Below are 43,693 nucleotides of genomic sequence, written 5' to 3'. Positions count from 1 at the left end.
CAAGATCCTCAGCGTCCTACTGACAGACGGGCTCACAGCGCCAAGACGAGACGACGACATCCGGACGGCCCAGCCCGATTTTCACCCCGCTCGGGGTCGCGCCGCCAGGCACGCGGACTACTGACAGGGGTGCCGCGCTGCGCCGGCCGGCACCCCTGGCACACCCGCGCCAGCCCGGATGGAGCGGCCGGCACCGCACGACCCTCGATCGGGTACCCGCCCGTCATCGGTACCCGTCGGCTTGGGCGCGGTACATCCGGGCATACACCCCCGCCCGGCTCATCAGCTCGTCGTGACTGCCGGACTCGACCAGCCTGCCGCTGTCCAGGACAAGGATCAGGTCCGCGACCCGCACCGTGGAGAACCTGTGCGTGACCAGCATGGTGATCCGGCCGTCCGCGGCTCCGGTCGCGGCTAGTTTGGCGTATGTCCGGAAGATGTCGTCCTCGGCCTGCGCGTCGAGGCTCGCAGTCGGCTCGTCCAGCAACAGCAGGAGCGGATCCCGACGCATCGCGGACCGGCCGAGTGCCACGCGCTGCCACTGCCCGCCGGACAGACCCACCCCATCCGGGAACACCGCGCCCAGCGGTGTGTCCAGACCGGCGGGAAGCTCTCGCTCAAGCCCGCCGTACCCGCACCGGTCGAGGGCCGCGCGCACCCGCGCAAGGTCGTCGAGGACGGCGAGGTCACCGACTCCGACCGACTCCCGGGCCCGCAGCTCGAACCGGGCGAAGTCCTGGAATCCGCCGGTGAGCCGGTCGCGCCAGGCGTCGGTCGGGATCTCGCGCAGGTCGGTCCCGTCCACCGCGATGCCGCCGCTACTCGGCTCGTACAGCTTGCAGAGCAGCTTGACCAACGTGGACTTGCCCGCTCCGTTGTGCCCGACCAGCGCGACGACCGAGCCCGCCGGGATACGCGCGGTGACGCCGCTCAGGGCGGGCCGCTCGGCGCCGGGATAGCGGAAGGTCACGCTCTGCAGCTCGATGCCGTCCAACACCGCGGCCGGCGCGGACCGGTGCGATACCTCAGGCGATGCCTCCACGGCGGCCCGCTCCGGGTACTCCGCCAGCCAGTGGTGCCGACCGGCGGCGACGGCCAGCCGGTACAGCCGGGTGGTGGCCAGCACACTGCTGCCGGTCAGCATGTACGCCTGCTGGCCGGCGGCGTACACCAGCAGCAGATCGCCAAGGGTGGCCCGTCCCCTGGGCACCAGCAGCGCGACGAAGGCCAGCGCGGCCAGGAATCCCAGGCTCACCGCGAGCAGCCCGAGGCTGCGTCCCAACGCCGCTCCGGTCTCGGCCGCCACCCGACGGCCCACCACCGACCGCCACAGGGCCGCATGTCGGCGCAGCAGCTCGCCCGGAAGCTGGAAGACGCGCAGTTCGGCGCCGGCCGCAGGGTCCAGCGCGAGGGTGAACTGCGCCGCCGCGAGCCGCTCGTCGCCGGACGTGGCCACTTCGACCCGCTCCGCGCCTCGCTGGTACCAGGCCCCGACGAGGAACGCGACGACGGCCAGCACCGGCAGCCCGAGCAGTACCGGATGTACGGTTGCCAGCAGCCCGGCCGCGACCGTGGTCTGCAGCAGTAGGCAGGCCGACCAGGCCGCCGCGTCGACGCACCGGGAGAGGCAGTCCGGCTCGGCGCGGACCAGGGCCAGCGTGTCCTGATATGCGGGTGACTCGACGCCGTCCAGCCGTTGCACCCGGGCTGTCGCCCGGATCAGCGCACGCTGTGCGGTGATGTCCATCGCGTCGCGGACGTCGTAGAGCGCGAGGGCGCCCACGTTGGACATCCCCATTGCCAGCACCCAGGACGCGGCCAGCGCCACCGCGGCGAGGGCCGCGGGCCCGGCCCCACCGTCGAGCACCGCCTCGATGACGTACTTCGACCACAACGGGAACGAGCCGCCCACGACGCCGGAGCCGACGATCAGCCCGGCGCCCAGGAGCAACCTGCGACGATCCGTCCGAGCGGCCGTGGCGAGCGCCAGGCGCAACCCGGCACCGGCCCGGCTCATCGTGCGCCTCCGTCGGTCGCGCCGGCCGGGGTATGGAAGTAGGACGCCTGCAACCGGAACATCCGCCGGTACCGGGTGTCGTCGGTCATCAGTTCCTCGTGCGAGCCCGCCTCGACGATCCGCCCCTCGTCCAGCACGACGATGCGTTCGGCGTGCCGCACCGTGGACAGCCGGTGCGAGATGAGCACCGGCGTGGTATGCCCGGCCAGCATGAGGAACAGCTCGAAGAACTCGGTCTCGCCCGGGACGTCGAGGCTGGCGGTGGGCTCGTCGAGGATCAGCATCCGGGCTCCGTGATCCACGGCGAAGAGCGCGCGGGCCAACGCGACGCGCTGCCACTGCCCGCCGGACAGGTCCGCACCACCCGGGTGGTCGGCGGAGAGCACGGTGTCCAGCCCGTGCGGCAGCGCCCGGAGCGCGTCGAGTACGCCGGCGCGCTGGGCCGCGCTGGTGACCCCGGCACGGTCGGCGAGATGCTCGACCGCGCCGAAGGCGATGTTCTCGGCTGCGGTGGCCCGGTACCGCAGGAAGCTCTGGAAGATCGCCGAGGTGTGTCGCCGCAGATCCTCCGCGGCGTCGGGGCGTGCGGCACCGTCGAGCAGAATCTGCCCGCGGACCGGCCGGTACAACCCGCACAGCAGCTTGGCCAGCGTCGTCTTCCCGGCGCCGTTGGAACCGACGATCGCCAACGAGTGACCGTACGGGATGTCGAGGTTGACGCCGTCGAGCACCGCGCCGGCGGAACCTGGGTAACCGAACCCGACGTCCACCAGCCGGACGCCATGCGGCCGGTTCTCCGGGGTCCCGTCGCTCTCGACCGGAGAAGCACCGGTCGTGACCAGGGCGCCGCCCACCCCTGGGGTGCCTGGGAGGTCCGGGGGGCCGGCCCCGACCGCCACGCCGGGGCCGGCGCCACCGCTGTCAGCCCGGTCGGCGGTGGCCGTCCGGCGCTCCAGCGCTTCCAGCACCGGCACCAACCGGGTACCGAACTCGATGTCGAAGTCCCACGCCTCGAAGAACCGGCCGATGCCGAGAGCCAGGAAGCAGGCCGTGATGAGCATGGCCAGCCGGCCGATGCTGAGCTGCCCCTGCGCGCCGGCCCGGGCGAGCAGGGCCAATGCGACGGCGGCGGCCACGAAGCCCAGTCCGTAGACGGCGGCGACCCGAGGCACGGCCAGCCGTCGACGCTCCAGCCGCAGCGGTGCGACCCCGGCTTGCGCGCTGTCGTCGAACCGGTCGGCGAGCCAGGTGCCGAGGCCGAACAACCGGACCTCCTTGGCGTACCCGAGGTCCTGCGCGACGGCGGCGTAGTACCGGGCGACCGTGCGTTCGCCGGCGCCCTCCATCGACGCGGCGGCCAACGCCATGCAACGGGACCGGAAGGTGAACCGGACGCACAGGCCAGCGGCGAGCAGCAGGCCCGCCAGCGACCAGGAGAAGGTCGCCAGCAGGGCGACCGCGAGGAACGCGGTCAGATACTCGGCCAGCACGAAGACCACGCCGGCGGCGGCCGCGCCCGGCGTACCGGACTGCTGCGTGAGCGCGCCCAACTCGCCCAGCCAGGCCCGGGTCTCCGCCTCGACCAGAAACTCGGTACGACCGCCACGCAGCGCCGCCGCCATGGCGCGCTGTCGCATCACCGCGTTCACCTCGCCGACGATGAGCTGCCGCAGTGGCGCGTGCATCGCGGTGCTCAACTCCTGGATGGTGAAGAGTCCGGCGAGCACCGCCAGCACCACCATCAAGTCACCGGCGTCGAGCCGGTCACCGGGCGTACGGACGATCCGGTCGACGAAGACGCCGGCGGTGACAGCGAACGCCGCGGGTGCGGTCGCGCGCAGCAGCAGGTAGCCCACCGCGGCCGACGTGGGTCGCCATCCCGTGCTGGTCAGGTACCCCAACGCCCGGTGCCGGTCCCGCACCGCGGCCAGGCCGGCCGCCGCCCGGTGCGCCACTCTGTTCACGGCCGGCCCGGCCCGTCGCCCGCCGCGTCCGGGTCGTCGATGACGTACGTGGCGATTTTCGGCCGTTCCTTGTTGAGCAGCAGCATGCGCATCAGCGAGGTGCCGACCTGCTCGATTCCCATCGCCTCGTGCAGGGCGTCGAGCGACTCCCAGCGAGTGTGGATCACCGCTTCGACCACATCGGACGCGTCGTCGGCCAGTTCGATGAGCGCATGCGCCTGGTAGGGCCGCGGGCCGGTAGCCAGTGCGGGCAGGAACTCGTCGTAGTAGATCTTCTTCACCGCGTCGAGGTTGTCCCGCTCGATGAGGCTGGTGAACGAGCGCACGTAGCGGTATCGGGGAGCTGTGGTCCCGCTCATGGATGTTCCCTTCCGTCCGTCCAGGTCCTTACCCCTCGGCCGGGTCGCACCCGACCCGGTGGAGCGCGCCGGGTCACCGGCATCTGACGATCGGTCGCCACTCGGGGCGTCGCGGGCGGCACGGTACGCGTCCCTGTCCGCGCTGCCGGTCGTCATCGTTGTCGCGGCCCTGGCCAGGCTCTGGTCCAGCCGCCGAAGCCACCACCCGTCCCCCAACTCGGCGAACCGGGCGCGGGCATCCGCCAGGTAGGCGTCGGCCCGCTCCGTCCCGCCGCCGGGGACCTGCGCCAGGCAGAACAGGTTCACCGCGACCCAGTGCTCCTCGCCGAGGCGGGTGAACCCGACCAGACTCTCCAGGAGCAGCCGGCGTGCCTGGCCGGTGCGGCCCGCAGCCAGCTCGGTGAGGCCCAGGTGAAGCCCGGCCACCACCGGCTGGTGCGGTCGCCCGACCGCCCGCAGTTGCTCGGCGCTGGCGCGCAGCAGCGCCGCCGCGAGGTGCAGGTCCCCGCGCAGCCGCTCGGTGATGGCCAGGTGCAGCGTCGCGACAGCGGCGCCCGGCGGGTCACCGGCCACGGTGGCCAACCGCCGGCTCGCCCGGAGCAGCCGACTCGCCTGGTGGAGGTGTCCGAGATGGCGTCGCGCCACACCGAGGTTGCGTAGGGCGTACGACAGGCCCCGACGGTCGCCCAGGCGCTGGTAGGCCAGGGCCGCCGCACGCAGCGGTACCACCGCCTCGGAGAAGCGGCGCCGGTCCCGCGCCGCCGCACCGTACCCCGCCTGCGCCGCGGCCCGCAGCGCCGACTGGCCACGCCGGGCCGCGAGCCTGCCGGCCCGCCGGTAGTACCGGACAGCGCGTTCGGGTCGGCCCGAGGACCGCAGGTCGCCGGCCCGGGCGAGGAGCCACGCCACCCGGGCCGGCGACGAGGGCACCAGACCAATTGACGCCTTTGATATATTTCGTGGTCCCGTGCGTCGCTCGCCCCGATACGAAGGGTACTGATCCCCAGCATGAGCATCGACGATCTGCGACAGTCGCTCATCGACACCCTGGACCGGCTCGGCGTCGTGGACGACCCTGACATTCGCCAGGCCTTCGCGCGCGTCCCTCGCGAGTTGTTTCTGCCCGGCGTACCGGCCGAGGTGGTGTTCCTCAACGAGGCGGTGCCGGTGAAGTTCGGCGGTGCCCGGATCATGAGTTCGTCCTCGCAGCCGTCGATGATGGCCATCATGCTGGGCCAACTCGACGTACGGCCCGGTCATCGCGTCCTGGAGATCGGCACCGGCAGCGGCTACAACGCGGCGCTGCTGGACACGCTGGTCGGGGCCGAGGGACGGGTGGTGACCATCGACATCGAGCCCGACCTGGTCGCCGCTGCCCGGGAGCACCTGGCCCGGGCGGGCCACCGGGCGGTCACCGTCCGGTGCGGTGACGGTGCCCTGGGGTACGCCGAGGCAGCGCCCTACGACCGGATCATCGCCACCGCCGGTGTCTGGGACGTGTATCCCGCGCTGCTCGACCAGCTCGCGGACGGCGGGCGCGTACTGCTGCCGATCTCGGTGCGCGGCAGCCAGCTCTCGGTCGCGTTCGAACGCCACGGCGACCACCTCCGGTCGGTCTCGGTCGAGCAGTGCGGCTTCATGCGGCTGCGAGGTGCGAACGCCGGGCCCGAACACAAGATCGACATCGACCCGGATCGGCGGGTACGACTGCTGGTCCCGGACGAGCGGCCGGTGGATGTCGGCACGGTACGCCGGCTGCTGGACGCGCCGCCGTACGACCAGCCGACGGGCGTGTCGGCCACGCTGCTCGACGTGCACAACGGCCTCGACCTGTGGCTGTCGGTCCACCTCGCGAACCCGGTACGGCTGATCAGCGCCGGATCGCCGGAGGCGGTCGCCGCCGGGCCGGTGCCGTGCATGTACGAGTGGAAGAACCCGCCGTGGCACGAGCGGGTCACCTTCGCCGTCACCGGGGGAACCGACCTCGCGGCGCTCGCCCGGCGACCCGGCGAACCGCTCGACCTGGCCGATCCCACCGTGTTCGAGCTTCTGGTCCGGGCGTTCGGCACGCCCGGCGCCGCGCACCGGCACCTGCTCGGGGCGGTCCACGACTGGCAGGCAGCCGGGCGGCCGGACGTCTCCGGCGTCTCGCTGCGCGCTTACCCGGCCGGCGAGCGACGGCGGCTCGCCGAGGGCGAATTCGAGGTGCCCAAGCATCACAGCGTGCTCGCCCTGACCTGGGTCCCGTCGGCCGCGAGGTCCGTGGCACCGGCCGCGCCGTCGGGTGCCGGCCCGGGGTAGCCGTCCGGTCGATCCCCGGCCAACACCTCGGCCAGCCGGTCGAGCAGCGACGGCCAGGCGGCACTCGTCACATTGGACAGTCCGAGGCGGACGAACGAATCGGCCGACCCGCCCTGCTGGTAAAAGGTCTCCGCTCCCAGCCCGCCGAGGCCCGCCGACACCAGCGAGCGGCGCAGGAGTTCGGCCCGGGGAACCAATACGGCGACGTGCGCACCGCCGGTGGGCGGAACGAACCCGATCGACGCTGCGCGCAGCAGTGCGGTGACCGCGGCCCGACGCGGGTCCAGCCGTTCCCGGCGGTGCCGCTGGATGGCGCCGAACAGGCCTGCGGCGAGCACCGCCGAAACGTCCATCGGCAGTTCGGGGGGTGGAACAGGTGCGCCCGGCCGCAGCAGCCGCGCACGTGACGCGGCCCGGGGCCAGCCCACGATGCCCGCCTTGACCGGCCAGCCGAGGGCTTTCGTCCAGCTCCCCAGGTACACGGTCCGGTCCGGGCACCGGCCGAGCATCTCCGGCGGACCGGAATCGTCCGGGCCGGTGCCGCGAAACGCGTCGTCCTCGACGACCAACACGTCCTCTGATCGGGCATAGCCGGCCAGGTCGTCGAGAAACTCACGGGAGAGCGAGGCGGCGACCGGGTTCGCGTGCACCGGGTTCACCACGAACAGGGCCGGCGGCCTGCAGGGCGGGGTGAAGCCGGCCTCCGCCCACCTGGCCGGCGGCAGCACCACCGAGGTCTCCGCCGCGCCCGCCGGCAGGCTGGCCGCCACCCGCTGGTAGGTCGGAAGGACCGCGCCCCGGCCGTCCGGTGGCACCGCACCCAGCAGGTGGTCCAGCATCCGCCCGGTGCCCGGGGTGTACGCCCAGTCGTGACTGTCGAGGTATCGATCGCCGAACTGCTCGGCGACAAAGTGCCGCAGGTGGCGATGGGCGTCCCGCTCTCCGAGCGGACCGCGGCGACCGACCGCCGTGCCGACGTGTCCGGCGAGCCAGTCGTGCCAGTCGGCCGCGTCGTCGCAGAGATCCATGGGCAGCGGCGACGACGCGGCCCGGCTAGAGGGCGAGTCGCCGGTACGACTCGGCGTAGCTGAAGCCACCGCTCGCTCCAATCTTGCCGAACATCGCGCGCATCCGCTCCACGAACGCCGCCCGGCCGGCCTCGTCCCCCTCGGAGAACCCCATCTCCGTCTCGTACTGGCTGCGGTGGCAGAGAATCGCGTCGAGCTTGGTGTCGAACGACCCGGAGATGTCCTCGATGTGGTCGGGCTCCGGTGCGCCGAACAACCAGAGCTGCGATACGCGCCACGGCGGAAGCCCTTCGTCGGCCAGGTCCCGGCAGAATCGCGGTTCCCTCGCCCGGATCACCGCGCGGAACGCGGCGTCACCGGCCGTCGTGTGGTCCGGGTGCAGGATGTACGGTGCCCACGGGTCGTAGGTCAGAACCACGTCGGGCCGGGCGTCGCGGATCACCCGCACCAGCCACTCGATCACCCGTTCGTCGGCCCGGAGCAGGCCGTCGATCTCCCCCAGTTCTCGCACATCGCGGTAGCCGACCCGGGCCGCGGCCGCACGCTGCTCGGTACGCCGCAGCGCAGCCACCTCGTCGTCCGACAGGGACAGGTCATGGCTGCCCTTGGCGCTGTCGGTCAGCAGGGCCAGGGTTACCGCAGTGCCCTGCCCGCACCATGCGGCCAGGGTTCCGGCGCAGCGGAAGTCGACGTCGTCCGCGTGCGCGGCGACGACCAGGGCCCGCTCGGGGACGTCCGATGCGGTCACCGCGGTCATTCCTCCTCCCCGATCGCTTCGTCGAGGATCGCCATCGCGCGCTCCAGTTGGTCGGCTGTGGTGGTCATCGGGGGCAGCAGGCGCAGAATCTCCGGACGGCCCAGGCACGGGGACAGCAGCAGTCCTCGTTGCACGGCGGTGGTCAGCACGGCCCCGGCCAGCTCGGGCGTGCGCAGCTTCAGTCCCCAGAGCAGGCCCATGCCCCGAACCTCGACCAGCGACGTCGGGTGGTTGTCCCGCAGCTTGCACAGCTCCGCCTCCACCTGGCGGGCCAGCCTGTCTCCGGCCACGGCCAGCTCGGCCACGACGTCGAGCATTGCCGTTCCCGCGGCGCAGCCCAGTGGGTGGCCGCCGAAGGTGGCCACGTGCAGAAACGGATCACGCATGAGCGGTTCGTACACCCGATCGGTGCCGATGAGCGCGGAGAGCGGCAACACGCCGCCCCCCAGGCTCTTGCCGAGCAGCAGCGCGTCGATCGGCAGTCCCAGCCCGATGGCGACGGAGAGCGGTCCGCACCGACCCATGCCGGTCTGTATCTCATCGGCCACCACGAGCGCGCCCGCCTGATGTGCATCGTGCGTCCACCTCCGCAGCGTCTCCGGAGGAAGCACCACGACCCCGTTCTCACCCTGCACGGGCTCGAAGATCAGGGCCGCGACGTCGCCCGCCGCGGCCTCTCGCGCCACCGCCGACCGGTCGTCGACGTCGATGTGCGTCACCCCGGTCAGCAGCGCGCGCACGGGTGCCCGGTAATGGTCGTTCCAGGTCGCCGCGAGCGATCCCATCGTCTTGCCGTGGAAGGCACCGCACACGGCCAGTACGCGGGGCCGGCCGGTGGCCGCACGGACCAGTTTCAGTGCGGCCTCGACCGCATCGGTGCCGTTGAGGCCCAGCCACACCCGGCGCAGGTCCGCCACGCCGACGGCGGCCACCAGCCGTTCGACGTAGCCGGTGGTCACCGGGTTGGCCAGGGTACGGGTGGTGATCGCCTGCGTCTCCAGCTGCGACCGGACCGCGGCGGTCACCCGGGGGTGGCCGTGCCCGACCAGTGGTACCGCATAGCTGCCGAAATCGACGGCGCTGCGTCCATCGGAGAGGGTCACCTCGGCCCCGGAGGCGGCGATCTCGACCGCACCGAGGCCGACCAGCCGCTGCGCCAGCGCCAGCGGTGGAGAGAGGTGCCGTCGGATCACCCCGAACGCCGGGTGGGCCTTGCCCCCGGGCTCCCGCCCGCCATCGGCATCGTCGACGACACGGGCATCCCCGACGACAGCGGCGTCTTGGACAGCACCAGGTCCCGGAGCGGCACCGCGATCCTCGCCCTTCCCGGTGGTCCCCGCGTCGACGCGGCCCGCCCCGGCGTTCACCGCGAGTTCGTGGACGGTGCGGATCAGGGCCGGATCCAACGCGTAGGACACGGTCGGCAGGAAGACCCCGCCGTTGAGGAGCACCGCGTCCCCGGCCGGGGTGGCGACCACCCCGAGCGCCGCGCACCCTGGCACCAGCGGGGTGACCTGCCCGGATACGCCGACCACCCGGTCTTCGTCGTGCTCGGGCGCCAGCAGCCGGACCGCCGAGGGCAGCGGCACCAGCCGCACGCAGGTCCACGGGTTGAGGTCGTCCGGAACCCGGATCGGGCGGTCGTCGGAGGCACCACCCAGCCGCAACGTCAACCGATGCCGGTAGTACCCGGCCGCGGTGCGGGTCATTCGCACGGTGTCTGCCGGCGAGACCCGCAGCCCGGTAGCGGCGGCGTGCGCGACCGTCACCAGCCAGCGCCGGTTCCAGACCCATCCGGTACGGGAGGGCGCCGGCTCCCACGCCGCTCGGAACCGCAGCCCGCGTACGGTCTCCGCCTGGGCGTCGGTCAGCGAGAACCACTCCCTGAGCTGCCTCAGCATGTTGTTGAAGAAGCCGGCCAGCCCGATCTCGCGTACCCGGGCGCGAACGGTGTCCCAGTCGAAGCCACTGTCGGCGACGGCGAGGTAGAGGTCGTTGAGATCCTTCAGCGTCATGAAGTAGTCGCCGGCGGCGTTGGCCACCAACATCGGCATGTTCTGCAGGGTGTCGAGGCGGTGCAGTCCCGGACCGACCGTTCCCGGGTTCAGTCGCAACAGGCCGCAGTGGCGCACCGAGTATCCGCCGTAGTGGACATCCACCGCCACCCGGCCGTCGGCGACCTCGCGTTCCAGCAGGAACTGCCCGTACAGGTGGCCCGACCGGGTCGACTTGATCCACGGCAACTCGTGCTCGGCCATCCGGTACCCGGCGTCGGTCAGTTCGCCGGCCAGCGCGACGGCTTCCGCGGTGTCGGGTACCCACAGGTCGAAGTCGCCGATGTCCCGGTCGTACGGCTCGGGATAGCAGGCCCGGGAAGCCATGCCTTTGATCAGGAAGGCCCGGGCCCCACTGCGCGCCACCAGGTCGGTGAGGTGGGGCAGTTCCACGTCGAGGTTACGGTTCACCAGCCGTCGATGCTCCGCCGATCGGGCCAGCCCGTCGGCGAGCGCCGGCGGGAGGTGGATGCCGGGTTGGGCCAACCGTCGGACGGCGATGGACACCACCTTGTGCCGGCTCAGCCAGTCGAGGACCGTCTCCGCGGGGATGTCGGCCAGCCGACGTGTCGCCTCCGCGATATCGCACCGAGGCGCGAGTGAACCCAGCGACAGGACGGTGGCGAGGTCGTCGGTCGCCGGTCCGCGGACGGTCACGGCGCCCCCGCCGGCTGTCGGGTACGCCGCTCGATGCCGAGCAGCATGTCCTGGCTGTTGTCGTGGATCGCCTTGCGAGCCAGCGGGTCGAGCATGTCGGCGAGCAACGGTATGCCGATCCGGAAGGAGATGAACAGCCGGGCCGAGACGCGACCGTCCTCCAGCGGGCGGACGTGCCAGAACCCTTCGAGGTGCTCCATGTCGCCGTCGATCTGCCGGAAATCCATCCGCCGCCGGTCGTGATCGATGGACTCCTCCTCGGTCCATTCGAGGACGGCGCCCTTGAGCAGGATCGACCAGGAACTTGCCCTCGTGCCCTGCCCGTCGTCGCGGAGGATGCGGGTCTCCAGCACGTTCTCCATGTAGGCGGGGTACGAAGCGACGTCGAGCACCGTCTTCCAGACGGTGTCGACAGAGGCCTGGATCGCCAGGTCGAAATCAACTTCGGGCATCGTCTCTCCAGTCGGCTGCTGTGGCTTCCAGGTGCGCGGCCGGCGATCGGTGCGGGGCCTGGTCGTCGCGCGTTTCCTTCACCAGTAGGCGGGCGGTGTCCAGCGCCCACTCCCCCAGCCGGGTCAGAACGTCGCGCCGCTGCGCTCCGAGGTGCGGGGTGGCGAGCAGGTTGAGGTCCCTGTCGGCCACTGCGGTCGCCGCCCGCAGCTCAGGCAGGTGGTGCGCGTCGACCGGATCGATGAACAGCCCCCGGAGCTGGTCGTCGGCCAGCCGCCGAACCGCGGCCGCGACGTCGACCACATCGAACCGGCCGAGGTTGAGCAGGTACGGCCGGGCGTCCCGTACCCGGTCCAGCCGCCGCGGGCCGAACCAGCCACGGGTCGACGGTCGCGACGGCAGACAGAGTATGTGCGCGTCGCTTGCGGCCAGCGCCGGTTCGACGGCTATCGCGGGCGCGTCGGACGGCAGCGAGGGCCACTGGGCGAAGTGCACCGAACGACACTCGGGGGTGAGCCGACGGGCCACCGCCCGGCCGACCGGACCAGCACCCCAGATCGTGACCGCCAGGTCGGGCAGTGGCTCCCCGACGAAGTCGGACTTGCGCCACTCGCCCCGTTGCAGCAGCGCGGCGGCGATCGGCACCCGTCGTGCGAGGCTGACCAGCCCGGCCAACGCGAGTTCCGCCACGGATTCGGCGGACACGACGGGATTGCGTACCAGGCGCACGCCCCGTCGACGCAGTTCGACCAGGTCGAGGTTTTCGGTGCCGCTGCCGGCACGGATCACGAACGACAGCCTCGGAAACCGGGCGATGAACGGCCGGTCCACCCGGGACTCCGACCGGACCACCAGCCCGACGACATCCGCCGTATCCACCGTGCCGCCGTCGACGTCGGCACCGTCGACGAACCCGTCGTCGGCCCGTACGGCCTTCCGGGCCACCGGCCCGAGGTCGGCGTAGACCGCGACGAGTGGCTCCCCTCCGCTACCTGTCACCGAGCCCGTCCTTCCTGGTCCATGCGGTCCACACCCGGGGCCGTGTCGCGGTGCGCGGGTCGCCAGGGTATGGCGACCCGCGACCCGCCCACGGCGGCCACGTGTCACGGTCAGCCGATCCTGCTGCGATCCCTCAGGTACCTCGACCTCGCGGCAGGGCCAACGGGCGTGACTCAGTTCGGCCGATCCGGCTCAGGACTGCGTCGGCTCGTCCGACGGGCGATCCTCGGTTGGCCAGCCGTCCACGGACACCGCAGCGGTGTGCGCGGTGGTCAGGACGGTCTCCTCGTCGCGCAGCGATGCCACGGCGCGGAGGAACTGCATAGTTTGCTGGGCGTCGTCCATCTGCTGCCTCTCCTTTCAGGTCATCTGTGGTCAGGACTCCGTCGAGTCGTCGGACGGACGGCCCTCGGCCGTCCAGCCGTCGGCCGAGACGGCGGAGGTGTGCGCGGTGCTGAGCACCGCCTCGTCCTCACGCAAGGACTCCACGTCCTCGAGGAAGCGAGTGATCCTACGGTCTTCGGTCATCTGCCTCTCCTTCCGGAAGAGCTTCCCAACACCCGACCCGAGCTGCGGCGTTGCAGCCTGGGTCGGACATCTCTGCGCGCCCCGACGCGCCTGCCGCGCAAGGCCGCGTCCGGTGGCGGTACGAGCCTCACCCGGCGACCCCGGTGGCGGTCCGTGGGCTGCCGACGGTCACCGCGTCCCGGTCCGGGCATCCGCACTGCCCCAGCGACCCCGGCCGCACCTTCCGCGTCCACCCGACCAGGAGGTCGACCGTGGCCGGGAGGGCGTCGAAATAGTCGTCCCAGCCCGCCCGCTCCGCTCGCGCGATGCCGAGGTCCAGGACCGGGTAACTGCGGCCGGACGTGGCGCACCGCAGGTCGGCACGGCCCGCGGTTACCACACACGCCGAGGGCACCCGTCCCTCCGCCTCCGCGGTCACCCGGCACAGGGCCGAGGCGATCCTCGCGTACTCACGACGATCCCGGGGCAGGATTCCAACGGTCGCGCCCACCGGTTGGAGGTCGAGCCCGTCGTACCGGTGGCCCTGGCAGCTGTCGTACGTGACGCAGCCCCAACCGGTGGTAACGACGTCGAGCAGCGGCCAGATGCCTGGCTCGATGCCGGCCCGCCACTGTGGGTGCCGAGGGTCGAGGTCCGGCGCCTCGTGCACGCCGGGCTCGCCCACGCAGTTGACGTTGCCATGCGCGCTGTGCCGCAGTTCGACCGGCTCACGGACGACCCGCGCGTCGTCCCAGCGTGCCAGGAAGGGTGCCACGTCCCGCATCACGTTCGGGAAACGGGGCCGCCACCGTAACCGGCGGCACCAGGCACCCCACGGATCCGCCGGCTGGGCGACCAGTGCGGCCACCCCGTCCACCAGTCGCATCCGGTGATCGCAGTACGCGTCGTCGCTGGCGAACGCCTCCCGATGGCGCAGCCGGGAGGCCACGCACCCGCCTCCGCAGGTGTGGCGGTAGCGGCAGGACACGCACTTGGCCATCAGCCCCTGGCCGTCGGTCAGCAGCGGCAGGCTCCGCTGGCGGTCCACCACCTCGCCCTCGTCGCCCAGCCGTCGCAGGTGCCCGAGCTGTGCGCCCGGCCAGGGCAGTTCGTCGCAGCTGCCGAACCGGCCGTCCGGGTACAGGGTGAACACGTGGTCGCACTTGAGGTTGGAGAAGTGGCAGAAGGTTGTGCCCAGGCCGCGCAGCCGGCGGATCGTCGAGACGGCAGGCTCCAGTTTCATCCGCGCGGACAGACCGCTGCCGATCCAGTGCGCGGTGGCCCGCAGCACGAACTCGCCGTATTCCTCGGGGGTCACCGCCCAGGACGGTGGGGCGGCACCGGACACCGCTGCGAGTTGCAGCTCGCGGCTCCTGGTCGGTCGCTGCCCTACCGGCCTGGTCGCCCGCCGGACGACGGTGTCGAAACACGGGACGAAGCTCAACGAGTTGACCGAAGAGAACCCGGCCAGGTGGTTCATGATGTCCTCGGCACGACCCAGGGACCGCCGCGTCACGGTGGCGATCACGCCGACCGGTCGGGCCCGGTCCGCGAGCATCCGCAGAGCCCTGGCGACCTTCGGGTAGGTCGGCTGCCCGTCGTATCCGACCCGCCACGCGTTGGCGTCGGCGTCGCCGTCCAATGAGACACCCATCGACAGCCCGGGGTAGCGCTCGTCGAACAGGTCGAGCCAATCCTCGTCGAGCAGTACGCCGTTGGTCTGCATTGACACCTTGACTACCGTCGGCTGGCGGCTCAACGCGTCGAGTACGGCGGCCATCATGGGTTTGCCGATCGTCAACGGCTCGCCGCCATGCAGTTCGACGACCAGCGGACGATTCCGGAACAGCCGGGAGAGCTGGTCGATCTGCTCGACGGAGATCCGGGCACCGCCCGGTGCCTCCTTGCGTTTCTCGTAGCAGTACAAACAGTCGATGTCGCACAGTTCCCCGCGGAGTTTGACGATGACCGAGACCGCCGTGTCGGGCGCCGACTCCTCCAGCGACTTATAGAGCGCCTCAATATCCGGGTGCGCAATGCGCCCCATAACGGCCTCCCCCGCCGTATGCCGAGCCGACCCGCGTGGCCGCATTCTCATCGCCGAGCAGGCTGGGCCTCATGATTAGGTCAGAGAATTGAGTGTCGTGCTCGACCGGCTCGCCCCCGTGCCGGGCCGGACTGTTGGTCGCCGGGAATACGTCAGGGATTTCAAGCCACCAGGCCCGGGCGACATCCGATTCAGGCAGGCCGGAGGTGTCCGTCCGTCCTCGGCGCTTCGGATCAGATTATCGTCAAACATCCTGCAGGCTGACGCGACGAGGGCAGAACGGCGGTGATCCCCCGGTCCAAAGCTTCCTCGTCCGTCACGTCCGCGTAACGGCAGCAGACATGACCTGACCTAAGCACATCCATATCGATCCCCCGCTGATCAACGATCGCAATCGTCAAGACTCAATGTCTGCTCAGCAGCAAACCACGGAAATTCTGGTTAGGCAAGCCCTGCCGAGCATGCGACCTTCGCGGTACACTCCTGCAGCAGACCGGTCGAGCAGCCAACAGAACGGGGAGGCGGCGAGAACGGAGGCACGGTTGCAACGATCATCAATCGCCGATACCGCAGGTCGCGGGGCCAACGAGACCTGATCGATCATTGAACGCCCGGTCCACTGTCGACTGGCGATTCGCCTCAGCAGCAGGTGTCGATGGCGACCACCGGCACGGGCACGCGGACCTCCGGATTCGCCGACGCTCCGCCGCGCTCGTCCATACCAGCTGACAGGTGACGGGACTTCGCGTGAGCTGATTCGCCGTCGACTGTCTCCCTCCGGTGACCCATTGGCAGAAGCGCCTCGTGCGGGGTCAGCCACGCTCGGCGAAGACACGACGCGGACGGGTAGGGCCCCCCGTAACGGTCGGTGCGGGAGACGCCCACGGAAGTCACGTCCGTGGCCGACCAGCAGCCAGACGAACGCGCATCATTGCCACTTCGAGAACAGCGCAAACGGGGAAGGAACCGCCGATGAACCTCGATGCCGTATTCGACCTTCCAAGTGTCGAGCACTTTCAGCGCGGACGGGCGGAACGGATCCATGCCCTGCTGGCTGACCACGCCGCTGCCGCGCCTGGCCCTGGCACGCCCCCCGCACCCTCCCCGGAGGGGAGGCTCCCCGGCGGCGGTCCGGAGCTGCCGGGCGACCCGGTCGCGGACGCCCTTGCGCATCACTTCCTGGAAGGTGCCGAACGGGCCGCGCGCCGCAACGACCCAGCGGCATTCGGGTGGTACCGCTCGGCGCCGAAGCGCAGTCACCGGGAGTACCTCGTGGCAACACCGGTGGGCACCCATCTCCTCATCGACCCGTCCGCTGACGAGATGCTGGAAACGGAGATCTCCGACACCCCGATCTGTCTCCTCGGGCCGGACACCCAGCCGCCGTCCGGTCCTGCGCGCGACCTGGTCGTCGAGGCCGTACGGGTGGGCGCCGAGGCGGGGTTCGGAACCCTGCTACACGGATCCGCCCCGGTGATCGTGCTACTCGCCCGACGGTCCCTCGGTGAGGTGCTGACAAGTTGGAGCATCACGCGGCTGCCGGGCACGATCTTCGTCGACCATGTCGACGACCCGACCGTACTCGCCCGCGACATCATCCACGAGGCCGGGCACAACTGGCTCAACGGTGCACTCGCCACCTACGAGATCAAGATCCCGGAGAGCGTCACCTTCCACAGTCCCTGGAAACGCAAGCACCGCCCAGCCTTCGGTTTCATCCACGCCTGCTGGGCGTTCCCGCTCACGGTCATCTTCGCCGATCGGGTGCTGTGCCAGGTCCAGGGCGCCGTCGCCGCCTACCTCGCCGCGTATCTCGACAAACAACGGCCCCTGCTGGCCGCGGCCGAGGACGATCATTCCCGGGCGCTGGACCTCATCGACGAGCCGGACCTGCGGTCGCGTCTCGCCGACGTGTTCGCCGCGGCGCGCGCGCTCTGATGAAGGTCGGCTGCGGGTCCGGGCCGGGCCGCCACCGGCGCGGTCCGTCGGAGATCGTTCGCCACGTACGGGAGCTGCCGCGTGACCAGTGTGATGAACCCCTGCCAACCCGAGCCGCACGGCACCCACGCCTCGGATCCAGCTGACGGCGCGGGCGGACCGCACGGGGAGGCGGACAGGACGTCGCCGTGCCCCGCACGGCCACTCCTGCCCGGTGCGCGGCACGAGCCCGTCGCGTTCACCTCGGCCGAGCGGCCGACCGGCCCGGTGACCTGGGCCCAACAGCATCTCCTCGCCATCATGGCGGGGCTGCACCCGCACACCGCCAGCCTCAACCTCCGGTTCGCCTGGCCGTTGCGCTCCGGGGTGCCCCTGCCCGAAGTGCTTGAGGTGCTGCGCGACCTGATCACGCTGCACGAAGCGCTGCGAACGGTCTTTTTCCAGTCCGCGGACGGCCTTCGCCAGCGGGTGTTGTCGTCCGGTCGCCTCTTCGTGGAGGTGTCGGAGGTAGGCGCCGAGCCGGCAGCCGTCGACCATGCCGTGGACACACTGGCCGGCGAGCCGTTCGATTTCACCAACGAACTCCCGGTACGGGTCGCGCTGCTGACCTCCGGCGGTCAGCCCTGGTACCTGGTGTTCGCCGCCTGCCACCTGGTCATCGATTTCACCGGAGCCTGGCACGTCGGACACGGGCTGCGCCCGCTGCTGACGGAGCCGGACAAGACGCACCTGCCCGGCGCGGCGCGCCCGGCGCCCGGCGCCTGGCAGCCCCTGGACCAGGCCGGTTGGGAGTCCTCGTCCGCCGGGCTGCGCCTCAGTGAACGTGCTCTGGCGCAACACGAGCGGACCTTCCGGGCAATGCCGCAGACCATGCTGCCCCGCCCCGCGCGGGAGCCGGAGGAGCCGCGGTTCCGGTACGTGCGGTTGGACTCCCCAGCCCTGGCCCTCGCCGTGCCGGTGCTGGCGGCGCGGCACCAGGTCAGCCGCACGGCCGTGCTGGCCGCCGGCATCTGCGCGGTCGCCGGCTACGTCAGCGGCCTGGAACGGGCGTTCCTTCAGCTCACCGTCGGCAACCGGATGTCGGCGCGGACGCGCTCGGCCGTCGGAATGTTCACCCAGGACGTGCCGATCCACGTGGAGATGGCCGACGCGTCGATCACCGACCTCCTCACCCGGACCGAAGCCGCGGTAGTGACCGCGGCACGGTTCGGCCAGTATCCCCCCGGACCGCTCGCGGTCCGGCGCCGGCAGATCGAAATCGACCGCGGGCTGGCCTTCGACCTGTCGTGCTGGCTGAACAACCGGCTGCGCCACGCCCCGGGCACGGCGCCGGTCCGGCCGGACCGGCGCCTGCTCGAAGCGGCCGCGAAGCGGTCCCGTTGCCGCTGGGTGGGCGCCGACAAGAGCAGCACCAGCACGTACTTCGTCTACGCCGACGATGCCGGTGACGCGCTGCGCCTGACGATGCTGCTCGACACCGCCATGTTGCCCGGCGAGGAGGGTCCGGCGTGGCTGCGTGCCGTGGAGCGACTGCTCTGCGCGGCGGTGGTGGCCGACATCGGCATTCCTGACGTCGGTGACCTGGTCGACCTCTCGCCGACAGAGCGCAACGACGACTGGTGCCTGACCGGGGCGGGCTGGGTGCACCTGCCGTCCGCCACCGGGCTGCTGCGGCGCGCGGCCGGCACCGACCGGTGCGCGGTGACGGCCGCGTCCGCCGACGGCGGCGCCCTGCTCACCGCCTACCTGGACGCCGGAGGCAGACAGTTGGACATCGAACGGCTGCACGCCGACATCGTCGGGATGTTGCCCGGGATGCGCACGGCCGCGGCACCGCACCGGTACGTCGCCTGCGACGGCGTGCCGACCGGGCCGGGGCCCGGATCCGAGGTCGGCGGCTGGGCGGGGCTCCCGGTTCTGGCCGCGAGCACCGGGAGGCCCACCCGCCCGTTGGTGCCCGATCACGCGACACAGGAGGATCTCCTTGCCTGACCACCACCGGCTACGCATGGTCTTCGCCCAGACGCTGGACATCGACCCCGACTTCGACGTCGGTGAGGTCGGTCTGTACCAGATACCGGGGTGGGATTCCATGGGGCACATGAGCCTGATGGTCGCGATCGAGGAAGAGTTCGGCGTGGAGTTCAGCGCGGATCACACGATCGAGCTGAACAACTTCGAGACGGCGGTGCGGATCCTGCGTGAGCTGGGCTGTCCGGAATGACCGGGAGCCGGGACGACTCGGTCAGCCCGCGACTTGTCCACGAGATTCTCGACCTCGCGGCAGCCCGGTTCCCGCATCGCGCCGCCGTCAGGGACATCACGGGTGGGTGGACCTACGCCGACCTGCACCGGCATGCCGGCGAGGCGGCCGCCGACCTGCGCTCCCAGGGCGTCCGTGCCGGTGACCGGGTGCTGAGCCTTCTCCCGCCGTCCCGGCAGTCGGTGGCGCTGCTCTTCGCGGCGGTCAGGATTGGCGCGGTCCTCGTTCCGGTGGCCCCGGCGACCGCACCCTACCGGCTGCGCTGGCTGCTGGCCGACGCCGACCCGTCGCTGGTGGTGGCGGAAGGCGAGCAGGCGGCCCGGGCCCGGAGCCTCAGCGCCGTACCGGTGGTCGAGCCGGGCCGGCTGAAGGCGGCAAGGCCGGTCGCGGCGGCAGCCTCGGGCGGCGCACCGCCCGCCGTGCTCAGCACCGCGCTCACCGCGGCTGGTGACGCGCTGGCGACGGTCGGCGAAGAAGATCCCGCCCTGATGCTCTACACCTCCGGCAGCACCGCCCAGCCCCGGGCGGTGGTGTGCCCGCACGCTCGGGTGGTCTTCGCCGCCCGTGCCATCGCCGACCGACTGCGGTACACCCCGGAGGATGTCGTCTACTGCTGCCTGCCCTTCTCGTTCGACTACGGGCTGTATCAGGTCTTCCTCTGCGCGCTGGCCGGCGCGGAACTGGTGTTCGGCGGTACCGCCGTCGACGGTGGGTTACTTCGGGGCATCCGCGGCGCCGGGGCCACCGTCCTGCCGGTGGTGCCGACCCTCGCCGAGTTGCTCGCCTGGCTCGCCCGCCGGGACCGGGAACGCAGCGCGCTCCGGCTGATCACGAACACCGGTGCCGCGCTGACTCAGGCGCACGCAGCCGGCCTGCGTTTCGCCGCGCCCTCGGCCAGGGTCGTGGCCATGTACGGCACCACCGAGTGCAAGCGGATCACCATCGCGGAACCCGACGAGCACCTGTCCCGGCCCGGCACGGTGGGCGGGCCGTTGCACGGGACCCGGATCCTGGTCGTCGACGACGACGACCGGACCCTCCCACCGGGCGCGACCGGACAGATCGTGGCGGTGGGACCGCACGTCATGGCCGGCTACTGGGCGGCGTCCGGGCATACCGCCGGTGGATTCCGGCCTGCCCCCGACAGCGGCGAGCCGAGTTTCTACACCGGTGACTACGGCCACCTGGACCACACCGGACGCCTGTATGTGGCCGGTCGGCGCGACGACCTTTTCAAGCGGCGCGGCGTACGCATCAGCGTGCAGGAGATCGAGGCAGCCATGCTCGACATCCCCGAGGTACGCGGCGCGGCCGTACTGCCGCCCGGGCCGGACGGCCGACTCTTGGCGTGGGCGGTGACCTCGCTGACGCCTCGGCAGGTGCGGGCCGGTGTCGGCGAGCGGCTCGGCGGCGCCGGCACCCCGGACGTGTGCGTGGTCACCGAGGAACTGCCACGTACGACGAACGGCAAGGTGGACAAGCTCGCGCTCCGGTTGTCCGGGTCGTAGCCGGGATCACGCGCTGAGGCCGACGCCACCACCCGACCCGATCGTCCAACCGACCCCGCCCGGCGCCCCGTGCGTCGGATCAGACCAGGGCCTCCGGCGGCGTCGGATGGCCCAGAAAGGCGGTCGGGCTCGCCGTCAGCCCGTACGCACCGGCCTGGAACAGCACCACCAGGTCGCCGACATCTGCCCGGGGCAGCGCGACCTCGTTGCCCAGCAGGTCCAGCGGAGTGCACAGACATCCCACCACGGTGACCCGTCCGTCGATCTCGTCGTCCATCCGGTTGCCTATGACCAATGGATAGTTGCGCCGGATGGCCTGCCCGAGGTTGCCGGTGGCGGCCAGCTGGTGGTGCAGGCCGCCGTCCACCACGAGAAAGGTGCGACCCCGGGACTCCTTGCGGTCCACGATCCGGGTGACGTACACCCCGCACTCACCGACGATGTACCGGCCGAGTTCGACGACGACCTCCGCGTCGGGCAGATCGGGTCGGATCGCCGAGGTGAGCAGTTCGGTGAGGTTGGCACCGATCCGCTCCAGGTCCACCGGGACGTCCCGTTCGAAGTACGGGATGCCGAGGCCGCCACCGAGGTTGAGGTACCGCACCGGCGCCGGGGCGGCCTCGGTCAGCCGCAGAGCCAGCTCGACCGTCTGCCGTTGGGCCTGGCACAGCACGTCGGTGTGCAGATTCTGCGACCCCGCGAAGATGTGGAACCCGATGACGTCCAGCTCCATCCGGGTGAGGTCCTTGAGCAGTGCGGGCACCCGCTCGGCGTCCACCCCGAACTGCTGCGGCCCGCCGCCCATGCGCATTCCGGAACTCCGGACGACGAAGTCAGGATTGACCCGTACCGCGACTCTCGGCCGGATCCCGAGCCGCTCCCCGGCGGCCGTCACCCGGGTGGCCTCGGTGTGCGATTCCACCACCACCGTCACGTTCGCCGCGACCGCCTGGGTCAGCTCGGCGACGCTCTTCCCCGGGCCGGCGAAGCTCACCTTGGCCCCGTCGAGCGGGGTGTCCAGCGCGGTACGCAGTTCCCTCGCCGAGGCCACGTCGAATGCGTCGACGAGCCGGCTCAGATGCTGGACGACGGCGGGCATCGGATTCGCTTTCACCGCGTAGCTCAGCTCGATGCCCACCGGAAACGCGGCCCGGATGCGCCGTATCCGGTTGGTGAGCAGCGCCCTGTCGTACGCGAAGAACGGCGTGCCGCCGACCTGCTCGGCCAACCGGTCCACCGGAACACCGCCGACCAGCAGCTTCCCGCCCTCCAGACCGAACGCGGCGATCGACGGGTGCCTGCTCATCTCCCAGCTCCATTCGCGGTCACGCTTGAGCCGGCCCGGCGCCAGGACCTCGGCGTCGACGGCCACCATCGGCAACGGATTCTGACCGATCACCTTCGATGCGTCGAGGATAGTGCGCTCCGGCCCGATGCTGTTGATGCGGCCAACCGCCGGACCGGGAGTGGCGGTGTCACGACCCCCTTCGAAGGGCGACCGCCAGCAGTCATCTGTTGATCCTCACGGGTTCCGGCGAGACCCTCGAAGCAGGGTCTCGCCGGAGGCGATGGTCCGTGGTCGGCCAGCCCGTCACCGTGGCTGGAACTGCCACCAGTCGACGTTGAGCAGGTAGCCGCTGCCACCGGCGAAACGCAGGTAGAGGTCGTGCGTACCGGTCGCGCCGTTGATCGGGCAACTGACGGTCGTCCAGGTCTGCCAGCCCCCGGTACCCGGCACGGTGCAGGTTCCGACGAGGGTGCCGTTGCTGCCGCCGAGGCGAACCTCGATGCGGCCGCCGCTGGTCGCCGAGGCCACCCTGGCGCTCAGGGAGCCGGCGCCGGCGCCGAAGGCCACGCCCTTGACCTTGATCCAGTCCCCGTTCTCGATCCAGCCGACGTTCATTCCCCCGCCGCTGGCCGGCTCGGTCTCCACACCGGTCTCCCAGGCGATCGTCTCGGCCTCCTGCCGGGAGTAGGGATTGAGAGTGCCGATCTGCGGAGCTCCCGCCGTGGTCATGTTGATCGTCGGGATCGTGCCGTCGGAGTTGTAGTTGAACTTCTCCACCGCCACCGAACGGGTGAAGCCCCCGCCGCCCGGCAGGGCGCCGTTGTGGTAGAAGAAGTACGAGCCGCCGTTGAAGTCGATGACGCCGGCGTGGTTGGTGAAGCTGCCACCCTGTCGCGGCATGACCGTCCCGCGGTAGGTCCAGGGCCCGGTCGGGCCGGGAGCGGTCGAGTAGCCGATGAACTCCGAGCAGCACTCCGCCGCGAAGACGTTGTAGTACATCCCGTTCCGTTTGTAGACCCAGGGAGCCTCTTCATAGAGGGTCGGCCGGCTCGCGTTCCCGTTGCGGGCGCCGAACCCCGCCGCGGTCAGCGGGATCTGCGTCGCACTGCCCGAGTACGAGATCATGTCGGCGTTCAACCGCACGTACCACAGATTGGGGTTGCCCCAGTACAGGTACGCCTGACCGTTGTCGTCGATGAAGACGGCCGGGTCGATCTCGCCGTTCTCCACGAGTGGGCGACCGAGCGCGTCTCGGAACGGCCCGGTGGGGCTCTCCGACACGCCGACTCCGATGGCCATCCGGCCGGTCGCCCGATTCTTGACCGGCACGTACCAGTAGAACCTGCCGTTGCGGTAGATGGCGTGGCCGGCCCACGCGTCGGCGCTGGCCCAACTGAAGGTGGCCAGGCTCATCGGAGAGCCGTGGTCGGTCCAGTTCACCATGTCCGCCGATGACCAGACCCGCCACTCACGCATCGTGAAGTATGTCGAGCCGTCCTCGTCGTGACCGGTGTAGAGGTAGATCCGACCGTTGTGCACCAACGGCGCCGGATCAGCCGTGTAGATGGTCTGCACGATGGGGTTGTCCGCCCGGGCCACCCCCGGCACCGACACCGCGAGACACAGCAGCACGGACATCAGGGCCACCCGGCGTCTGCCTGCGGTACGGCCGAAGATTCCTGACTTCATCGTTACCTCCTGCTCGAAATCACGCTGGATCTCCCACCCGGTCGCCTCGTCGCGAGAGGGGTCGCCCTGACCTGCTGGTGGTGCTGGTCGCCGACCGGGCCGGCGCGGAGCTTGCCCTCACCGCGCCGGCCCTCCCAGGCCACGGGCGGCAGCGACATGTCGGCGTTCACGACGCTGCCGCCGCGGCTGGAAACCGCGGCCGGGCCCGCCCGGTGCAGACCGGCCGGTAGCCGGAACTGCCGTACGGAGCCACGAGGCGTACCCGGCTGTGGAGGTAGCCGCCCGTCGATTCGACGAGCCGGAAAATGCCGGTGGACTTCGCGTTGAGCCCGTCGGTGTTGTGGTCGTCGTAGCAGAGTTTGGCGCCCGGATCGGCGGCGTCCGCGGCACGGAAGACGGCCTCGATCCAGTGGTTCATTGATTTATCAACCTTTCGATACCGCTACGGACAGGGGACGCTGCGCTCTGTGAGCGCTAACACCTCCGCTACGCCTTGCCCGAGGCAGTAGGGATCGGCCATGCGAGAGCGCTCACATTGATACCTGGAGATTGCCAGATGGTCACGCGGCCTTCAAGAGGCAAGCGGGAACAGCTACCCGAAATTTGGTCGGTACGCGGTTCACCTCAGGTAGGGACCTTCGACGGACGCGGTCAGTAGCACTTTCTCGACGGCGGCACCGAATCGGTGGAAAAACAGAACCACCGCAGTTTTGTGTTATCGAAACCCGTGACATGTGGTCGCGGCCGTCGCACCCCCGGGGACGTCGGTGGGTGGGACCGCGCCGAGGGCCCGGCCCCACCCACCCGCGCGGTCAGTTGCGCAGGTTCCACTGCTGGTTGGTGCCGCCGTGGCAGGCCCAGAGGTGCACCTTCGTACCGTTCGCCGTGCCCCGGCCGTTCGCGTCGAGGCAGAGCCCGGACTGCACGCCGGTGATCGTGCCGTTCGAACCGACGTTCCACTGCTGGTTGGTCTGGCCGTTGCAGTCCCAGATGATCGCCAGGGTGCCGTTGGTGGTGCCCTGCCCGGAAGCGTCCAGGCACTTGTTGCCGTACACGATCAGTTGCCTGCCCGCGGTGTAGGTCCACCGCTGGTTCGTCCCGCCGGTGCAGTCCCAGAGCTGCGCCTGGGTGCCGTTGGTGGTACTCGACCCGCCGATCTCCAGGCAGCGGCCGGACTGAACCCCGACGACCTGCACGTTCTGCTGGCCACCGCCGCTCTGCGGCCCGGCGGCCGCCATCACGGCCTGGGCGCCCGACGGCCAGTTGCCGCCGCTCACCGTGACGTTGCCGTAGACGACGTTGCCCCGGTCGCCGTTGGTGACGTTGGTGCTGCCGTTGGTCGACCAGTTGTCGGTGACGGTGAAGTTGCCCATGTTCTCGGCGAACCAGTAGTTGGCGGTGGCCCAGGTACCGGTGTTCGAGAAGACGTTGTTCCTGGCGGTCCAGTACCGCGAGCCCTCGTCGAAGTAGATCCCGAAGTAGCCGTTGGTCCGCAGGCAGTAGTTGTCGCTGATCAATCCACCCTGGTTCGCCGACAGCGTGTAGATACATCCGCCGTCGTTCATCTGCTGCATCACGTCGTGCACGTAGTTGCCGACGAGCCGGTTGTTCGACGCGGTCGTCGGTGTCGAGTACCGCGGCTGGTAGTTGTACAGACCCCGGTCGGCGTAGTGGTTGCTCCCGCCGGCGTCGTTGGCACCCCACCCGTACCCCATCGACATCCCGGTGTACGGCATGTTGTACACCTCGTTGTACGAGACGGTGGCGTTGGTGACGTAGGTCGTCAGGACCGACACGATGCCCCGGTGCTCCACCCCGAGATCGTGCAGCCGGTTGTTGCTGATGGTGATGTCCCGGTTGACCATCCGCTGGTCGCTGGGGTGGTGCGCGTCGGCGCGCACGCCGCCGACGATGATGCCGCCGGCCGAGTTGTGGGCGATCTCGGACCTGCTGATGGTGATGTTGCTGGCGCCGAGGCCGACCCCGCTGCCGTGTGCACCGGCGTCGTTGCCGATGCCGACCGCCGTCTGCCCCAGGTTGACGAATCTAGAGTCGGTGAAGGTGATGTTGTTGGCGGCGGAGATCTGTACGGCGGCGGGCGACTGGAGCCAGTTCGGTCGGGCGGCCTCGAACTGCGGGCAGCCGTTGTGGCAGGAGGTGAAGCTGGGCCAGCTCCAGTTGCCCGCGATGTAGGCACCGGTCTGCTGGTCCGCATAGCCCTGGTTGCCGCTGGGCCCGAGCCAGCTCGTGCCGGCGAAGGTGATCCCGCTGAAGGTCAGGTGGTGGGCGGGCGCGTCGTAGCTGCCGCCGAGGTTGACCAGGGACTGGAGCGTCGGCAGTTCCACCCTGACGTTGTTCATGTTCTGTCCGCCGAGCGGGATGTAGGACAGTGCGCCGCTGCCCGGGTCGAGATACCACTCACCGGGCGCGTCCAGGAACTCGTAGGCGTTGCTCAGGTAGAGCGGACCGGCCCGGTGCGGGCTGGTGAAGGTGTCGTACCCGAAGTTGTTGTTGCTCCATCCGGGCTGCTGCATCGTGATCAGGTTGCCGTTGATGCTCTGCACCGAGACGTACCGGTCGGTGAACGACCCCACGCTCTCGATCTGGACCCGGTTCTCGTTGGCCAGGTTGTTCAGGTAGCCCAGAGCGCTGTTGGTGAACCTCATCCCGGTGCTGTCCGCGGTGAAGTCGGCCCGGTTGACCTGGGTGCGGGCCCGGGTGGCGATGGCGCCGTCGACGTAGAGCTGCCGGCTGTCGAGACCGGCGCCGACGTTGGCCCGCCAGATGTTCCTGCCGGAGTCGACGAGGGACCAGCCGGTGACCGCCCGGGCGCCGCTGATCACGGGACGGGCCGACGGGGCGGCCTGCCAGATCACCCGGTAGCCGTTCGTTCCGGAGTCGGCGGCCGTCAGCCGGAGCGGGGAGGTGAGCCGGTACACCCCGTCGGCGAGCTCGACGACGATGTCGCCGGACATCGCCCCGGTGCGGGATCGGACCGCGGTCTGTGCGCCGGCCAGGGAGCAGGGCGTGGCGGCGGTACACGCGGTGCCGCTGCCCGAGGGGGATGCGTACAGGGTGGTGGTGGCCGCCAGCGCGGGGGCGGCCGAGGCGGCCACCACGGTCACGGTGGCCGCGGTGGTCAACGCCGCCGCGGCTCCGGCCAGCACCCGCCGCCGGGCAGCGAGAACTGAGGGTACGGACACGGGAGTCTCCTTACCTGCATGAGGGTGGTGTGGCCGATCGTCCAGGTGTGACAAGGCCGGCCGTTCAGCGGAGAATCCGCCGCAGGTAGCTCAGCCCGTCCTGGGCGAGCCGATCCTGGGACGGGGCGAGCGGGCGCCAGATCGAGGCGGCGGTGGCGATGGTCTCGTTATCGGCGGTGAACGACTCGATACAGACCGCGCCCCGGTAACCGGTGCTGCGCAACGCGGCGAAGAAGCGGGGCCAGTCGAAGTGGTCCGCACCGGGTGCACCCCGGTTGGTGCCGCTGACCTGGACATGCTTGATATGCGGCCCGGCCAGGACGATCGCGGAGTACGGGTCGGCCTCCTCGATGTTCATGTGGTATGTGTCGATCATGATGCCGACGTTCGGCGGCAGGCCGTCGAGCAGTTCCACCGTCTGCTCGACCGTGTTGGCCACACTCGTCTCGTAGCGGTTGAGCGGCTCCACACCGATGGCGACGCCCCGGGCGCCGGCGTGGTCGGCGACCGGCGCCAGCGCCCGCCGGAATTCCGCGTAGCAGGCCGCGCGGGCCGCAGGCGTCATCCGCCAGGTCCGGCCCACCGCGGCATAGACCGGGCCTCCGACGCACGGTGCGCCCAGGACCGCCGCGCTGTCCACACAGCCCTTCAGGTACGCCACGGTCGCCGTGACGACGTCCGGCGCGGCGTCCACGAGGTCACGCCCGGGTGGGGTGACCGCGCAGACGCCGGCCGCGGCCAGGCCGTGTGCCGCCAGCAGGTCCCGGGTGCGGACCGGGTCCCAGTCGCCGGGTTGCTCGACCGGCAACTCGACCGCATCGAAGCCGAAGGCGGCGATCCGTGGAATCAGCTCGGCCAGGGCCTCGTCGTCGACCGGCGAGGCCCACACCCAGGGATTGACCCCGATGGCGTGCACAGGGCCCCTACTTCCAGCGCTCTGGATAGCCGGGCAGGTCGGTGCAGCCGCACATGGCGTAGTGCAGCGGCGGCATGCCCGGGTCGAGGTAGCTGTCCAGGTTCTCCCGGGTGATTGTCGGCTGGGGCAGCTTCCAGGGGTTGGCGACCTGCTGGCCGTCGAGGATCCGCAGCGCGGCGATGATCGGCGTACGCCACTGGTAGGTCGGGTAGGTCGGTGCGATCGCGGTGAGGTTCTCGTCCTTCCAGATCTTCAGGAAGTCGAGTTGGTCCTCGCCGTTGATCGGCGGCACCGGCTCGCCCGCGTCCTGGAACGCCTCGACCGCCGCCACCGCGACCGCACCGGCGTCCATCCAGACGCCGTCGATCGTGCCGTACCGCTGGAGGTAGTCGTCGACGATCTTCTTGGTCTTGGCCGGGTCGCCGTCGGTGAACTCGACCCCGACGACGTCGACCTTCGCCTTGTCGAAGACGACCTTCGCGGCGGACCAGCGGGTCTCCAGCACGTCGACACCGGGCAGGATCCGCAGGGCGAGCAGCTTGCCGCCGGGCTTCATCCGCTGGCTGACGAACTCGGCCCCGACGTGCCCGAACCCGTACCCACCGATGGGGTTGATGAACGTCACCGGACACTTCGTGTTCACGCCGCGGTCGAACACGACGACCGGCAGGCCGGCAGCGCAGGCAGCCTCGACCGCCGGGGTGAGCGTCGCGGTGGTGTTCGGCGAGACGATGAGCGCGTCGCAGCCCTTGCCGAGCAGGTCGTTGATGTCCGCGATCTGCTTCTGGTCCTTGCCCTCGGCATCGACGTGGACGAACTCCTTGATCCGGCTCCCCTGCGCCTCGACCTCGGCCTGCATGGTCTTGAACCCGACCTGCCGCCACGGGTTGTTCAGCGCCGCGTTGGAGAAGCAGATCTTGTACGGGCCGGCCTTCCTGAACTTCGCGGTCTCCACCATCGTCGGGTTGAGCGCCTGCTCCCACGGCTTGTCGGCCGGACCGGTCGGGGTGGCGGCGAGCAGCGCAAGCTCGTTGTCGTAGTCGGCCTGCACGAAGAACTTCGACTGCTCCCCGGTGCCGGCTCCCGCGGCCCCGGTGGAGGTGCCGGACGGGGTCGCCGCCGGCTCGTCGGTGGCGCAGCCGACTAGCGACAGCAGGGTGACCGCGGCCAGGGCCGCCATGTGACGTCTCACGGTGAATCCCCTTATCTGGACGAGAAACGCAGAGCGGAGACCGCCACGGCGCACAGGATGATCGCGCCCTGAACGGTCGATCTGAGGGCGCCGGAGACGCCGTAGAAGTTCATGAGGGCGAAGAGCAGTTCGAGGGTCAACGCGCCGAGCATCGCGCCGACGACCGAACCGCGACCGCCACCCAACGCGACGCCGCCGAGCACGACCGCGGTGATCGCCCCGAACTCCAGACCCGCGCCGGCCTGGAACGAGACGCCGCTGTAGCCGCCGAGCAGGATCGCCGCGACCGCCGCCGCGAGTCCGCTGAGGATGAACGCGCCGGTCCGGATACGCCAGACCCGTACCCCGGTCAGCTCGGCCGTGCGCGGGTTGTCGCCGACGGCGACCAACGTGCGACCGAAGTCGGAACGCATCAGGAGCACGGCCAGCACCGCGAGGACCAGCAGGACCACCAGGGCGTACGGGAAACGGCCGAGCACCGGCACGTCCTCGAACGCGCGCCGGCCGAACCGGCGGAACTCCTCGGAGAGCCCGCCCTTGGGGGCGCCGTCGGACCAGAGGTACACCGCGCCGACGAGGATCAGGAACATGCCGAGGGTGGTGATGAACGAGGGCACCCGCAGCCGGGTCGTGACCAGGCCGTTGACCAGCCCGACGAGCGCCCCTCCGGCGAGCAGCACCAGGACCACCGGCCAGGTTCGGGACGGATCACTGTCGATCAGCCGGGCGGCGACGACGACCTCGGCGGTGACCAGGGAGCCGACGGAGAGGTCGAACTCGCCGGAGACGATCACGAAGTACTGGCCGGCGGCGAGCAGGATGACCGGCGCCGAGCGGCCGAGGAACGACATCAGCGACGGCGGGGCGAGGAAGTCGGGCTGCCGGACGGCGACGAGCACCAGCAGCACCGCGAGGATCACGAGGATCGGCAGGACGCCACCGGCACGGATCCGCGGGATGCGCAGCGGCAGCGGCGGGCGTCGAATGGTCTGCATGGCTAGGAGTCCGCCTTCCGCAGCGCCCGGCGGGCATAGACGGCGACCGCGGCGATGATGACGGCGCCCCGGATCACCTGCTTGAAGAAGGCGTCCACCTCGAGCTGGTTGAAGATGGCGTCGATGCTGGCGAGCAGCAGCACTCCGCCGAGGGTGCCGACGACACCGCCGCGCCCGCCGGCCAGGGCGGTGCCGCCGATCACCACCGCGGCGATCGACTCCAGGTCGTAGAGACCCTCGGTGCCGACCCGGGGCGCACCGGAACCGAGCCGGCTCGCGAGGTAGATGCCGGCGATGCCGGCGCAGAGCGCGCAGAGCACGTGCGCGGTGACCAGGACCCGGTCGGTGCGGACGCCGGAGAGCCGGGCGACCTCCGGGTCACCCCCGACCGCGACCAGATGGTGACCGAACCGGGTCCGCGAGAGGACGAACCAGGCCGCCCCGGTCACCGCGACCAGCAGCAGGAAGGACAGCGGTACCGGACCGACGCGCTGATATCCGAGGGTCTGTACCAGCGAGGGAGCGGTGGTGCCGGCGGGCCCGTCGTAGCCGTTGTCGAGGTATCCCTTGAGCAGCAGCCCGACGCCGAGGGTCGCGATGAACGCGTTGATCCGTAGCTTGGTGACGAGCAGCCCGTTGAGCAGCCCGACACCGGCGCTCACGGTGAGCGCCAGCCCGACCGCCGGCAGCAGCGCGCCGTCGCGGCCGTCCATCGTCTCGGCCGCGACGAGGGTACTGAGGCTGATCACGTACGCCACGGACAGGTCGAGCGAGCCGCCGAGGATGACCAGGGTCTGCCCCACGGCGACGAGGCCGAGCCCGGCCGCGACGTGCAACAGGCTCACCGTGGTCGACTGGTTGAACAGTTGGCCGCCGTCGATCGCCACGACCAGCCAGCCGATCGCCAGGACGAGGGTCAGGGCCACGAACACGCCCGGTACCGGCCGTCGGGCCGACACGAGGGAGAGCCCACTCACTGGTCTACCTCTGTTCGCGACTGCGGGGCTCGCAAACCCGGCTCACTCCTCGCACTCACTGGTCTACCTCTGTTCGCGACTGCGGGGCTCGCAAACCCGGGGTCCCGACGGCCAGGGCGACGACGTCCTCCTCGGTCGTGCCAGCCGGCAGTTCGCCCGCGACGCGGCCGTCGCGCATCACGACGATCCGGTCGCTCATTCCCAGCAGCTCCGGCAGATCGGACGAGATCATCAGAACCGCAGCCCCGTCGCGGGCGAGGCGGCGGACGAGATCGTGGATGGCCGCCTTCGCCCCCACGTCGATGCCCCGGGTCGGCTCGTCGAAGAGCAGGATCCGCGGGTTGACCGCGAGCCACCGGGCCAGCACGACCTTCTGCTGGTTGCCGCCGGAGAGGAAGCGGATCTCCTGGTCGTCGTCGACGGCCCGGACGTCCACCGCGGCGAGCAACTCGCGGACCCGCACGGTACGGGCGGCGCGTCCGGATCGGGCGGCGAAGACGGCCCGGCTGGCGAGCAGCGCGTTGTCCAGTACGGACTGCCGGGCGACGATGCCTTCGCCCTTGCGGTCCTCGGTGACGTAGGCGACGCCGGCCCGCATCGCGGCGCGCGGCGAGCGCAGCCGGACCGGTGTGCCGTCGATCGTGACCTCGCCGGTCGTGAACGGGGTCGCCCCGAAGAGCGCACGGGCCAGGGTCGACCGCCCGGCACCCTGGAGGCCGCCGATGCCGAGCACCTCACCCGCGCGCAGTTCCAGGTCCACACCGCGCAGCTTCCGGTTGCCCCCGTTTCGGACGCTGAGCCGGACCGGGCCGCGATCATCGGGGCCGGCCCGGTCCGGGTAGTAACTGGACAGTTCCCGGCCGACCATGTGCCGCACCAACTCGTCGGCGGTGGTGTCCGCGGTCTGCACGGTGGTCACCCGCCGGCCGTCCTTGAGGACCGTGATCCGACCGGACAGGTCGAAGACCTCGGCAAGCCGGTGCGAGACGTACAGCATGCCGATGCCCCGCTCCTGGAGTCGGCGTACCAGGCCGTACAGCAACTCGACCTCGTGGTCCGCCAGCGCCGCGGTGGGCTCGTCCATGATGAGCAGCCGCGCGTCGAGGGCGAGCGCCTTGGCGATCTCGACGACCTGTTGCTGCGCGACACCGAGACGTCCCACCCGGGCGTCGGGTGGCAGGGCGGTCTCCCCGATCGAGGCGAGCAGTCGGCCGGTACGGCCGAGCATCTCCCGGCGGTCGACGAGCCCACGGCGTACCGGTTCGTGGCCCAGGTACACGTTCTCCGCCACGGTGCGCTCCGGCAGCAGGTTGAACTCCTGATGGATGATGCCGATGCCGGCCCGCTGCGCGTCGCGCGGGCTGCGGAACCCGCGCGGTTCACCGGCGAACTCGACGGTGCCCTCGTCCGGGACGTACCCGCCCGAGACGATCTTCATGAGGGTCGACTTCCCGGCGCCGTTCTCACCGACGACGGCGTGTACCTCGCCCGGCCCGACGTCGAGGTCGACGCGGTCGAGGACGCGTACCCCGAGGAAGGACTTGCCGATGCCGCGCAGGGCGAGCAGCGGCGCCGTCCGTGGATCTGACATCCAGAGGCCCTCACAGATAGTAGTCGCCGGCAAAGTTCCTTCACCCCGCACCGGGTCGTTCCGTTCGCACAGCGACGAACTTTTGGGCGGGATGCGGATGCTTACGTTCCTGCGTCGCAAACATTCGCTTGACATGAGCGAAACATCACACGTATGAAGATAGATGTTTGGATGCGGCTCCGCAATCCTCGACCTGAGGCGACCGCCGGGCCCGCCACTCGATCGACAGCGACGCCGGTCCGAGGGGTCAGACATGGCCGCCCCCACCTCGGAGCGACGCGAGACACCCACGCTGGGATCGATGGTCCTTGATGCAGAGCTCATCCCGACACCTTGCAGACCACGGGACGGGGGACGCACCCGTACGTCACGGTGTGTGACGTCCTGTGGGGCTGACTGCCGTTGCGGCGGACGGCACGACGCGACCAGCACACCCGTGCCCCCACGCGTGCCCAGGCACAACCTGGCACGCCGCCGGGCCCGTGACCGCAATCTCGTTGCCCGCCCGAACTAGGAGACGGCATGCGTCGCAAAACATTGATCATCGGAGTGCTCGCCGGCCTGTTACTGTCGCTCGCGCTCATCCCTCCGGCCTCGGCGGCTCCCGCCTTCCGCGCCCTGCTCTTCACCAAGACCACCGGCTACCGGCACGACTCGATCCCCGCCGGGATATCGATGTTCCAGCAACAGGCGGCGGCGAGCAACTTCGAACTGGTGCACAGCGAGGACGCGAACGTCTTCACCCCGGCCAACCTCGCGACCTTCGACGTCCTCATCATGTTCCAGACCTCGGGCATGGTGTGGACCTCGGCCGCCCAGCGCCAGGCGGTGGAGGGGTTCCTCGCCGGCGGCAAGGGCATCGTCGCCGTGCACAACGCCACGGACATGGGGATCGAGGGCGAGTACCCCTGGTGGGACCAGACCGTGAACGCCGGTGCCCACATGCCGGAGCACTCCCCCGGCGTGCTGCCCGGCACCGCCATCGTCGCCGACCGGAAGCATCCCTCGACGGCCGCCCTCCCGGAGCGTTGGAACCGCAGCGAGGAGTGGTACAACTTCGACAAGAACCCGCGCGGCGATGTCCACGTCCTGGTGACCGCCGACGAACGCACCTACAACCCGGGCTCCCGGGCGATGGGTCCGGACCATCCGATCTCGTGGTGCCGCAACGTCAGCGGCGGCCGGATCTGGGCCACCGCGATGGGGCACGCCGCCGAGTCCTACAGTGAGACCAACTTCCGCAACCACGTTCTCGGCGGCGTCAAGTGGGCCGCCGGCAACGAGCCCGGCGACTGCGGCGGCACCGTCTGGGGCAACTTCGAGAAGCGCGCCCTCGACGACAACACCATCGACCCGATGGCACTCGCGGTGGCACCCGACGGCCGGGTGCTCTACGTCCAGCGGGGCGGGCAACTGAAGATTTTCAAGCCGTCCACCAACACCACCGTCACCGCCGGCACGCTCAGCGTCTACACCGGCGGCGAGGATGGCCTCACCGGGATGGCGCTCGACCCGAACTTCGCCAGCAACGGTCACGTGTACCTCTACCACTCGCCGGCGAGCAGTACGACCGACGTCAACCGGGTCTCCCGTTACACGCTCACCGGCGACACGCTGAACCTCTCCAGCGAGGTCCGGATCATCGACATCCCCGCCTACCGCGACCGTACGTTCCCGGAGCCAGGGCACACCGGCGGGTACATCGAGTTCGGCCCGGACGGGAACCTCTACATCGGCACCGGCGACGACACGCCGCCGAACCTCGACCCCAACTGGCAGGGCTACGCCCCGCTCGACTGGCGGTCCGGCAAGGCCAACCTCGACGCGGCCCGCACCGCCGGCAACACCAACGACCTGCGGGGAAAGCTGCTACGCATCCGGCCCTCGGCCAGCGGCGGCTACACCGTTCCGACGGGCAACCTCTATCCACAGGGGACGGCGCAGACCCGGCCGGAGATCTACGCGATGGGCTTCCGCAACCCGTTCCGGTTTTCGATCGACCCGGCCAACGGCTGGGTATACCTGGCCGACTACGGGCCCGACCGGAACCCGCCGACCACCAACCGCGGCCCGGAAGGGCTCGTCGAACTCAACGTGATCAAGTCTCCCGGCAACTACGGGTGGCCGTTCTGCCACGGCGACAACCAGCCCTACGCCCCGTACAACCCGGACACCGGTGCGGTCGGCGCGAAGTTCAACTGCGCCGCGCCGGTGAACAACTCGCCCAACAACACCGGCCTGACCAACCTGCGGCCGGTCGTCGCGCCCCAGATCTGGTACGGCTACGGCACCTCGCCGACCTTCCCGGAGCTCGGCTCCGGCGGATCCGCGCCGATGGGTGGGCCGGTCTACCGGTACGACCCGGCAAACCCGTCCCCGACGAAGTTCCCGCCCTACTACGACGGGGTGCACTTCTTCTACGAGTGGTCGCGCAACTACCTCAAGGAGGTCCACTTCGACTCGGCCACGGCGGTCACCCGCACCAACCCGTTCCTGCCCGCCGGCAACTTCAACAAGCCGATGGACCTGGAGTTCGGCCGGGACGGCTCGCTCTACCTGCTCGAGTGGGGCACCAACTTCGGCGGCGGCAACAACGACTCCGGGCTCTACCGGATCGACTACATCCAGGGCGGACGGTCACCGATCGCCAAAGCCACCGGTACGCCCACCAGCGGCAACGCGCCGCTGACCGTCCAGTTCAGCAGCGCCGGTACGACCGACCCGGATCCCGGTGACACCCTCAGCTACCAGTGGACCTTCGGCGACGGCACCACCTCGACGGCGACCAGTCCGTCACACGTCTACACCAGCAACGGCAACTACACGGCGCAGTTGAAGGTCACCGACAGCAGCGGCAAGACCGGCTTCGCCAACGTCCAGATCACCGTCGGCAACACCGCCCCGGTGGTCACCATCGGCACCCCGTCCAACGGCGGCATGCTCACCTTCGGCGACAAGGTGTCCTACACGGTCAACGTCTCCGATCCCGGAGGCGCCCCGATCGACTGCGCCAAGGTGTTCGTCAAACCCGCCCTCGGGCACGACGACCACCACCACGAGACCACGGACTACCCGGGCTGCTCGGGCACCATCTCCACCGACCTGCTCGGTGGACACCCCGACGGCGCCAACCTGTACTACGTACTCAACGCCCACTACACCGACGACGGTGGCGCCGGCGGCGCGGCCCCGCTCACCGGCTACGGGCAGGCGATCCTCCAGCCCAAGCACAAGCAGGCCGAGTACCACAGCAGCCAGTCCGGCACCCGGATCATCGACCAGGCCGGCGCGGAGAGCGGCAAACGCATCGGGGACATCTCCAACAACGACTGGATCGCGTTCACCCCGATGAGCCTGTCGGGCATCACGAACGTCAGCTACCGCCTGTCGTCGCCCTCCGGCGGCGGCTCGATCGAACTGCGCGCCGACTCGCCGACCGGCACACTGCTGGCCACCACCTCGGTGCCCAGCACCGGCGGCTGGGACAACTACCAGTCCACGCCGCCGGTGAACGTGGCCGCACTCGGCGGAACCCACCCGCTCTACATGGTGTTCAAGGGCACCGCGAACAACTGGTTCGACCTCGACTCGCACACCTTCGGCGGCAGCGGGGTCGGCCTGCCCAACACCGACGGCGTAGCGGGCCGGACCTGGACGCTCACCGCGCAGCACAGCGGCAAAATGATGGACGTCAGCGGCGTCTCCACCGCCGACGGTGCCCAGATCCACCAGTGGACGGCCACCGGCGGCAACAACCAGAAGTGGCAGGCCGTGGACGCCGGGGCCGGCGCGGTCTACCTGAAGGCGGTGCACAGCGGCAAGTGCGCCGAGGTGACCGGCGGCTCCACCGCTGCGGGAGCCTTCCTCCAGCAGGCCACCTGCAACAACGGCAACCAGCAGAAGTTCACGGTCACCCCGACCGGGACCTCCGGGGTGTACACGGTGAAGAGCGTGTCCAGCGGGTTCTGTGTGGACGTCAACGGCGCCGCCACCGACGACGGGGCCCGGTTGTTGCAGTGGAACTGCCATGGCAGCACCAACCAGCAGTGGCGGTTCACCCTGGCGTGACCCGACCGCTGTCGCGCTAGTCAGTGGCGTCCCGGTCGGAACCGGCATCCAGCAGAACGGAGCCGGTTCCGACCGGGGGTCGGCGTCGACCAGGGCGGGCCGGTCGGGCCCGGTCTGCCTACCCGGACGGCGGCGCGGCGAGCAGGCCGGCCGCCACCAGCGCGTCCCAGACCTCGTCCGGCACGGCGGCCTCCGACCGCCGCACGGCGTCGGTCACCTGCGATCCGTCGCGCACGCCGACCACCGTCGAGACCACGGCCGGGTGCCGGCGGACGAAGGCGAGCGCCGCCTGCGGCAGTGTGACGCCGTACGTCCCGCAGAGCGCGGCGATCCGCCGCGCTCGCTCGACCAGCTCCGGCGGGGCCTGCCGGTAGTCGTAGCGCGCCTCGTCCGGTGGCCGGTCGCGGGACAGCAGCCCCGAGTTGTACACGCCGGCGATCACCACGCCCACCCGTCGGTTCGCGGCGACGGGCAGCAGGTCATCGGCCGCACCCTGCTCCAGCAGGGTGTACCGTCCCGCGCACATCACCACGTCGACGTCGGTCTCCCGGACGAACCGAGCCAACATCGCCGACTGGTTCATGCCGGCCCCGATGGCGCGTACGACGCCCTGGTCCCGCAGCTCGACCAGGGCCGGTATCGCCTCGGTCGCGGCCTGCTCCCAGTGGTCGTCGGGGTCGTGGAGGTAGACGACGTCGAACCGGTCCAGACCGGTGCGCTCGAGACTCGCCTCGATCGAGCGGCGGACACCGTCACGGCTGAAGTCCCACACCCGTCGGTGGCTGGCGGGGACGTCGAACCCCTCCGGGTCACGCCGGTACGCGTCCTCCGGCGTCGGTACGAGCAGGCGGCCCACCTTCGTCGACACCACGTACTCGTCGCGCGGCCGGTGCCGCAGTGCGGCGCCGAGCCGTCGCTCGGACAGCCCGAGTCCGTAGTGCGGCGCGGTGTCGTAGTACCGGACGCCCGCGTCCCACGCCGTGTCGACCGCGGAGGCGAACTCCTCGTTCGTGATCGCCCGGTACAGGTTGCCGGCCTGGGATGCGCCGAGAGCCAACTCGGTCAGCCGTACCGCCGGGCGGCGCGGCAGCGCGAGGGTCCTCACCATGCCCCCAACCGGTAGACCCGCCGTGCCGTCTGCGCCCAGATCAGCGCGCGCTCGGCCGCGCCGAGGTCACCCAGCGACTCGGACAGGGCCTCGATCCACCCCCGGTACGAGGTGGCCAGCAGGCACACCGGCCAGTCCGAGCCGAACATCAGCCGATCCGGCCCGAACGCGTCGAGTGCGGTGTCGACGGCGGGTCGGAGGTCCTCCGGTGTCCAGTGTGACCGTCGTACCTCGGTGGCCAGGCCGGAGAGCTTCGCCGTCGTGTTCGGCGAGGCCGCCAGTGCCCGCAGGTCCCGGGACCAGTCGGTCGGCTCCGCACCGCCCAGCGCGGGCTTGCCGAGGTGATCGAGGACGAACCGCACCTCGGGCAGGTCGGACGCCAATCGGGCGGCCATGGGTAGCTGGTGTCGGCGGACCAGCAGATCGAAGACCAGGCCGGCGGCGCCCACCGCCGCGATCCCGCGGCGGACGTCCGGGCGGTCCAGGTACGCCGGATCGGTCTCGTCCTGGACGAGGTGGCGGATCCCGACGAGCCGGTCTCCGCCCCGTACCGCCCGCAGCCGGTCGATGCGGTCGGCGACGTCGTCGGCCGTCAGCTCCACCCAGCCGACGACCCCACGGACGAGGGTGTCGTCGACCGCGATGCTCAGCAGCTCCACCGTCTCCGCCTCCGAGGCGATGGACTGCACCACGACGGTCCCGGTGACGCCGGCGCTCTCGGCCAGCGGGGCGAGGTCGACGGTTTCGAAGTCGGCGTCGATGGCCGCCATGGACACCGGGTCGATCCAGGGCTGCGGATGCCGTGCCCGGACCCAGAGATGGTGGTGCGCGTCGACGATGCCGGGGCGTCCCGGCGCCTGCTCCGCGGTCATCGGCCCAGCCATCCGCCGTCGACGGGCAGCACGATCCCGTTGACGTAGTCCGACGCCGCCGACGCCAGGAACACCGTGGCGCCACCGAGATCCTCCGCGTGGCCCCAGCGGCCCGCCGGGATCCGGGCGAGAATTGCTCGGTCACGATCGGGGTCGTCCCGCAGTGCCCGGGTGTTGTCGGTGGCGATGTAACCGGGCGCGATGGCGTTGACGTTAACCCCCCGGGCCGCCCACTCGTTCGCCAGTGCCTTGGTCAGCCCGGCCACGCCCGACTTCGACGCGGCGTAGCCGGGGACGGTGATGCCGCCCTGGAAGCTCAGCAGCGACGCGGTGAAGATGATCTTTCCTCGACCGCGTTCGACCATCGTCCGGCCGATTTCCCGGCTCAGCACGAACTGGCTGCTCAGGTTCACCTCGATGACGTGGTCCCACATCTCGTCCGGGTGATCGGCGGCCGGGGTACGGGCGATCGTGCCGCCGTTGTTCACCAGGATGTCGATCGATCCGAGCCCGGTCAGGTCCCGAGCCAACCGGTGCACGGCTGCCCGGTCGGCAAGATCGGCCCGCAGCGCCGTGAATCGACGGCCGGCCGCCCGTACCCGGCGTTCCACCTCGCTCCCCTCCGGTTCCAGTTGGGCGGAGACGCCGACGACGTCGGCGCCGGCCACGGCCAGGGCCTCGGCCATGGCCAGGCCGATGCCGCGCCGGGCGCCGGTCACCACGGCGGTCCGCCCGGACAGGTCGAACAATCCGGTCACCGGTCGTCCTCCAGCCAGTCGAGCAGCACCTTCAGCACGCCACCGCCGCTCTCCAGCGCCGTGAACGCGGCGGTCACCGCCTCGACGGGCTCGACCCGGGAGATGAGCCGTTCCGCCGGGATCGCGCCGGAGGCGACCAGGCGGATCGCCTCCGCCATGTCGTCCCGCTGGTAGAGCCGGGCGCCGAGCAGCTCCAGCTCGCGCCAGAAGAACCGGTGCAGGTTGACCTCCCGGGGCCGGGGATGGATCGCCACCATCACCAGCCGGCCCCGGGTGGTCAGCACGTCCACCGCGGTGGCGACGCCGGCCGCGGAGCCGGAGACCTCGAAGGCGATGTCGGCGCCCGCGCCGTCGGTGCGGTCGTCCACCAGTGCCAGGACGTCGGTCGCGTTCGGGTCGACGGCCTCGATACCCATCCCGGTCGCGGCGGCGCGCCGGAACGGGTCCGGCTCCACGAGCAGGACCCGCGCGCCGCGGCCCTTCGCAACGACGGCGATCAGGACCCCGACCGGCCCGCCGCCGACCACCACCACCTGGTCGTCGGCGGTGACGTTCCCCCGACGGACGTCGTGTACCGCGACCGCGACCGGTTCGACGAGCGCCGCGTGGTCGAGCGGCAGTTCCTCGGGGAGCGGCAGGACCAGGTCCGCGGGGACGTTCCAGGCGGACTGCATGGCGCCCGGCGAGTCGATGCCGAGGAAGTCCATGGCGTGGCAGATGTGGGAGTTTCCGTTCCGGCAGGCGGCGCACCGCCCGCACGACCGGGTCGGCATCACGGTGACGGGCTGGCCGACCGACCAGCCGGTGGTCTCCGCGCCGACGGCCGCGATCCGCCCGGACATCTCGTGTCCGATGATCGCCGAGGGGCCGACCCGGGCGTCCATGTCCCCGTGGTAGATGTGCAGGTCGGTGCCGCAGATCCCGGTGTAGGCCACCGCGATCCGCAGCTGGCCGCGACCCGGCGGCTCCGGGTCACGTTCCTCGATTCCGAGGTCCCGTGCCCCCCGGTAGACCACTGCCTTCATCGATCCTCCGTCTCGGCCGTCGGTACGTCGGTCGTCCCGACCGGACATGGTCGTGGCCCGGGCAGTCGGCAGCGCGGCGGCCGCGGTGGTCCGTCTGGACGGTACGGCGAGGGAGGCACGCGAGGATCCTTTCGGTAGCAGACGCGGGCTGGGGTCAGTGCCGTGCGGTGGGCGAGACGTCGTTGTGGGAGTACAGCGGCGCTCCGGGAAGCCGCCGTGCGGGGGCGATGCCGTCGAGCCCGGCCAGCAGTCGCCGCCCGGCCCGCTCCGGCCGGACGTGCGGACCCTCGGACGGCTGCGCCTCCGGGCGCCGGGTGATCGCCCTGATCTGGTCCTCGTCGACCCGGACGCCCAGGCCGGGCGAGTCACCGAGCACGAAGGCACCGTCCTCGACGTGCAGGTCGATGGAGACCCCGACCGGTGGAACCAGGTCCTGCAACTCGCTGGTCAGGTGGTTCGGCACCGAGGTGGCGGCGTGCAGCAGCCCGACCGGGCTGTTGCCGATCGGGCTCACCGGCAGGTCGTGCGCGTGCGCCAGGGCGGACGCCCGCAGGAAGTGGGTGACTCCCCAGACGGCGGCCATCTGCACGATGTCGACCGCCCCGGCGGCGATCAGGGGACGGTACTGCTCAAGCCCGGTGAGGTTCTCCCCGGTGGCGACCGACGCGCGCACCCCCCGGCTGACGGCGGCGAGACCCTCGGCGTCCCAGCGCCGGACTGGTTCCTCGATCCAGATCAGGTCGAGGGTGCGTTCGAGTTCGTAGACGTGCCGGACGGCCTGCTTGCGGGTCCACGCCTCGTTGACGTCGAGCATCAGACCCGGCCGCCGTCCGTGCCCGGCCTCGGTCAGCAACTCCCCGACCAGGCGGAGGCGGTGCCGGTCGCGCTCGATGTCGAGGCCGCCCTTGAGCTTGGCGGCGCGCAGGCCGTACCGGGCGTAGACCTCGTAGGTCGCGAGGAGTTCCTCGTCGGTCAGCCCGATGTCCAGGCCGGACGCGTAGGCGGGGACCCGCCGGTCACGTCCGCCCAGCAGTCGCCACAGTGGCTCGCCGGCCGCCTGCGCCTTGATGTCCCAGAGGGCGGTGTCGAGTGCGCCGATGGTGCCGAAGACCGGGCCCGCGTGACCCGCCTTGAAGGTGTGCCGCAGCATGCGGTCGTAGAGGGTCGTCACCGCACGGGGATCTTCGCCGTCGATGGCCGCGAAGATCCGTTCGATCTCCACGTGCGGCCCGAGGCCAACCCCCGAGATGCCTTCGTCGGTCTCGACGATGACGATCGACACCGGGACCACTCCGTCGGAGAAGACGCCGTTGGCGTCGCCGACGGACCGCCCCCATTCCTGGATTGTACTGAGTGTCCGATATCCGGTGATCCGCATGTCAGCCTTTCGTGGAACCAGCCGCGACGCCCTCGGCGATCTGGCGCTGGAGGAACAGGTACACCACCAGGACGGGCACCGCGGCGATCAGGACGCCGGAGGCGAAGGTGGGGATGTCGTCGGAGTACTGCCCGCGCAGCGAGGTGACGCCCACCATCAGGGTCCGGTGGTCGGCCGAGGGCATCATCACCAGTGCCATGAGGACGTCGTTCCAGCAGAACAGGGCGTTGAGGATGCCGACCGACAGCAGCGCCGGAGTGCCCAGGGGCAGCATGATCCGGCGGTACACGCCGTACACGCTGTTGCCGTCGATCCTGGCCGCGTCGACGATCTCCGGCGGGATGGTCTTGTAGTAGCTGGTCATCAGGAAGACGGTGAAGGGCAGGAACTGGGCCACGTAGACGAGGACCAGTCCGGGGTAGGTGTCGATGAGGCCGCTGTCTGCCATGATCCGGGCGAGCGGCACCATGATCACCTGGAAGGGCACGAACAGTCCCGCGAGACAGGCCAGGAACAGCGCCGTCGAACCGCGAAACCGCAGCTGGCTCAGGGCGAACCCGGCCATCGACCCGAGCAGCAGCAGCAGGACCACCGACGACGTCACCACGATCAAAGAGTTGACGAAGTACCGGCCCATGCCGACGCTGGTCCACGCCGTGCTGATGTTCTCCCAGCGCAGGGCGTCGGTCAGGGAGAACCGGTCGAGGATGTAGTCACGCCGGGTCTTCATCGCGACGTTGGCGGTGAACAGCACGGGATAGACGGTCGCGATCGCGAGCAGCGCCATCGGGATGGCGACCAGCCACCGGCCCAGACGGATACGACGCATCAGTCCTCCCTTCCCGCCCGCTTGAGCAGCTTGATCTGGAGCAGCCCGACCATGATCATGATCACGAAGAGGACCGTCGACGCGGCCGACGCGAGGGCCGGCCGGTTCATCTGTCCCTGCTGGATCCAGATGTAGTACTCCGGCAGGTAGGTCGACCCCTCCGGACCGCCGCTGGTCATGACGTAGAGCAGGCCGAACATGGAGGTCAGCATGCCGATCATCGTGGTCACGAAGACGAACTGGATGGTGCGGGACAGACCCGGGATGATCACGTGCCAGATGACCTGGGGTAGCGACGCCCCGTCCACCCGGGCCGCGTCCATGAGCGCGGCGTCCAGGGTGGCGAACCCGGCGAGGAACACCACCAGGGCCATTCCGAAGGTCGCCCAGACGTGCACGCCGACCACCACGAACATCGCGACGTCCGGGTTCCCGAGCCAGTCCACCGGCCCGACCCCGACCGCCCGGAGAACGGTGTTGAGCGGACCGTCGAAGGCGAGCAGGAGGTTGAAGATCGCGCCGACGATGACCGGGGAGAGCACCGCGGGGAAGAAGTAGACGCCGCGGTAGAGCCGGTGACCGGGCACCCGCAGGTAGATGAACGTCGCGAGCAGTCCGGGAATCGCCACCGCCAGCGGAAGCAGCAGCACCAGCAGTCCCACGTTGCCCAGCGCGGTCCGGAACAGCGGATCCTGGAACAGCTCCAGGTAGTTGTCGAGACCGACCGCCACCCCGTTGCGCTCACCGTCGCCGGTGAAGGAGAAGTTCACCCCGAGCAGCAGCGGATAGAGCCGCATCACCACGATGATCAGAACTGCCGGGGCCACCAGGACAAAGGGGGCGAGGCGCTCGGACCGCAGGCCAGCGGAGCGCCGGGAACGGGCGCCGCCGCGATGAAGGGCCGGCCGGGGCGCCGCCCCGTCGGTCCGTCCGGCCTGGGGCGGTCCGTCCGACG

The 43,693-nt window shown here is 70.5% G+C and carries 33 protein-coding genes; 6 read left to right on the top strand and 27 right to left on the bottom strand.

The window, feature by feature from the left end; all coding sequences use genetic code 11:
* Positions 1-223 precede the first annotated feature (223 nt).
* Genes ABNF97_RS31400 through ABNF97_RS31390 form a run of 3 tightly spaced genes read right to left on the bottom strand, consistent with a single transcriptional unit; the run spans position 224 to position 5,270 of the window.
* The gene (locus ABNF97_RS31400; protein WP_349340735.1) at positions 224-2,017 is read right to left on the bottom strand and encodes an ATP-binding cassette domain-containing protein; all 1,794 of its coding nucleotides are present in this window, start codon (positions 2,015-2,017) and stop codon (positions 224-226) included.
* Positions 2,014-3,981: an ATP-binding cassette domain-containing protein gene (locus ABNF97_RS31395; protein WP_349340734.1), complete on the bottom strand. Its 1,968-nt coding sequence runs from the start codon at positions 3,979-3,981 to the stop codon at positions 2,014-2,016. The genes ABNF97_RS31400 and ABNF97_RS31395 overlap by 4 nt, the downstream gene beginning before the upstream one ends.
* Complete coding sequence (locus tag ABNF97_RS31390; protein WP_349340733.1) at positions 3,978-5,270, bottom strand: hypothetical protein; 1,293 nt, start codon at positions 5,268-5,270, stop codon at positions 3,978-3,980. Before ABNF97_RS31390 ends, ABNF97_RS31395 begins: the two co-directional genes overlap by 4 nt.
* Before the next feature lie 78 nt (positions 5,271-5,348).
* Here ABNF97_RS31390 and fxlM point away from each other — a divergent pair, with 78 nt between their 5' ends.
* Positions 5,349-6,641, top strand: a complete 1,293-nt coding sequence (gene fxlM, locus ABNF97_RS31385; RefSeq protein ID WP_349340732.1) for a methyltransferase, FxLD system — start codon at positions 5,349-5,351, stop codon at positions 6,639-6,641.
* Here fxlM and ABNF97_RS31380 read toward each other — a convergent pair.
* The 8 genes from ABNF97_RS31380 to ABNF97_RS31345 all read right to left on the bottom strand — a co-directional run bounded on the left by ABNF97_RS31380 (position 6,557) and on the right by ABNF97_RS31345 (position 15,140).
* Entirely contained in the window at positions 6,557-7,669 is a 1,113-nt protein-coding gene (locus ABNF97_RS31380) for an aminotransferase class I/II-fold pyridoxal phosphate-dependent enzyme (protein ID WP_349340731.1), read from the bottom strand. The two genes, fxlM and ABNF97_RS31380, sit on opposite strands and share 85 nt — an antisense overlap.
* Before the next feature lie 25 nt (positions 7,670-7,694).
* Entirely contained in the window at positions 7,695-8,426 is a 732-nt protein-coding gene (locus ABNF97_RS31375) for a PIG-L family deacetylase (RefSeq protein ID WP_130463417.1), read from the bottom strand.
* Positions 8,423-11,137 (bottom strand): aminotransferase class III-fold pyridoxal phosphate-dependent enzyme, encoded by a 2,715-nt coding sequence (locus ABNF97_RS31370; RefSeq protein WP_349340730.1) that lies wholly within the window; start codon positions 11,135-11,137, stop codon positions 8,423-8,425. Before ABNF97_RS31370 ends, ABNF97_RS31375 begins: the two co-directional genes overlap by 4 nt.
* A complete protein-coding gene (locus ABNF97_RS31365) occupies positions 11,134-11,589 on the bottom strand; it encodes an SRPBCC family protein (protein ID WP_130463419.1) in 456 nt (151 codons plus the stop codon). Before ABNF97_RS31365 ends, ABNF97_RS31370 begins: the two co-directional genes overlap by 4 nt.
* The gene (locus tag ABNF97_RS31360; RefSeq protein ID WP_349340729.1) at positions 11,576-12,586 is read right to left on the bottom strand and encodes an NAD(P)-dependent oxidoreductase; all 1,011 of its coding nucleotides are present in this window, start codon (positions 12,584-12,586) and stop codon (positions 11,576-11,578) included. Before ABNF97_RS31360 ends, ABNF97_RS31365 begins: the two co-directional genes overlap by 14 nt.
* A 192-nt stretch (positions 12,587-12,778) precedes the next feature.
* A complete protein-coding gene (locus tag ABNF97_RS31355) occupies positions 12,779-12,931 on the bottom strand; it encodes a hypothetical protein (protein WP_165436758.1) in 153 nt (50 codons plus the stop codon).
* 30 nt (positions 12,932-12,961) lie between these two features.
* Positions 12,962-13,114 (bottom strand): hypothetical protein, encoded by a 153-nt coding sequence (locus ABNF97_RS31350; RefSeq protein WP_165436759.1) that lies wholly within the window; start codon positions 13,112-13,114, stop codon positions 12,962-12,964.
* A gap of 127 nt (positions 13,115-13,241) precedes the next feature.
* Positions 13,242-15,140, bottom strand: a complete 1,899-nt coding sequence (locus tag ABNF97_RS31345) for a radical SAM/SPASM domain-containing protein (RefSeq protein WP_349340728.1) — start codon at positions 15,138-15,140, stop codon at positions 13,242-13,244.
* Positions 15,141-16,112: 972 nt separating this feature from the next.
* On the opposite strand from ABNF97_RS31345, the gene ABNF97_RS31340 reads away from it, so the two are divergent.
* The 4 genes from ABNF97_RS31340 to ABNF97_RS31325 all read left to right on the top strand — a co-directional run bounded on the left by ABNF97_RS31340 (position 16,113) and on the right by ABNF97_RS31325 (position 20,849).
* Positions 16,113-17,078, top strand: coding sequence for an aKG-HExxH-type peptide beta-hydroxylase (locus ABNF97_RS31340; RefSeq protein WP_130463422.1), 966 nt, complete (start codon positions 16,113-16,115; stop codon positions 17,076-17,078).
* Between the two features lie 81 nt (positions 17,079-17,159).
* Entirely contained in the window at positions 17,160-19,070 is a 1,911-nt protein-coding gene (locus tag ABNF97_RS31335) for a condensation domain-containing protein (RefSeq protein WP_130463423.1), read from the top strand.
* Positions 19,063-19,302: a phosphopantetheine-binding protein gene (locus tag ABNF97_RS31330; protein WP_130463424.1), complete on the top strand. Its 240-nt coding sequence runs from the start codon at positions 19,063-19,065 to the stop codon at positions 19,300-19,302. The genes ABNF97_RS31335 and ABNF97_RS31330 overlap by 8 nt, the downstream gene beginning before the upstream one ends.
* On the top strand, positions 19,299-20,849 hold the full coding sequence (locus ABNF97_RS31325; RefSeq protein ID WP_130463425.1) for an AMP-binding protein: 1,551 nt from the start codon (positions 19,299-19,301) through the stop codon (positions 20,847-20,849). Before ABNF97_RS31330 ends, ABNF97_RS31325 begins: the two co-directional genes overlap by 4 nt.
* Positions 20,850-20,928: 79 nt before the next feature.
* Here ABNF97_RS31325 and ABNF97_RS31320 read toward each other — a convergent pair whose 3' ends face one another.
* The 9 genes from ABNF97_RS31320 to ABNF97_RS31280 form a co-directional block, all read right to left on the bottom strand.
* Positions 20,929-22,248: a pyridoxal-dependent decarboxylase, exosortase A system-associated gene (locus ABNF97_RS31320; RefSeq protein ID WP_349340727.1), complete on the bottom strand. Its 1,320-nt coding sequence runs from the start codon at positions 22,246-22,248 to the stop codon at positions 20,929-20,931.
* 192 nt (positions 22,249-22,440) lie between these two features.
* Positions 22,441-23,826, bottom strand: coding sequence for a family 43 glycosylhydrolase (locus ABNF97_RS31315; protein WP_165436760.1), 1,386 nt, complete (start codon positions 23,824-23,826; stop codon positions 22,441-22,443).
* A gap of 166 nt (positions 23,827-23,992) precedes the next feature.
* Positions 23,993-24,244 (bottom strand): endo-1,4-beta-xylanase, encoded by a 252-nt coding sequence (locus tag ABNF97_RS34395; RefSeq protein ID WP_502930577.1) that lies wholly within the window; start codon positions 24,242-24,244, stop codon positions 23,993-23,995.
* Positions 24,245-24,638: 394 nt separating this feature from the next.
* On the bottom strand, positions 24,639-27,029 hold the full coding sequence (locus ABNF97_RS31305; protein WP_349340726.1) for an RICIN domain-containing protein: 2,391 nt from the start codon (positions 27,027-27,029) through the stop codon (positions 24,639-24,641).
* 64 nt (positions 27,030-27,093) lie between these two features.
* The gene (locus ABNF97_RS31300; protein ID WP_349340725.1) at positions 27,094-27,945 is read right to left on the bottom strand and encodes a sugar phosphate isomerase/epimerase family protein; all 852 of its coding nucleotides are present in this window, start codon (positions 27,943-27,945) and stop codon (positions 27,094-27,096) included.
* A 7-nt stretch (positions 27,946-27,952) separates the two neighbouring features.
* A complete protein-coding gene (locus tag ABNF97_RS31295) occupies positions 27,953-29,137 on the bottom strand; it encodes a substrate-binding domain-containing protein (protein ID WP_349340724.1) in 1,185 nt (394 codons plus the stop codon).
* A gap of 11 nt (positions 29,138-29,148) precedes the next feature.
* A complete protein-coding gene (locus ABNF97_RS31290; protein ID WP_349340723.1) occupies positions 29,149-30,132 on the bottom strand; it encodes an ABC transporter permease in 984 nt (327 codons plus the stop codon).
* 2 nt (positions 30,133-30,134) lie between these two features.
* Positions 30,135-31,109: an ABC transporter permease gene (locus ABNF97_RS31285; RefSeq protein WP_349340722.1), complete on the bottom strand. Its 975-nt coding sequence runs from the start codon at positions 31,107-31,109 to the stop codon at positions 30,135-30,137.
* A gap of 55 nt (positions 31,110-31,164) precedes the next feature.
* Positions 31,165-32,700: an ATP-binding cassette domain-containing protein gene (locus ABNF97_RS31280; RefSeq protein WP_130463431.1), complete on the bottom strand. Its 1,536-nt coding sequence runs from the start codon at positions 32,698-32,700 to the stop codon at positions 31,165-31,167.
* Positions 32,701-33,222: 522 nt separating this feature from the next.
* On the opposite strand from ABNF97_RS31280, the gene ABNF97_RS31275 reads away from it, so the two are divergent.
* Complete coding sequence (locus tag ABNF97_RS31275) at positions 33,223-36,768, top strand: ThuA domain-containing protein (RefSeq protein ID WP_349340721.1); 3,546 nt, start codon at positions 33,223-33,225, stop codon at positions 36,766-36,768.
* A gap of 118 nt (positions 36,769-36,886) precedes the next feature.
* Here ABNF97_RS31275 and ABNF97_RS31270 read toward each other — a convergent pair whose 3' ends face one another.
* The 7 genes from ABNF97_RS31270 to ABNF97_RS31240 form a co-directional block, all read right to left on the bottom strand.
* Positions 36,887-37,876, bottom strand: a complete 990-nt coding sequence (locus tag ABNF97_RS31270; RefSeq protein ID WP_130463433.1) for an aldo/keto reductase — start codon at positions 37,874-37,876, stop codon at positions 36,887-36,889.
* Positions 37,870-38,748 carry an amidohydrolase family protein gene (locus ABNF97_RS31265; RefSeq protein ID WP_130463434.1) on the bottom strand — a complete coding sequence of 293 codons (879 nt, stop codon included), beginning with the start codon at positions 38,746-38,748 and terminating at the stop codon, positions 37,870-37,872. The genes ABNF97_RS31270 and ABNF97_RS31265 overlap by 7 nt, the downstream gene beginning before the upstream one ends.
* On the bottom strand, positions 38,745-39,506 hold the full coding sequence (locus ABNF97_RS31260; protein WP_349340720.1) for an SDR family oxidoreductase: 762 nt from the start codon (positions 39,504-39,506) through the stop codon (positions 38,745-38,747). The genes ABNF97_RS31265 and ABNF97_RS31260 overlap by 4 nt, the downstream gene beginning before the upstream one ends.
* Complete coding sequence (locus ABNF97_RS31255; RefSeq protein ID WP_349340719.1) at positions 39,503-40,531, bottom strand: zinc-dependent alcohol dehydrogenase; 1,029 nt, start codon at positions 40,529-40,531, stop codon at positions 39,503-39,505. The genes ABNF97_RS31260 and ABNF97_RS31255 overlap by 4 nt, the downstream gene beginning before the upstream one ends.
* A 154-nt stretch (positions 40,532-40,685) precedes the next feature.
* Positions 40,686-41,813 (bottom strand): mandelate racemase/muconate lactonizing enzyme family protein, encoded by a 1,128-nt coding sequence (locus ABNF97_RS31250; RefSeq protein ID WP_349340718.1) that lies wholly within the window; start codon positions 41,811-41,813, stop codon positions 40,686-40,688.
* 97 nt (positions 41,814-41,910) lie between these two features.
* The gene (locus tag ABNF97_RS31245) at positions 41,911-42,738 is read right to left on the bottom strand and encodes an ABC transporter permease subunit (RefSeq protein WP_130463438.1); all 828 of its coding nucleotides are present in this window, start codon (positions 42,736-42,738) and stop codon (positions 41,911-41,913) included.
* Positions 42,738-43,693 (bottom strand): carbohydrate ABC transporter permease (locus ABNF97_RS31240; protein ID WP_349340717.1); only part of this gene is annotated, 956 nt, incomplete at its 5' end. The genes ABNF97_RS31240 and ABNF97_RS31245, both read right to left, overlap by 1 nt.

Origin of the sequence: Plantactinospora sp. B6F1, from assembly GCF_040120695.1 — a bacterium.
GTDB lineage: Bacteria > Actinomycetota > Actinomycetes > Mycobacteriales > Micromonosporaceae > Plantactinospora.
This window is presented reverse-complemented; position numbering and strand designations above follow the sequence as displayed.

What these genes read in the sequence shown, in the direction of transcription:
- ABNF97_RS31345 (WP_349340728.1), bottom strand. Translation starts at nt 15,140, where the DNA reads ATGGGGCGCATTGCGCACCCGGATATTGAGGCGCTCTATAAGTCGCTG.
- ABNF97_RS31290 (WP_349340723.1), bottom strand. Translation starts at nt 30,132, where the DNA reads ATGCAGACCATTCGACGCCCGCCGCTGCCGCTGCGCATCCCGCGGATC.
- ABNF97_RS31265 (WP_130463434.1), bottom strand. Translation starts at nt 38,748, where the DNA reads ATGACCGCGGAGCAGGCGCCGGGACGCCCCGGCATCGTCGACGCGCAC.
- ABNF97_RS31380 (WP_349340731.1), bottom strand. Translation starts at nt 7,669, where the DNA reads ATGGATCTCTGCGACGACGCGGCCGACTGGCACGACTGGCTCGCCGGA.
- ABNF97_RS31365 (WP_130463419.1), bottom strand. Translation starts at nt 11,589, where the DNA reads ATGCCCGAAGTTGATTTCGACCTGGCGATCCAGGCCTCTGTCGACACC.
- ABNF97_RS31400 (WP_349340735.1), bottom strand. Translation starts at nt 2,017, where the DNA reads ATGAGCCGGGCCGGTGCCGGGTTGCGCCTGGCGCTCGCCACGGCCGCT.
- ABNF97_RS31350 (WP_165436759.1), bottom strand. Translation starts at nt 13,114, where the DNA reads ATGACCGAAGACCGTAGGATCACTCGCTTCCTCGAGGACGTGGAGTCC.
- ABNF97_RS34395 (WP_502930577.1), bottom strand. Translation starts at nt 24,244, where the DNA reads ATGAACCACTGGATCGAGGCCGTCTTCCGTGCCGCGGACGCCGCCGAT.
- ABNF97_RS31245 (WP_130463438.1), bottom strand. Translation starts at nt 42,738, where the DNA reads ATGCGTCGTATCCGTCTGGGCCGGTGGCTGGTCGCCATCCCGATGGCG.
- ABNF97_RS31355 (WP_165436758.1), bottom strand. Translation starts at nt 12,931, where the DNA reads ATGGACGACGCCCAGCAAACTATGCAGTTCCTCCGCGCCGTGGCATCG.
- ABNF97_RS31340 (WP_130463422.1), top strand. Translation starts at nt 16,113, where the DNA reads ATGAACCTCGATGCCGTATTCGACCTTCCAAGTGTCGAGCACTTTCAG.
- ABNF97_RS31325 (WP_130463425.1), top strand. Translation starts at nt 19,299, where the DNA reads ATGACCGGGAGCCGGGACGACTCGGTCAGCCCGCGACTTGTCCACGAG.
- ABNF97_RS31280 (WP_130463431.1), bottom strand. Translation starts at nt 32,700, where the DNA reads ATGTCAGATCCACGGACGGCGCCGCTGCTCGCCCTGCGCGGCATCGGC.
- ABNF97_RS31375 (WP_130463417.1), bottom strand. Translation starts at nt 8,426, where the DNA reads ATGACCGCGGTGACCGCATCGGACGTCCCCGAGCGGGCCCTGGTCGTC.
- ABNF97_RS31270 (WP_130463433.1), bottom strand. Translation starts at nt 37,876, where the DNA reads ATGGTGAGGACCCTCGCGCTGCCGCGCCGCCCGGCGGTACGGCTGACC.
- ABNF97_RS31275 (WP_349340721.1), top strand. Translation starts at nt 33,223, where the DNA reads ATGCGTCGCAAAACATTGATCATCGGAGTGCTCGCCGGCCTGTTACTG.
- ABNF97_RS31315 (WP_165436760.1), bottom strand. Translation starts at nt 23,826, where the DNA reads ATGAAGTCAGGAATCTTCGGCCGTACCGCAGGCAGACGCCGGGTGGCC.
- fxlM (WP_349340732.1), top strand. Translation starts at nt 5,349, where the DNA reads ATGAGCATCGACGATCTGCGACAGTCGCTCATCGACACCCTGGACCGG.
- ABNF97_RS31255 (WP_349340719.1), bottom strand. Translation starts at nt 40,531, where the DNA reads ATGAAGGCAGTGGTCTACCGGGGGGCACGGGACCTCGGAATCGAGGAA.